The organism is Sphaerisporangium sp. TRM90804 (assembly GCF_029846175.1).
Classification (GTDB): Bacteria; Actinomycetota; Actinomycetes; order Streptosporangiales; family Streptosporangiaceae; genus Sphaerisporangium.
Genome location: NZ_JARWAC010000010.1, coordinates 57,672 through 114,265, shown reverse-complemented (window position 1 = coordinate 114,265; position 56,594 = coordinate 57,672). Strand labels below are relative to the sequence as shown.

Sequence of the window (56,594 nt, the reverse complement as noted above, 5' to 3'; positions counted from 1 at the left end):
GCTACATGATCGCCCGACTTCTGTCCGGGCGATCACTGTTTTCCGGCCTGGTTCGTAGGTCATCCGTAGGCCCAGCTGGCGATACACCTGCATCTTGTCGTGCGGGTCAACGCTGCGAAGGAGTCTACGAAGGTCGCCGAGGGCGCTCACGATGGTGGCGATCTCCTGTTCAGAGAGTCGCTTCGGCGTGGAGGCAGAGATTTCCTTGAGGCGACTCTGCTCGACCTTCCGACGGGCTTCCGTTTCAGTGATCCAGCCGACGACCACGGCGGGGTCGGTTCCCGCATTCACAAGCGCGCGGTAGCCCGCGAGCTTGCGCTCACAGTCGGCGACGGCTTGGCGGGCGGACTCGACCGCAGCCAAGCGGTGATCGTCAGTGAGTTGAGCGGCAGCCATCGTACGGATCGTCTCCGGCAGCCGACCGGGGTCGAAGACAGTGGCAAGCCACTCGTCCAACGGCTCGACGACCAACTCCTCTCTGACATACACCGAGCGAGGATGCGGCACGCCGTTGGCCTGGGCGTACTCCTTGGGGAACACGCAGCGATAGTGCGGCTTGCCGTTGTTCCAGCTGCCCTGCATCCGCCGCTCACACTCACCGCAGAAGAAGCAGGCCACGGAAGACGTAAGGACGGGGTGTCGCCCGCGGCTTCTTACCTTCTTGAGGAGTCCCGGGAGCCGCGAGGAGCGCCTGCACCGTCGCGAAGCACTCCGCATCGATCACAGCCTCGTGAGCCGGCCGCTCGGACCAGATCCAGTTCTCCGACCTGTTCCAGCGGAGCTTCGTCATGTGACCCAGGCCAACGTCATTCACGTCGATCAGGACCTCGTCCTTGTGCTGTCGGCTCCATACCTGTCGTCCCGTGTAGCGGGGGTTGAGCAAGATTGCGCGTATCGCATACTCCGACCACGCGACGCCACTGCGATGGGAGTTTCGGGCGGGGTCGTACGCGGAGGGTGAGCTTCCCCCCTAGCACGGACACCTGAGGTGAGGTCACTCAACGGTGTTGAAGGCCGATAGAGCCGCTCGAACGTGACGGGACTGTGCATTCCGATGCTGGAATGTCGTCGGTATGGATTGTACCGCCGCCGTCATGGACGCCTATTCACGACACATCATCGGCTGGTCCATCGACTCACGGCAGAACACAGATCTCGTGGTGAACGCATTAGCGATGGCTGTAACCCGGCAGAAGCCGGATGCGCGCTCCACAATTCTCCATTCCGATCACGGGACGCAATATACGTCATGGGCCTTCGGGAAGCGGCTCGCAATACATCTTTCCTTCACCGGTGGGATGCTCGGTGATGTCGGTCAGCCACAGCCGATCGGGCGCCTGCACGTGGAAGCGCCGCTGCACCAGGTCCTCCTCGGTGGCCTGGTTGACGAGGTTGCGGCGACCCTTGCGCCGGTAGGCGCCCTGCAGGCCGGCCGCGTGCAGGAGCCGTTCGACGCGCTTGCGGTTGACCTCCTCGCCCGCTCCCAGCCGCAGCTCGGCATGCACCCGCGGCGAGCCGTAACTGCCGCGCGAGTCGGCGTGGATCCGGCGGATCGGCTTCGTGAGTTCTTTGTTTCGGAGTTCACGCGGCGGCTTGGGGCGGCCGAGCCAATCGTGATATCCCGATGTCGACACCTGGAGTACTCGACAGGCCACCGCGACCGGAATGTGGTCGTCGGCGAGTTCGCGGACCAGCGAGTAGATTACTTTGGGAGGACATTTTCCCGGGCGAAGTACGCCGCCGCCCGCCTGAGGATGTCGTTTTCCATCTCCAGCTGCTTATTGCGGCGGCGTAGCCCGGCGAGTTCCTTCTTCTCCGCGCTGGTCAGCCGGTCGCCGGTGCCGGCGTTTTCATCTGCGTCGGCCTGCCTCAGCCAGCTCTGCAGGCATGACCGTCTGACGCCCAGGTCCTTGGCGAGCTGGAGGAGCGGTTTGTCACCTTGGCGCGCCAGCTCGACCGCGCGGCGCCGGAACTCGGGAGGGTGGGGCGAGGGCATGCAGGACGTCCTTCCTGAGGATCAAGGATGACCTCAGGTCAGGCGTCCGGAGAACGGGGGAAGCTCAAGGCACTACTAGCACCTGGCTGGGCCAGAGGCCTGTTTCCGCAAGGCAGAAGCCACCCCCGCGTGCGCATGCGTCCCAAGGTAGCTGTGAAGGTGCCGGCCGGCGTCGCCCAGAAGTGCAGCCGATGGCGTAGTCACCAGACACAGCCGAGCTCCTCGCTGTCGTCCGCGGCGGGCCGGGTCTCCGATGCGACGTGCTGGTAGTGACGCGGCGAACCGCCGTTCCACGTGCGCCAGACCTTCCGCTGTCCGGGTGCGGTACCGCAGGTCATGAGGACGGCGTAGGCTTCGCCCCGGAAATCGGCGTCGATCGTGGGCGAGCCCGGCGGCACCGTGGAGTAGAACTCGTTGCGGTCGAGACCCCGACACTTTCCCCCGCCGGCGCTGCACGTGTAGTGATAGACAAGCCTCCCGCCGGGGATCGCCATGCCGGGCGGGTAGGCGGTGCCAAACACGAAGGGGGCCGGCGCCCAGGGCGAGAATTGGATGGTCACGGTGGTGCCGAGCTTCGACGGACCGGCGGGCGGGTCCTGGGTGACGACCGCGTTCGGCGTCGGGCTGAGGACCTGAACCTGGTTGCAGCGGAACCCCTTCGCCTGGAGATCGGCGCAGGCGGCGTCCGGAGCCGTGTTGGCGTAGTTGTCCAGGGTGCAGTTCTCGCTGTAGTGGGTCAAGGTGACCCGGCCGCTCACGGGGACGGGGGTACCGCCGGGCGGATTCTGGTCGTACACCTCGTTGACGGGATGGCCGGTGCCGCCGGCGCACTTGCCCGCCGTAGGCACGCAATCGAGCCCTTCACTCTTGATGGTGGCGCAGGCGTCCGTGACGAGGGTGCCAACGACGTTGCCCGGGGTGCTCTCGCCCCGGTAGTACCGAAGCTGGACCAGGTCGCCGATCTTGGCGACGGCGTCGGCGGCCGGCACCTGGGTGCTGACCAGGCCGGGCTGCTTCCCTGCGGGCGGCGGCCCGTCCACGGTGCCCTGGCACCTCATCTGGTACTGCTGCCTGAGTCGCTCACACGCCTCGGCGAACGGCTGGTCGGTGACGTTCGGGAGCGCGATCGTCTCGGGGTAGGTGAGGGTGATGGTGTCGCCACGGGCGACCTCGGTGTCGGCGAGCGGATTCTGTTCGGACACGAAGCCGAGTTCCTCGGGCGCCAGGGCGGGGACGACGGCGACGCCCTTCTTGCACTTCAGCTTCACGGCGGCCAGCTCACGGCAGGCCTGCTTGTATGGCAGCCCCCGCACGGCAGGGGTCAGCAGCGGGCCCACGTATCGGACTTCTACGCGGCTGCCCTTCGCGACCGGCCGACCGGCTGCCGGACGGGTGTCGAGCACGTCGCCCGCCTCCAGTCCGGCCGTCTCCTCGGAGGCCGGTACGGGCCGGCAGCGCAGGCCCGCCTGGGTAATCGTCGCGCACGCCTCCTGGTAAGGCGTACCGCGTTCGATCGCAGGCACGGTGACCTTCGTCGCGGTGACCGGGGGCGTCGTGGTGTCCGCTGGGGGCTGGGACGGCTCGATGTCGACCTTCGGGGACCGTGTCGGCTCGGTCGACGGCTTCGCCTTCGGCTGCTCGGGCACTCTGTTCTGCCCTTCGGTATCGGTGAGTTCCGGCCCAGCGCCCTTGTCGGCGTAGAGGTGGCGGCCACCGGCGTCCACCACGAGGGTCCTGCGGTCGTACTGGTTGTTGGCCCAGACCCGGCCGCTGGTGACCTTGAGCTCGAAGACGCCCGGCTGACCGGGGACTTCGAGCGGCTTGCCGACGGTCTTGCCCTGGCGGAGATCGACTTTCCACAGCCTGGGCGCAGAGTGGTCGGGGACGTAGGCGAAGTCGCCGAGCATCACCGGCGCCGCGAGTTCGGCGCGAGGGCCCGCGTCCAGCTCGACGTTGAAGGCGTGTCTAGTCCGGGGGTCGAGCACCGCCAGGCGGCGGCTCTTCGGATCGACGGCGAGGACGTGCCGGCCCGCGCCGCGCCACGCTCCGAGGAAGACCGATCGGCCGGACACCCCGAGCTTGCCGACGGCCCTGGGCTCGTCGCCGTCGATCGCGTACGCGGTGCCGTCTTCGGTGACCGCGATCGGCTGGGAGTCGGCGACCGTGACGCCGGCCGGCGGGGCGCCGAGGCGGATCCGGCGGACCTCGCGGCCGCCGGCGACCTCGATGATTTCGCCCGTGTCGGTGACCACCCAGATCGAGTCGGCGGCTGGCACGGCCTCCTTGATGCCCTCTTCGACGGCCAGCGGCGCGCCTTTGGACGTACCCGGCACGGCGATCTTGTCGATCGTGTCCTTCTCCGAGTCGACGAGGTAGCCGTCCGACTCGGTGGACACCACATCGATCTTCCCAGCCGAGGCGGGCCGGTCGACGGCGGACGCGTCGGCGGTCAGGGTCGCGGCGTCCAGGTAGATCACCTTGCCGGTGTCCTCGTTGACGACCGCCAAGCGACCTCCCGGCAGGCTCACCGGCTGGAGCTTCTCCTCGCCGGTGGCCAGTTGCATGGCGACCTCGGCATCCGATCTACCCGTCTCGCCGTTGAGGCGGGCGGCCGTGTGTCCCTTGCCCATGAACGCCGAGCCGTCGTTCAGAAGGGGCCGTGCCGCCGTGTACCCGATTCCGGCTGCGGCGGCGAGGACGCCGCCGAGTATGACGACAGCGAGCAGTGCGGCGCCGACCCTGTTGGCCGGGTGCCCGGGGCCACGCAACCACTTCAGCTTCACCGAAGCTCCTTCGTCCCAGTTTGCCCGTGTGTATCGGGCCAGGCTACAAAGGATGAGGCCATCCATTGATGGGGAGAAGTCCCCAATACGAGCGAGGAGCCGCGTCGTGGGTGACGGCGAGCTGCAAATTGTCGCAAATGGGGCGAAATACGAAGTTGGACCAGAAGAATTATTTACTTTTGGACGCGGGGAAAGCTGCGCGGTCCGCTTGTCACCGGAAGACACGGCGATTTCGCGGGTGGCCGGCGTGGTGGAGCGCCACGGATCCGTCTGGTTTCTCCGCAACCCCAGCGAGACGCGCCCCCTGGCGATGGTCGACCGCTTCGGCCTGCGCAGCGTGCTGCCCCCGCTGAGCCGGGCAGCGGTCGAAGGCCGCGTCCGGGTGCTCGTCGAAGGCGCGCACACCCACGAGCTGGTATTGCACGCTCCCGAGCCGGCGCAACAGCCGTCTGCAGCGGGCACCGGGACAGCCACGACGGCCGGCGAAGGTGTGCTGATCAACGACCAGGACCGGCTGGCGCTCGTCGCGCTCTTCGCGGGCTATCTCCGGGAGGGCGACCGGTACGACCCGAACCCGAAGTCCTACGCCGCGGCGGCCGCACGACTCGGCTGGCCCCGCACCACTTTGGTCAAGCGAATCGAGTATTTGCGTACCCGGTTGGATAAATCGGGCGTTCCGGGCATGCAGGGATGGAACGCCTTGAGTGCCCTCGCCGAGTACGCCCTGACAACGGGTCTGATCACGAAAAACGATCTAGATCTCATTAGCTCCTGATTCGGAGTTGGGGAGACATTCCCATACCACTCGGACGGCCCGCACTCTAACCTCCTATATCTATGGACCCCCAGCCGCCGCGATGCGATGCCGCGTGTGCAGCATCCCCTTTCTCATCATTCGGCGGACATTGATCACAACGAGGTGCCTACCCCGGCTATGTCACCGCCCGCCATCCCGGACGTGCACCCGCTGGAGCCACTGTCCGGTTCTCCCCTGGCCACCGCCCCGGCCGTCCACGCCCTCACCGGGGAACCGATCCGGATCCTGGTGGTCGTCGAGGATCTCGATCCCGTCCTGTCCCGCCGGATCCGCGGAGAGTTCGGCGCGCTCGAGGCGGTCCTCGCCGACCTCGATCCCACCGTGGTGCTGCCCATCGTGGATCACGGCGTCGACGCCGAGGGACGACCCTATCTGCTGCTGTCCCGGCCCGGTTCCGAGCTCACCGGCCCACTCCCGCCCTCACAGGTACCCGCCGCCGCGGAGGCTCTCGCGGCCGGTCTGACGGCGCTGTCCGAGCGGGGTATGGTCGGGCCGCCGCGCGGGCTGCACACCGTGCGGCCCGGCGTGATCGCGCTCGGCACTCCTCTGCCGCCGGCGCTGGCGGAGCTGGAGTCCACGGTCGGCGGAGGGACTGGCCTGGAGCCTCCGGAGGTGCTCCGTGGCGACGAGTGGACCCCAGCCGGGCAGGTCTACGCCTGCGCGTGGTCGTTGTGGACACTCCTCGACGGGCGGCCGCCCCACGGACGGGGGTCGGCCACGCTGGCCCGGATGATCGCGGCACCGCCGGCCCGGATGCGGGCCGACGTACCGGAGCCGATCGTCGACCTGCTGCGCACGGCGCTCGCCGCAGAGCCGGCCGAACGGCCCGCCACACCGAAGGAGTTCGCCCGCGCGCTGCGCGCGGCCGGCGCCCCCGGGAAGCGGCAGCTCGGCAGCCGATACGTGCTGGAGACCAGGATCGGCTCAGGTATCAGCGGCGAGGTGTGGGCCGGCCGCCGGACCGACGACCAAGCCAAGGTCGCGGTGAAGGTGCTCCGGGAGCACCTCATCGAGGACGAACTCGCGACGGCCCGCTTCGTCCGTGAGTACAAACTCCTGCAGCGCCTCCACCACCCGCACCTGCTGAAAGTGCACGACCTGGTCGTGGAGGACGGGGTCATCGCCATCGTGATGGACTTCGTCGAAGGGGAGGACCTGCACCGGACGGCCCGGCGCGGTCCCCTGTCCCATGCCGTCGCGGTCGAACTCGTCGCTCAGACGGCCGAAGGGCTGGCCGCCGTGCACGCCGCCGGGCTGATGCATCGGGACGTCAAACCGGCCAACGTGCTGGTGACACGGCGCAACGGCCGTCAGGTCGCCCTGCTGTCCGACTTCGGCATCGCGCGGTCAGTGGAGGGCGCATCCCACACCCAGCCGATCGGCACACCAGCGTACCTGGCTCCCGAGATCGTGGCCGGTCGGCCGCCGACCCCGATGGCCGACGTGTACGCGCTGGGCGTGACCGCCTACGAACTGCTGGCCGGGCGGCTCCCTTTCCAGGCCGCGAGCATCGACGCGCTGGTTCGGGCCCATCTCGAAGGCACCCCCTCCCGGCCGGACGGCCTGGACGACCGCGTGTGGGAGCTCCTGGCCGCGTGCCTGAGCAAGACCCCGGACACGCGGCCGACCGCCGCCGACATCGCCGCTCGGTGGGCCACGATCGCGAGATCCGGCCCGGCTGGCGAGACCACCCCACCACCAATCGAGCCGGCCGGCCAGTCGGCGCCTTCCGCGGGGTCGATGACGCTCACCTCGGCAAGGCCGCTGCCCGTGCGCCCCCCGGAACCACCGCCGCGCCGGTCTCTGCGGCCGCTCTTGATCATGGCGATGACGGTGCTGCTCGGTCTCGCGATCGGGGCCGGAGGAGCCGTGTGGCGGAACGGGCTGCAGAGCGATCCCTCTGCTCCCTCGCCTTCTCCGTCCGCGCGGCAGTATCCCGTGCCTGCGTCGATCGCCATGGGCGCGAAGGGCACCGGGACGATCACCTGGACCGGCCAGGCGGCCAAGCTGCCCGGCTTCCGGGGATTCCTCGTGGTCGGTGTCAGCGGCGACCGCGCCCGTGCGGTCTCGCCCACCCTGCTTCCCGGCGACGAGACCTCATACAAGATCGAGGGCCTTCGGCCGGGCCGCGAGTCCTGCTACCTCGTCATCGCGGTGGGCGTCGCCGCCGCGCCGCCCGAGATCCCCCCACCCGCCACCTGTGTGACCCCAGCAACGTGAGGACATCAGATAAATGACCGCCTACCCTTCCGCCGACCCGCGCGGGGTCGCCGACGCGGTGACTGCCAACGTCGAACAGTTGCTGCGCGGCAAGACAGAGGCGATCCGGCTGGCTCTCTCCTGCCTGCTCGCCGGAGGCCACCTGCTGATCGAGGATCTCCCCGGTACCGGCAAGACCTCGCTGGCGAAAGCGCTGGCGGCGAGCATCGGCGGCACGTCGCAGCGCATTCAGTTCACGCCCGACCTGTTGCCGACCGACATCACCGGCGTCTCCGTATGGGATCCGGACCGCCGGACCTTTGAGTTCCGGCCGGGCCCAGTGTTCGCGAACGTGGTCGTCGCGGACGAGATCAACCGGGCCTCCCCCAAGACGCAGTCCGCGCTGCTGGAAGTGATGGAGGAGGACCAGGTTACGGTCGACGGCCAGACCCACCGGGCGCCGACGCCCTTTCTCGTCGTCGCCACCCAGAACCCGATCGACCTAGAGGGCACCTATCGGCTGCCCGAAGCCCAGCTCGACCGGTTCCTGATGCGGATCTCGCTGGGTCACCCCGATCCGGCGGCGGAAGAGGAGATCCTCACCGGACGCGCCCGCGCGGCCCTGCCCGTCCTGCGGCCCGTCACCTCTCCTGAGCAGATCGACTGGGTGCGCCGCGCCGTGGCGACGGTCCACATCGCCCAGGAGATCGCCCGCTACATCGCGTCGATCGCTGATGCCACCCGCCGGCACGAGGCGCTCCGGCTCGGCATGAGCACCCGCGGCAGCCTGGCGCTGTTGCGGGCGGCGCAGGCGCACGCGGTGTGCGCGGGCCGGCACTACGTCGTGCCCGATGATGTGAAAGCGACCGCTTCGGCCGTCCTGACCCATCGGATGGTGGTGTCAGCGCAGGCCGAGGTGCGCGGAGTGAGCGCAGCGGACGTGCTGGCGGAGGTGCTCGACACGGTACGGGTGCCGGTTCCCGTCGCCGCGGAGCGAACGTGAAGCGGCTGGCGGTCACCGGCACCGGCGTGAGCGTCGCGATCGGCGCGGTCGTGTCGTACGCGGCCGGCGTCGCGCTCGGATATCGGCTGCTCGTCGTCCTGGCCGTCGCCGGAGTGGCGATGCTGGCCGCAGCCGCGGCGGCGGTCGCGATCCGGCCCTCGGTCGTGCTGACCCGGGCGGTTCGGCCCGACCGGGTGACGGTCGGGGAGCCCGCCGAAGGCCGGCTCGACGTGCGCAACAAGTCGCGGTGGCCGGCGCCCGCTTTCACCGCCGTCGACCTGGTCAGCGGCAAAGAGGTCCCGCTCACGGTCCGCGCGCTCGCCGGTAGAGGGCGACGGGCCGTGCACTTCCCGGTGTGGGCCGACCGACGTGGGCGGCTGCGGCTCGGGCCGCTGACGGTGGAGCGGCGCGATCCGGCCGGCCTGTTCGCGTGGCGGCAGCGCCAGACCGGCGACGGGGTGTTGTGGGTGCACCCGCGGGTCCGTCCGATCCCCCCGCTGCCCGTCGGGGTCGTCCTCGACTACGAGGGCCGGACTACCGACAACGCACGGCTGGGCACCGTGACGTTCTCTTCTCTTCGGGAGTACGTGCCCGGCGACGACCCCCGCCGCATCCACTGGCGGTCCACCGCCCGTACCGGCGTGCTGACCGTACGGGAACACGTGGACACCACCGAACCCAGCACGACCGTGATGCTCGACGCCCACCCTTCGGCCCTGGACGCCGACGCGTTCGAGGAGGCCGTGGAGTTCGCGGCGTCGGTGGTGCGCGCGGTCGAACGCATCGGCCGCCCTGTAACGCTCCACATCATGGGCGAGCGGCCGGCAGACGTGGTCGCCACCGGCGCCACCGGCTCCCTCGACCGCCTGGCCCTCGCGCAGCCCACGAACGAGGCCGATCTCGTCGGCGGACTGGACCGGCTGTCGTCCGGGGGGGCGCTGGTCGTGGTCACTGGGAAGCTGGAGCCTGCCGCGATGGCCCGGCTCTCCGAGCAGCGCCGCCGATTCTCGCCGGTCGTGCTAGCGATGATCGATCCGGCGAGCGGAAACACAGGGGTCCGCCGCCGTCCTGGAATCGGCATGCTGATCGCCCGTTCGGCGGTCGAGGCAACCGCCGCCTGGCACCGCATGATCAATGGAGACGTCGGATGAGGGCCATGCGGGTCATCGTCGCGGAGGCACTCGGAGTGCTCGCCGGATTCGCGTTCTGGCCGGTGTTCGGCGGCGTGTCTAACGCTTTCGTGATCGCGATGGCCGCCGTGATGGCGGCGGCGGCGCTTACCTGCGCGGCAGCCCTGACGCTCCCGCGGGTGCCACCGGTCGCGTCAACGCTGACGGGCGCCGCCCTGGTGGTGGTCGCAGCCATGGTCGCCACCGGCAGCGGCATCGGGTTGGTCGACGGCCCGTGGCGGCTGCTCACCGGCGCGGTGCCCGCGGAGCCGTCCGGCCCGGCGCTGGCCGCCGTCGCGGTCGCGGCGGGCTGGGGGACCCTGGCCGCTGGGTTGCTCGCGATGCACGCCGCCCGGCTGCTGTTGGCAATCGCGCCACTGCTGGCGTGTCTGCTGCTCGCGCTGGCGCTCGGCGCCTCGGGGCCGCCGCTGCCCGGGTGGTACGCACTTCCTGTGGTGGCTCTGCTGGTCGCCCTGCTCGTCGCCGCCCAGCCCGACGCGCCCTCGCCCTCGACGCTCGCCGGAGGTGCGCTCACGGCTGTCGTCGCGGTCGCCGCTGGCGCGCTGCTCGGGCCCGTCGCGCCGGTGCTCGGCCGGTCGCCCGCGGACGTCCGCGACCTCGTGGCCGCCCCGGTCCTGCCGCGTACAGGGGTGAGCCCGCTCCAGCAGTATGCGGCATTGCGTGACGGCCCCCGGCTGCTGCGCGTCACCGGAACCGCGTCCCAGCCCGGCAGCCTGCTGCGGATGACCACGCTGACCAGGTTCGACGGCTCCTACTGGACGGTCGAGGGCGACTTCCGTCGCGCCGGCGGAACGCTGCCGATGGGCCGGGAACCGGCCGGCCGCCGGGTCACGCTGACCCAGCGGGTGAACGTGGAGGCGGGCGAACTCGACTGGCTCCTCACCGCCGGACGCGCCACTGAGGTCTCGGTGCCCGGCCTCGGCGTCGACGAGATCACCGGCGACGTTGCCGTCCCCGACGACATCGCGCCACCCACCCGCTATTCGGCGTCCTCGGCTATCACCAAGGCGACCTTCGAGGAGATCCTCGCGGCCACGCCCACGCGGGCCTCGGCGCCCCTGACCCCGGCGGTGCCGCCGCAGATCGGCAGTTTCGTCCGCAAGGCGGTCTCCGGCTGGTCTCCGGGACCGGACCAGATCCTCGCCCTCTACCGCGCGTTCACCAAGGGCGGCGGCTTCCGGTACGACCAGTCCGCCGAAGCGCCGGCCGGGCACGGCTACTTCCACCTCCTGCGACTGCTCCGCGACAGACGCGGTACCAGCGAGCAGTACGCCAGCGCGTACGCCGTCATGGTCAGGCACCTCGGCTATGAGGCCCGGGTGGTGATGGGGCTGCGACCCGACTACACCGGTGACGCCTTCGTCGCGGAAGGCCGGCACGTGTACGCCTGGGTCGAGGTCCACTTCGCCGGCCTCGGCTGGGTCGGTGTCGACCCGAGCCCGTGGCGGAACACGATCGGCACCCGGCCGGACGCGCCGCAAACCATCAGCAAATCCACCCCGCTGGACGATCCGCTCCAGGATGCCGACGCGTCCCCGCCTCCTGCCGTCCCCACCCCCGTCGAGGAGGACGACGTGGCGGCCGAACCTGCTGGCTCCGTCGCGCCTCTGCTGGCGCCCCTGGTGCTGGCGGTCGTCGCGCTGCTCGTCGCGGCGACACCCCTGGCGAAGGCGGTCCGCCGGGCCAGGAGGCGGCGCTCGCCCTCCCATCGGCTCTCCATCCTGGGCGCGTGGCGGGAGACGCTCGACCGCCTCCAGGAGGCCGGGATACCTATGCGACCGGCGCAGACCACCGGGGAGATCGTGGCCGCCGCCGGTCTCGCGGGCACCCTACCGACCCTCGCTGAGACCGTCGACCGGGCCGTGTACGCACCGGAGGAACCTGACCCCGCGCTCAGCTCCGACGCCTGGACGGCGGCGGCCCGGATCCAAGGCGAGGTGCGGGCGACGATGCCACCCGCCCGACGGCTCGGCGCGGTCCTCGATCCACGGCCCCTCCTGAGATGACGAAATGGCCCGGCGGTCAGACCGCCGGGCCGTTGCTCGATTGAACGTCAGTGTCCGTGGACGGCCATCGCGTGCAGCGCCGCGTCCACTTCGGAGTCCGAAACCGGGGTGGCGATCAGCATGTCATCGGCGTCGTCCTCGTGGACCAGCCAGATCTGACCCGGGCCTCCGTCGAGGATCGCCAGGGAGCCGGCAACCCGGGCGCCGCCTTTGACGTCGGCGCGGGCCAGCCGGGTCACCCGTCGCCAGCCGCCTTCAGGGGCTTGGACGACATCGTCCAGGCCGGCTGCTTTTGAAGCACATCGCCGTCGTCGCCCGGACTCCCCGCAGCCTTCCGACCGGTCGACGAGGTCCGCCAGGACCACGCCAAGGTCGGTGCCAGCCGGGTCGAGGGCGAAGAGGTGGATGGGGTCGTCCACGAGATGCAGCACCACGCCCGCGTCGCTGATCATGGCCTCCCACCGAATCACCGATTCGGAGGCCGTCTGCTCCACGGATAGGTGGGCCCGATGATCTCCCACCGCGCCGATCAGCATGGCCAGTTCCTCGGACGGTTGCAGCACCCCGTCTCCGTCCGGGGCGAGCAGGCCACGGGCGACGAGCGACATGAGGAAGCCGTGGTCCAGCACCGAGTGGAGCTCGGGACCGACGGCGTCGTAGCAGCTCGCGCCGACTCCGGGAAACGACCCCGCGCCAAGGCCGTGGGCGATGGCGGTGAGCTCGTCGCCGGTCAGCGAGATGATGTCGGTTGTGTTCACCACGGCACTCGGATCCTGGGCGGCTTGGGGAGCAGATCCTTGACTTGCCTGCCGACCTTGCCCGCCACATCGGCGACCTTGTCACCGAACCACTTGCCAGGAGCGGAACACGCGGCTCCGCCGACGAATGTACCGCCGATGCCGAGCGCCAACTTGGCTCCCGGGTGGGGGATGGGAACCGCCGCGCCCGCCTTGGCACCGGCCATCGCGCACGCGCCGACGGTGGCTGATTCGCCCAGCGCCCCCGCGGTCGCCTTGCCCACACTCGCGCCATCCCGTAAGCGGTTGTTGAACGCGTGCACAGTGCGGCCGGCGTGACCCGCCACCTTGCCGAACTTGTCGGCTCGGTCGACCAAGGTCCTTAACTGAGGATGCAACTTGGGGCCGGCGAGCAAGGTGCGCCAGCGCGGGTCGTTCTGGGCGTGGGCGTAGCCGTATCGATGGCGAAGCAATTTGATCGCGATGCTGTTAACGGTGGTCAGCCGCCCGAACAGCCAGGTGTAGGGGCCGAGCGGGCCATGTTCGCCCGGCGGTGCGTAATTCTCCTTCAGCGCCTTGCCGAAGGCGGGCACGATGCCAGGTCTGTCGGCCTTCTTGGCCGCGGTGCCGGTCTCACCGAATGACTCCGCCGCCGCCGTCAGCGCGTCCGCGGCGCGTTCGAGCCGGCCGCGCAGCGACGGCAGCCCCGCGAGGACCTGCTGCGCTTCGGGCGGCAGATCCCCCGACTGCATCGTGAGGTCGGCGGCCGCCTCACGTACCCGCCGGGCCTGCCCGCGTAGGGACTCGTCGGCGGCGAAGAGTTCGTCGAACACGAAGATCCGCAGGTTGAACGCCGACATGTCATCCGGTCCCTTCAAGCAGGGCCGCCGCGAGCCGGCTTTTCGCGGCCCGGAGATCGGCTCGGACGGCGTCGGCCTTGTGGTCGTATTTGCGGGCGATGGCCTGGAGTTCGCCCATCATCCTGTCCAATGCTGCGCGAGTGGAGCGAACTGTCCCGGCCGCGCCGTCCGCCTTGGTCTTCGCCCGTTCGACCCGGACGGATTTGGAGCGCATTCCGCCAGTGTCGATGGGCACCCCGGACAGCGCGGTGGTGATGCCCTGGATTCGTCTGGCCGCCGACCGGCACGCCTGGGCGTGGCCCTCGGCCTCTGCTGCCGCGTCGCGCAGGGCCTCCACGCGGGCGGTGAGGATAGCTACGTTGCTCACCCGGTCAGCTTCGCCGCGCCCGGTTCGCCGGGATATCGGAAACCCTCCCCATCCGGCGCGGGGGCATTGGGGAGGGCTTCCGATTCCACCCACCCCTGTCTCGTTCCTAACGTCGGATCCAGTCAAACGGACGACAGGAGAAGCGCATGTACCAGCTCGACCCGGCGCAGGCAGACGAGTTGGCCCGGAAGTTCGGCCACCAGGCGGACGTCGAGACCACCGCCCTGATCCGCGACATGAACGCCGGGATACACCGGATGCAGACGATGATCGGCACGCTCACGGCAGGCGTGAAGGGCATGGACTGGAAGGGCCGCCGGGCCACCTCGTTCGACAACCAGTGGGAGAGCGAGTTCCGGCCCGGCCTGCAGCGCATGCAGCAGTCGATGCAGGAGTTCACGCCGACGCTGGAGCGGATGAAGCTCGCGCTCAAGGACGCCGAGACGGCGATGCACGCCCACGCCCGCGACACCGAGGCGATCGACCACGGCCGCTGAGCCCGGGGTGAAGGAGCGACTGCCATGGAGTACGAGGTCACGATCGTCGACCAGGGTGGGACCGCAACGCCGCTGCTGATCAGCGCGGGCGAGTCGGCCACCGTCCGAGGCCTGGTCGAGGCGATCGGCCGCACGCCGGACGCGCGGCTGTATCTGGAGTCGGAGTGGCTGCGGCCCGACCAGCCGCTCTCCGCCACCTCGCTGCGCACCGGCGCTCGTCTGGCGTTCGCGCCCTCGTCCACTCCGGCGGCGGTTCCGGCGTCCCGTTGGGAGGCCGCCGTGGTGGGCGGGCCCGCCGCCGGGACCGCCGTGCCGCTCGGCGACGACGCGGCGGTGCTCGTGGGCCGGGCGCCGGGAGCCGGGCTGGTGCTTGACGATCCCGAGGTCAGCCGACGGCACGCCGAACTGCGCCTTGGCGCGGACGGCACCGTGGTGGTCGCCGACGCGGGCTCACGCAACGGCGTCGGCTGGCGTGGCCACCGCATCGGCGCGGACACGCCGGTGCCCGCGGGTGACCTGGTGCGGATCGGCGAGTCCATGGTCACCGTCAGACCCGCTGCCTCAGGTGACGCCGAACTCGACCAGGCGGGTGGTGTACGCCGGTTCAACCGCCCGCCCAGGATCGCTCCGCCACGGAGACGTCCAGAAGTGGCTGTTCCGTCCGCGCCCGACCAGCCGAAGGGCATCCGCTTCCCGCTGGCCACCGTGCTGCTGCCGCTCGTGCTCGGCGGAGTCGTCTACGCGCTGATGCCGAGCTCCGCCATGTTCCTGATCTTCCTGGCGCTGTCGCCGCTGATGGCCGTGGCCCACGTCATCACCGAACGCCGCAGCGGCCGCGGGGAGTACAAGGAGAAACTTCGCGCGTACGAGAGCGAGATGGACACCGTCCGGGCCAGGCTGGGCGCGATCGCGGTCGCGCAGGAGAAGGCCGCCCGTGAGGCGCTGCCCGACCCGGCGGCGGTGACGCGGATCGCGACCGGCCCGTCCGGCCGCCTCTTCGAACGCCGGCCGGACAACGATGACTTCGGGCGGTTGCGGGTCGGGCTGGCCGACCGACCGGCCGACGTCCGGCTCACAGGTCAGGGCGCGGACGCCGAGGAGCCGCCGACCGTCTACGCCGTCCCGGTGGCTCTCGACCTGGTCGCCGCGGGTGTCGCCGGGGTGGCTGGGCCGCGCGCGGCGATCCTGCCGATCGCCCGTGCGCTCGTCGCGCAGGCGGCGACGCTGCACGCGCCGCACGACCTCGGCCTCGTGATCTTCTCCGGTGAGGACACGGCACCGGACTGGGAGTGGGCGACGTGGTTGCCGCACACCCTCCCGCACCGGCCCGACCTGGCCTGTCGCCGGATGGTCGCCACCGATCGGGAGCTGGCGGAGACCCGGATCGCGGAACTGCTCCGGATCATGGAGGAGCGACGGTCCGGGCTGCGGAGCGGAGTCTCCCAGGGCAGGCGGCTCCTCCTGGTTCTCGACGGCGTACGCCGGGCGCGCAGCCTGACCGGCCTGGCCGACCTGCTGGCCGAGGGGCCAGGTGTCGGCATCTACGCCGTCTGCCTGGACCGGTCGGAGTCCGATCTGCCCGACGAGTGCCGGACAACGGTCGTGGCCGACTCGTCCGGCGGCCGGGCACGAGTGTCCGGAGCGGACGTCCCCGATGAGGAGGTGCTGACGGATCACCTGCCGCAGGAGCTGGCCGATAAGATCTCCGGCTCGCTGGCGCCGATCCGGGTACTCGGCGCCCGGTTCAGCGAAGACGGTGACCTGCCCGAGCGGGTCCGCTACCTGGATCTCGCCAGGCTCGGCGCTCGCCCGCACCGCGACGAGGTCCTCGCGCGCTGGGCCGCCCAGCCCAGTGGACGCGGCACCACGGCGCTGATCGGCGTGGACGGGACCGGCCCTGTGGCCGTCGACCTGCGCCGGGACGGCCCCCACACCCTGATCGCCGGAACGAGCGGTGCCGGAAAGTCCGAACTGCTGCAGACGCTGGTGGCCTCACTCGCCCTCGGCAACGAGCCCGACGCGCTGAACCTCGTCCTGGTCGACTACAAGGGCGGCAGCGCGTTCGCCGAATGCCGCGACCTGCCCCACTGTGTTGGCATGATCACCGACCTCGACGGCCGACTGACCGACCGGGCCCTCGCCTCGCTCACGGCCGAGCTGCGCCGCCGGGAGACCATCCTGGCAGAGGCAGGGGCCAAGGACATCGAGGACTACTGGGCCCGCACCGGCGGCCGGTTGCCCCGGCTGGTCATCGTCATCGACGAGTTCGCCACGCTGGTCGAGGAGCTCCCCGACTTCATCACCGGCGTCGTTGGGATCGGCATGCGCGGCCGGAGTCTCGGCGTCCACCTGGTGCTGGCGACGCAGCGTCCGGGCGGCGTCGTGAACGCAGACCTTCGCGCGAACGTCAATCTCCGCCTCTGCCTGCGGGTCACCCGCCCAGACGAGAGCACCGACGTCATCGACGTGTCCGACGCCGCCAGCATCTCCCGTCTTCACCCCGGCCGGGCCTATCTGCGCACCGGGCACGGCGACCTGTCGACCCTCCAGTGCGCCCGCGTCGGCTGGCCGAGAGACGACGCGCCGGACGCGCGGGCCCGCGCGGACGTTGTCACCGTCGCTCGTCGCCGGATCACCGAACTCGGCCGGGCCCGTCTCGTAGACGGCTTGGCCGGCCCAGACGAGGGCCACGCCGGTGACACCGATCTGACGGCTCTCGTGGCGGCGATCCGGGAGGCGGCCGAGCACAGTGGCGTCTCGGCGCCGCCGAGTCCCTGGCTTCCCCCGCTCCCGGACCGATTGACGATCCCCCTCGCTGAAGACGGCGGCGCTCCGCCCCCGATCGCCCACATCGGGCTCGCCGACCTGCCCGCGAGTCAGGCCCAGTCGCCGTTCCTGCTGGACCTGGAGCTGGCCGCACCCACCGTGATCGCCGGGATGGCGCGCAGTGGCCGCTCGACGGCCCTCCGCACCCTGGCGGCCTCACTGGCCGCCGCCGGCAGCCCCGCCGACCTCCACCTGTACGTCCTCGACCACGGTAACCGCGCGCTGACCTCCCTCGAAGCGCTCCCGCACTGTGGCGCCTACGTCGAAGCCACGGAGACCGACCGCACCACACGGCTCCTCGACCTGCTGACGTCCCAGATGACGGAACGGGCACAGATCCTGGCCGCCAACGGACACGCCTCGCTCCGCGAACAGCGCGCCACCGCCGCCCCATCCGACCGGCTCCCCTATCTGGTGCTCCTCATCGACCAGTACGAGTCCTTCCTCGCCCAGCACGCGGAAACCGACGGCGGCCGGCTCGTCGAGACCCTCGACGGCCTGCTCCGGCGCGGCGCCGCGGTCGGCATCCTCATTGTGCTCACCACCGACCGTTCCGGCTTCACCCACCGCCTCGCCGGCACGGCCGCCACCAGGCTGGTTCTCCGGCAGGCCGATCGTGACGACGCGGCCGTATTCGGCGCCGACCCGCGTGCCATGTCCGCCACGCCCCCGGGCCGGGCGATGGCGATCCCCGCCGGGATGGAGGTGCAGATCGCCCTGCTGACCCCGGACCCGGACGGCGCCGCGCAGGCCGCCGCCGTGGAAGACCTGGCCAAACGCCTCGCCGACCGCTGGGAGCGGCTACCGGCGACGGCCCGCCCCCACCGGATCGACCGGCTCCCCGTCTCGATCGACCTGGCCGCGCTCGAAGAACTGCGGGGCACGCGTGTGACGTCCACCCCGAGCACCTGCACGGTCGGCGCCGGCGGCGATCATCTGCGGCCGATCGACGTGGACCTCGTGGACACCGACTCCGTCTTCCTGGTCTCCGGGCCGCCTCGCTCCGGCCGTAGCGCCGCGCTCGCGGCTATCGTCTCGTCGCTGCACGGCCGTGAGAACGGCGAGCTCTCGGTCCTGCTCTGTTGCCCGCGCCGATCCCCGCTGATGGAACTCGCCGACCTGCCCGGGGTCGTCGCGGCGCTGCACGGGTCGGCGATCGCAACGGACCTCGAGGAGACGATCGCCCGCACCCGCAGGCCGCTGGCAGTGGTGGTCGACGACGCGGAACGGCTCTCGGAGGGCCTCGCCGCCGACGTCCTCGACCGGCTCGTCCACACCGCACGCGACGACGGCAACCTCGTCATCGCCGCCGGAACCACCGACGATCTGGCGACGTTCCGCTATCGCAACTGGATAGCCAGCCTACGCCGCGCCCGATCAGGACTTCTGCTCAACCCGACGTCGTACGTGGACGGCGAGGTCTTCGAGGTCAAGCTTCCCCGCTCGACGGGGGGCGGTCAGATCGCGGGTCGTGCGTTGCTGATCCGGCGCGGGCAGAGCACGTCCGTCCAGGTACCGCGGGTAGCTCCACGGTGATGTGAATCCCGCCGCCCGGGCGCGGCGTGAGGGTGAGCGTCCCGTCGTTGGCGCTGGTGATCGTCTTGACGATCGCCAACCCCGGCTCGCCCCCCGCGTGATCGGCAAGGGGTCGGCGTTCTCGTCCCAGGCCCGTTCCAGCAGCTTTCGACGCTGACGACCCCGCCCTCGCCGGCGACGAGCACTTCGAGCACGGCGAACTGCTTCCTGGTCAGCGCAAGAATGTGTGGCGGGTGGAGATGAGCGAACAGGAGACCCTCAAGTGCCCGGGCGACGTGTCGCAAGGTAGGTAATTCTCGCCGATGTGGGAGATCGGTCATCTTGGCACGATCGCATCTGCCGGGTGTGGACGTAACGGCTCCTCATGCCCGGTGGTCCCGATCGTCACTTACCCAGGAGAGGGCATCACTTTGGAGAACGTCACGGACGCCGGGGAGGCCGGCATTGACGAGTCGGCCCCGGTGGTCAGCCGCCACAGCGTCACGGTGACCGCGTCGGCGGACACCGTCTGGCGCATCCTCACGGACATCGACGCGTGGACGACGTGGCTGCCGGAGATTCCGTACGCACATATCGAAACGCCAGGTCCGCTTGCGCCGGGCTCCGTGTTCCGTTGGTCCGCCGCGGGAATGGAGATCGAGTCGACGGTTGCCCAGGTGTGGCCGCGGGACCGCCTTGTGTGGCGGGGATACGGTGGCGGGCAGGACGGCGTCCTCGGCGTCCACGTCTGGGCGCTCACCCCGGCCGGTGACGGCGTCGAGGTGTCCACCGAGGAGTCCTTCGCCGGTCCGCCTGTCGATGCCGACCCCGCGACGTTCCAGGCGGGTCTCGACACGACGCTCGCCATGTGGCTGCATCGACTCAAGATCACGGCTGAGGCGGCGACCGCCTCATGAAGAACCGTGTGAGCGCCGTCGCGGCGACAGTCGTCGTCGCCGGGCTGATGAGCGTCGCGGGCGCACCGGCTCGGGCCGAGGCCACGCGCGCCGGCGGCTCCGACCGCACGGCGGTGCGATGCGCGGGAAAGACCGTCGACACCTCGGCGAAGATCCGCTATCGGACGGAGACGGTGATCGACGCTCCGCTGCGCACCGTCTGGAGGATTCAGACCGACGTGGAACGCTGGCCGTCGTGGCAGAAGCCGGTCCTCTCCAGCAAGCGGCTCGATCGTGGCCCATTGCGTCCCGGTTCGTCGTTCCGATGGACGACGCCGGTACCCGAGACCGAGTTGAACCCCGCCACGACCCTCGTGGTCACCTCCACCGTCCGGCAGTTGCAGCGCCAGAAGTGCCTTCGGTGGGACGGGCCGGCGATCGGTACCGGGCTGAGCATCGACGAGGGGGTTCACGTGTGGACCTTCACCGAGGTGGGCGGCCGGGTTCTCGTGCGCACCGAGGAGACCTGGCGCGGTGACCAGGTGGAGCAGGACGTCGGGTTCTCCACCACGGCCCTCGGCGAGGGTCTCGAAACATGGCTGACGGAGCTGAAGACCGTGGCCGAACGGGAGTGTGAGCGGGACCGTCATCCAGCACCGATGTAACTCAGCGGCCCCGCCGGTCTCCTCCGGCGGGGCCTTTCGAGGCCCTATCGGAACGGCACCGTCATCGGAGAAGCTCGCGCAACTGGCGGCGTGATGTGATGCCCAGCTTGCGGTAGAGGTTGCGCAGATGGGCGTCGATCGTTCGCGGGCTGACGAACAGCAGGGCCGCGACCTCCTTGGTGCCCGCGCCGGAGGCGACCTTGCGGGCGACGAGCAGCTCCCGGGCGGTCAGCCCGGCCAGCGAATCCGAGTCGCCGGCCAGCGCCTGCTCACCGATGGCATCCAGTTCGCGGGCGGCGCGGGCGGCGAATCCACGCGCGCCGATGGCGGACAGCAGATCGTGTGCGGCACGGAGTTCCACCCGCGCCTCGGTACGGCGGCCGACCCGTCGCAGCCACTCCCCATGAAGCAGGCGGGCACGCGCGTAGTGGACCCGCATTCCACTTTCGGCCAACCGGCTGGTCGCTTCACGGTAAAGGTCCTGCGCGCCCAGCCCCGGGTCGAACAGCGCACGGGCCAGCAGATGCGCACCTGTCGTCCAGGCGTTCGGGTTGACCCGTGCGAGAGTCTCGATCCATTCGGCGGAGTCTCCGGCTTCTTCGAGACGCCCGGTGGATGCGGCGGCTTCGACGAGTTCGCCGTGGAAAGCGGTGACGACGTACGCACCGCGCCGGTGCTGGTCCCGCGCGACCAGCAACGCCTCAAGCGCGGCCTCGTGGTCGCCGTTCCCGTTGTGCAGCACACCGCTCGCGTAATTCAGCGGGGTGAACTCCACTCCGGCCCAGCCGTGCAGCATCTCCCGTATCTCGCGGAACCGTTCGGCGTCGCCGCTCAACGCGGCGAGCATCAGGTCGGAGCCGACGAGATTGGACGTCCCCGCGGCCTCGTCGACCGCACGCGCCTCGATGACGCAGACGTGCGCGTCGGCGAAGCGGCCCACGATCGTCCGGGCGACCGCCTGGAAGCGCAGCGCGTGCGGCAGTATCGCGTAGGCGCCCTGCGTCCGGGCGAGCTCGACCTGACGATCGGCGATCTCCTCCATGGCGGCGCGGTCACAGAGGTCGACGCTCAGTACACAGGCGCGTTCCATCCACCACGGATCCGCGTCGGGCATGCGGGCGAGATTCCGAAAGGCGTCGACCGCACGGCGCATCGCGGGCACCGCCTCGTCCACCGCGCGGAGGTTCTGGTCGACCAACGCCTCCAGCAGCAGGTCGACCGGACGTGGCGGCCTGCGCTGGTGTACCCGTTCGCGGATGTGCAGGGCGAGCCGCCGCAATCTGCCGGGCTCGTCGATACTGAACATCAGCGATGCGAACGCCTCCAGGTAGGTCTCGCCGGCCTCGTCGGGCTCCATGCCGTCGGCCGCATCGATGAGCGCGATCGTCGCTGGAATACTCCGTTCGACGTGATAATCGATCATGGCGCGCAACAGACGTGCCGCGGAACGGCCAGCCGGATCCAGCTGATGACGCTCAGCCTGATCCGCCAGTTCCCGTGCGCCGGAGGGTGCTCCCGATTTCAACCGCGCCTGGGCCGCGGACAACAACCGGCGTGCCTGCCGCGAACCGCTCGGCGTCAGCCGTGCGGCGCGCTCGAAGAACGCGGCCGCGGCCGCGAACCCGCCGCGTCGCTGCGCCCGGTCCGCTGAACGCTCCAATTCCGTCGCGGTCTTCTCGTCAGGACCGGCGATGGCGTTCGCCCGGTGCCATGCGCGGCGGTCGGGATCGATGTCGGCGTCGGTGCACGCCGCCAGCGCCGCGTGCGCATGCCGTCGCGCCTCGGCATCGGTCGACCGGTATACCGCGGAACGCGCCAGCGGATGCCGGAAGTGCACCCGTGGACCCGTCAGCAACAGGCCGCTGTCCTCGGCCGCGGCCAGATCCGCACCGCTCAGCCCTTGAAATGTCATGGCACGCCGCAGCAGAACGAGGTCGCCCGTCGGCTCCGCGGCGGCCAGCGCCAGCACCGAGCGCGTCGGCGCGGGAAGCCGCAGGAACCGATGCGCGAACCGCTGTTCCACAGCACGGTGCTTCCCATCCCCTGGTAAGCCGAGAGGCCCGGCGTCGCGGGCGAACTCGACCAGTGCGAGGGGGTTGCCGGCCGCCTCGGCGAGGATCCGTTGCACGATCCAGGCGTCATGGCCGAACGGTGCCAGGTACCGCAGCAGTGTGAGGGCTTCGGAGTCGGTGAGTCCGGCGAGAGTACGTGTGGGCACGCGGACGAGATCGGGGACCGAAGCGACGTCACGGGCGGCGAACACCATGGCGATCCGCTCCGACGCGATGCGCGCCGCGACGAAGGCCAGCACCTGCCTCGATCCGGCGTCGATCCACTGCACGTCGTCGATCGCGCAGAACACCGGCCGGTCCTGGCCCGCGGCGCCCAGGAGGCCCAGGACAGCCAGGCCGACCAGCATCGGGCTCGGCGTGACCCCGGCATGGAGGCCGAACACCGTGTCGAGCGCGCGCCACTGCGGTTCGGGCAGGCCGGCGCGGTGTTCAAAGACCGGCGTACACAGTTGGTGCAGGGCCGAATAGGGCAGTTCGCTCTCGAACTCGACACCACCGGCGCGCAGCACCTGCCAGTCGTCGAGCAGCACAGCGGCCTCGTCGATGAGCGTCGACTTGCCGATTCCCGCTTCGCCGAGGAGGAGCATCGCGCCGCCACGGCCTTCCGCCGCGGCTGCCGTCACCGCCGCGATCTCGCTCAGCTCTCTCTTTCGGGCGACGAAACACCCCGACCTGATATCGGCCATCAGGTGCCGCGCTTGTCCGGACGAACGGTCGTCGGGGGCCGGGCGGTGCTTGCGCGCACCACGAGAGTGGTTTCGAGCTCATGCCGGTCTCGTGCCGGTTGCCGGCCGGCGGCGAGTGCCGGCGCGAGCCGCGCGGCGGTCGCGCTCATTGCCGAGGACTGCCGTCGCACCGTGATCCGGGGTGGCGCGACCCATGCGGCCCGGTCGACATCGTCGAATCCGACCACGCTCAGATCGTCCGGAATCCGTGGACCGGACCGGCGAGCGGCTTCATAAACCCCCAGGACCTGCAGATCGTCGCTACACACTACCGCCGTGGGACGGCCGGGCGGGCTCAACATGTCGGCCCCCAGTCTCACGCCCTCCTCAAAGGTGAGAATGCCACGGCGCTCCGTTCCGTCGATCGGGGCGGGAGAGCCGACGTTCTAGCCGGGCAGCTCGAACAGTTCCAGCTGGATGCCGTCGGGGTCCCGTAGGTACAGAATCTTCGTTCCGGCCAGCGTGCCGGCCTCGACGCCGTCGCCGTCCTGCAGCACGACCGGATCGGCGTTGACGTGTACGCCTCGCTCCACCAGGTCACGGTGCGCCGCGTCGAGGTCGTCGACCTCGAAACACAGGTGCATGACCCCGACGTCGCAGTTGCGCCCGGTGAAGGGCTTCGGTGATGGGTTGTCGTACTGGATGAGCTCCAGGAGGACGTTGTCGCCGGCCAGTGCGAACGATGCCCGCATCGACGGGTTCTCCAGTTCGACGACCGCACCGATCGCCGGGTTCTTGGCCGAGATCGTCACGCCGTTCGGCGCGATGCCGAGAACGTCCTCGTACCATCTCACCGACCGCGCGAGATCGCTGACCGGCACCCCGATGTGATTCATCCTGGTCACTCTGCTCATGATCCCTATCCTGAAGGGCAGGGCCGCACGGTGGAAGGCACAGATCTGCCGCGTACGACCTGTACCACCCAAACCGGGCTGACCAATTGAGGATCCTGTGGTAGTGAATGACCTCGGTGCGGCGCTGCGGGCCTGGCGGGACCGCATGGACCCGGCCGCCGTCGGTCTGACGACCGCATCCCCCCGCCGCGTCGCGGGGCTGCGACGCGGCGAGCTGGCGACACTGGCCGGCATCTCCCCGGAATACGTGGCGCGCCTCGAACAGGGCCGGGGCGCGACGCCCTCGGCGCAGGTCTGCGCCTCCCTGGCTCGCGCGTTACGACTCTCCGACGACGAGGAAGCGCACCTGATGCGCCTTGCCGGCTTCGCCCCTGCCCCAGACCGGATCCCCTGCCTGATCCCTAGTAGCCTGCACCGCGTCATCGACGAACTCGGCGACATCCCGGTGGCCGTCTACGACGCCGCCTGGCGGCTTCTGCACTGGAACCGGCTGTTCGCGGCCGTCTTCGGCGATCCCGCCGACGCGACCGTCGACGATCGCAACGCCCTGATCGTCCAGTTCGAGTCCAGAAACCTCCGGGTCCGCCAGACCGACACCGAGCGCGCGTACTTCGAGCAGTCATTGGTCGCCGACCTGCGCAGCACCAGCGCCCGCTATCCGAACGACCCCGACGTGGCGGCGCTGGTCTCCCGCCTAGCCGGGAACGATCGGTTCCGCCACCTGTGGGCGCTCCGCGCGGTGGCCGCCCACGAGAGCGCCCACAAGACCGCCGTACATCCGGTAGCGGGCGACATCCCCCTGGACGCCAACGTCTTGACCACGCAGAACACCGACCTCCGTGTCGTGGTCCTGACGCCCCGGCCCGGCACCGGCGCTCGTGAGAAGCTGGATCGCCTGGGGTGACGCCGCCAGGGGACGCCTCATCGCCCGGGCGGGCGGTCCAATCCTCCGGTCAGCAGGACGTCACGGACGAACGCGGCCGCGTTGCCGGCCGCGAGGGTTTGATGGTTGTCGGCCTTGCGCATGCCCCAGTCACAGATAGCCTTCACCACGATCCAGTCGGTCTTGTCCTTGGCCGCCGCCGCGTAGAGGCCGGCGCCCTCCATCTCACCGCCGATCGCGTCGGGCTCCAGGTCGATCAGGCGCTGCCGCTCAGCGGGTGAGTCCACCAGGATGTTCCCCGAGAGCATGAGGCCGATGTGAACCGGCGGGCCGTCGCCCGGGACAAGCCGGGCGTTCTCGCATCGATCGAGCAGCGTCACCGACGGCGTCACCATGTCGCCGCGCAGAATCTCGACCCGCTCCCCGGAGTCCGACTGGGTGACCTTCCTATGGTCGATCGCCCGGATCTGGCTGCTCACCATGATGTCGCCGATGCGCTGACGGCCCAGTCGCAGACCGTCCCACTCGGGATCAGCGCTTCTTCGGTCCTCGTCCTTGGCCAGGCCGTAGCAGATCCCGGTGAGCAGCAGGTAGCTGGGCCTCAACTGCTCGATCAGCGACTTGGCGGTGAGCATGGCCGCGCCGGGTGCGACCGTGCCCGGGCGGGTCTGCGCCATCAACACCCGGGCCTTGCTCACCACGCCGAGGTCGAACACCGTGTGATGGCGGAGGTTAAGTCGTTGCGGGGTGCCGTCGGCGACCGCGGTGAGAGCCGTCACCACCGCTTCGCGCTCCACCGGCGTCGCAACCATGATCAGAACTGTCGTTGGATCAAGCATGCCATCCAACCCCTTTCGTATGGATGCCATTCGTTCCTTGTATGCCGCCATCACCAGGCGTGCGGTGACTACGGCCAGTAGCACGCCCGTCAGACCGAGGAATGGGACCATCCAGCCGAACACCCAGGTCCACGTACTGACGGGCACGATGTCCGGTGGGTCCTGAGCGAAGAGCCGCCATGCCAGCCAGCGCAGCGCGGTGCCGAAGGTCACCGGTCGCCCCGCGCAGTTGGACGCGCACACCTCCCGCTCCCAGCCGGGTATCACGGTCGCGATGACCGCTAGGACCATGGAGGCGCCCAGCGCGTAGAGCGCGAGCACGGAACCGCTCTCGACCGGCTTCGGCCTGCGCAAGGCGGCTTGCGGCCCCGTAGCCAGCAGCGTCACCCCGCTGATCCCGACCCCTGTCGGGTCCGCGGTCACGGAGGCGACCGCCGCCTGGGCGGCCGACGTGGTCACTCCGCCAAGCAGGCACAGCAACGGCTCGGCGACCGTGTCCGCACGGACCGAGAAGTCGCTGACCCGCCGGGCCACCTGCAGCCGCACCAGATCGCGCAGCCGTACGGTGACCCTGCTCATCAATGCCGGCACGGCGGCCGGGTCAGGGCAATGGCACAGAGGCATGGACCACTGGAGGTAGCGCAGTTCCGAGGTGATGGGGTCGAGTGGACGGCCACGGCCAAGCCGGCGCAGGAGCCACCTGACCAGAGGCGTGCCCAGCATCAACACCATCAGCACGACGACGTGAGCCATCGCCGCGAGAACAAGCACCAACACCGGCCATACCAGCACCGGCCACAGGCCATGCCAGACCAGCCCGAACGGCACAGACATCGCGCAGACCAGCAGCATCGCCGCTGGAGGCGCCCCGAACAGCACCAGTTCCCACTGCTGGTAGACGAGCCGCGCGATCCTGGCGGATGGCCCGGCGAAACGGGCCTCCTTGGGGAAACGTGGGGCCTCCAACACCGCGAACCCGTCCGGTGCTCTCCCGACCAGGCGATTCTCACTGGCTGCCACGTAGAGCGCGAGCGTGACCGGGCCGCGCGAGCGGATCAGGCCGAAGGTACCCCGAGGCCGAAGCGTGTCGATCACCGTGCGACGGTTGTCCGCCGCGTGAACCTGTTTGGCCATCTCGCGGGCGGCTCGAAACGAGAGTGCCATGCGCCCCTCCCCCGATCTCGGCGTCAGGAACCGCACGCTACCAAATGGTCACCATGACCAGAATGGTAAATCTCATCTACCATCGCGCCAAATATGGAGTCACCCGCTCACGCGGAGCGGTCGGCGCCGGCACCGACAACGCGGCGGCCGAGTCCTTCAAGGCCACCCTCAAACGCGAAACGCTTCAGGGCGCGCACCGCCGGCCCGCCATCCTCTCCATCTGGTACAAGAAGTGCCGATCCTGGGAGAGATTCCACGATCAATCCCGGCCTTCCAAGATCTGTAGCAGCCGGGTCGCGGCGTGGGTGAGAGGGATGGCCTCCTGTTCGATCCGGCGGAAGGGGGTGGAGCCCGCGGTCGCGATGGTGTTGTACGCGGTGGTCTCGGCTTCGGTGAGGTGCGGGAGGCTCGCCGGTGAGGGCTTGATGGAGCGACCTGCCTTGTCGTGGTTGACGCCGTGCTCGGAGTAGTGGTGCAGGTCGGTGGCGTCCATGAGGATGGAGGTGACGGGCTTCGCCGGTGCGCCGTCCGGGGTGGGCACGGCCAGCGTGGCGCGGAACCGGTCGAGGATCGTGTACCCGTCCGCGTCGATGTCGCCCCAGTAGACGACGTGGTCCGCCGCGCGGATCCAAGGCACGTTCGCGAGCAGGGACGCTGCGGCCTTGCCGCCGCCCTCGACCACGATCGTGTCCCCGACCGGAGGGAACCAGAGGCGAGAGTCGCGGTTCTCGACTACGAGCACCAGGCGCGGCCGGTAGGCGATGTCGTGCACGTCACCGGTGGTCCAGGCGTCGTGCCTGCGACGGCCCGACGCAGCGTGGTCAGGGTCGACATAGGTCAGGTGCATGACGGTCAGCCGGGGCCGTACCTCCTCTCGTACATCGCGTCCGGCGACGTCGCGCAGCAATGCGCCGTGGGTGTCAAGCCACTTGGTGTGCATTCCGGGGACCGGGAGTTGTCGCAGGGTCCAAGTGCCGGCGTCGGGGTGCCGGCCTAACCAGGTCAAGGCCCTGACCAGCACCTCCACGTCGACGGTCCGAAGACGGCAGACTGCCCGAAGCGTGGTCGGGGTGAGGATCGCGCCGGCGGACCGCAGCGCCGACGCGATCGTACGGGCGCGGTCGATGTCCACGGTCAGGGGTTCAGCAACGATACGGGTGTCGGCTATGAGCGAGACGGCGCCGTCCAGGTCCGCGATGAGCGTGGCGGGGAAGTCACCGGCGACTCCCCGGATGGCCACCACCTTGCGGACGAGCTCCACACCGGTGGGGAGCCGGCTGGCGAACTCGCGCCACTGCATGTGCCACTCGTGCCAGGCGGCGGGCCCGAGCTGCTCGACGGCCTTGCCCGTCGACACGCCGGCGCGGAGTGGAATGGAGAACACGACCTGGTCGCCGACACCGAGTTCCGCGCATACGGCTTCCGCCCATTTCCGATCGATCTTGCGGCGGACAGCCACGACGGCGTCCTTCGGGGCGAGGAGTGCGCTCATGCGTCCTAAACACCGACCAGGGGCTTCGCCCAGGATCGGCCGTGTGAGTTCTTGAGAATCAGATACTCCACGTCCACGTGAGGCTCGATCGCGCTGTGCTTGTCGTTGGGGGCGCCGATGACGAGCTGGAAACCGAGGCCGCGCCACGCGCCGATGGCCCGGCCGGTGAAGTGCGCGTCCGCCTTGATCAGCGCCTCGTCTAGGAAGACGGGGGCGTAGCGGGGTCGGTCGGCACCCGCGTCGCCCAGCTGGTAGCGCAACGCGGCCCCGACGATGAACGCGACCAGCTCCTGCGACTCGCCGCCAGACTTCTCGCCGATGTGGTCGTACACGGCGACGTGTCCACCCTCGAGATCGCGTTTCTCGGCACTGATCCGAACATGGTTGCGAACGTCGACGAGGTCGGCGAAATCGGGTGCGGTGCGTCGGATGCGGTCGATCACCTTGACCATCCGGTGATAGGCGCGTTCCCGGTCGTCGTCCGTCGCCGCCTGGTCGATGAAGGCGCGTACCTCGCGCAGCTCCTTGCGGAACCGGGAACGCACCGCGGAGTGGCTCTCCTGCGGGTCGATGCGCAGCCGGTGCTTGTCGTCAGCGAAGGGCAGTTCGGCGAGGATGCGGTTGACCGGGTCGATCCGGTCGCGGATCTCCCGGACGGCGGCGGCGAGCTCGCTGTCCAGGCCGGTCAGGTCGTTGCCGGACAGTTTGAGCAGACTGTTGCGCCACTCGCTCTCCAGCTCGTGCAGCCCGCTGGTCTCCAGGTCGGTAAGCAAGCGATCGAAGTCGCGGTATGAGGCGTCCGCGTCGACGCCGAGGTTCGGGTTCGGCCAGCGCTCGACGAACGTCGAGAACGTGTCGAGCAGCGCCTTCTTCGACCTGCCGATCGTCTCCGCCGCGGACTGCCGGTCGGCGCGGAGCCGCTCGGTGGCCCGTTTCACCGCCGCGTCGAACTCCGCGAGCGCCTCCGCCGGGGCGGTGCTGTCAGGGTCGCCGTCGAACAGCGTCTCCAGGTAAGCCCGGTGTTCCTGACCGACATCGGCGCCTGTCTCCACGGCCGTGTCGAGCGCCCGTTGGGCGCGGTCCACCTCGTCGACGGTCGACTCCCAGGACTCACCGAGCATCTTCACGTTGTCCTTCTGCCGGCCGACGCGCTCGGTCAGTTCCCTGACCCGCTCCTTGAGTTCGTCCAATCGGCCCTGCAGCTGGTCGATCCTCGGATTGCCCGCGCGGACCTCCTCGACGACGCGGTTCCAGCCGGCCCGTTCCGCCTTTACGGACTCGACGTCCACCTGGTCCCAGGACAACTCGGTCAGGGTCTGGTAGGTCGTGCGTCTGGTCTCGAACGAGTTGAGGTCTCCCTCCGCCCTCGACACCCAGGCGACTGCATCGTCGAGGCGTTCCCGCGCAACGCCGATCCGGCTCTCAAGGTCGGCAAGCGACCTGTTGTTGGTGAAACCGAGCAGGTTGGCGCGGCCGTGGCCGCCGTGCGCGCCCCGGCCGCCTTCCGACGTCTGGCCGGTGACCGTGAGTGCCTTGGGGTGCTGCGCCAGCAGCCTGGGCGTCTCTACGCAGACGTAGTCGAACCGACGGGCGAACTCGCTTTTGAGCCAGGGGGTGAACGGCGACGGCCGGTAGTCGAGCCGGCCGGGGAGCTTCTTGTCGTCCAGCCCGACCTCGTCGCGCAGGCCGGTAGGCACGCCCTCGAACTGGATACGCCGGGCGGTCGGCACCGCGTTGATCGCCTCGCGGAACGAGTTCAGCCGGCCGATGTCGATCAGCATCCGCGTGGCGAATCCGCCGAGCGCCAGGTTGAACGCCTCGCGCCACGGCTCGAACTCCGTCCGCACCTCGATCAGCTCGCCGACGAACGGCAGGCTGTCCGGGCTGAGCCCGGCGGCCTCGGCCAACGCCGCGCGAGCCGCGTGCAGCTCAGTCGGGATGTTGCCCCGCCGGTTCTTGACCGCCTTGTGCTCGGCGCGCAACCTGGCCAGCTCGCGGTCGGCTTCCTTCTTCTCCGCCATCGCCTCGGCGAACTGGTTCTGGACGGTCCTCCTGGCGTCGGTGTCGGCAAGGGACCGATGCGCCGTCTCGACCAGTGCGACGAAGTCGTCCCCGGTCGACACGCTGGCGCCGATGGTGTCGAGCGCCCGGTCCAACCGCTCCCGCGAGCGTTCGACCTCGCCCAGTCGCTGCTCCACGCCGCGGATCTCCCGGAGTGCGGTGTCCAGACGATCACCACCGGACGCGCGTAGCGTGTCGGCCACCCCATCGCGCTGTACTTCGGTCGCTTTGACCAGGGCGGTGGTCTCCGCCAGCTCCTCCTTGGCCCGGCGGTGCCGCTCAGCCAGGTCCTTCTCGGCGGCGCGCAGCAGGTGGAGCCGGCGTTCATGACGCCACAACGCGGCGGGTGACGACGTGTCGGTGAGCGATCCGATCCCGTCGATCAGGCGCAGCCGGTCCGCCGCTTCGTCGATGGTGTGCCGGTGTTCGCGGATCGGGGTCAGCGCCTTCACCTGCTGGCGGGCGGTGATCATCCGGGTCCGGGTGCCGGACAGCTCGTCGAACTGCTGTACCACCGCGTCCGCCGTGGCCAGTGTGGACGGCTCCTCAAGGACCATCGTCTTGTACAGGGCGTCAACGGTGGTGATCTGCTGACCGGCCTGGATCCGACCCAGCAGCGCGACCGCCTTGTGTCCGTCACCAGCGGCGCCGATACCCAGCGTGGTGTGGAGACGCGCGGTGAAGTCACGGTCGGTGTCGCAGCATCTCAGGCCGGTTGCCTCGACGTCGGCACGGGCGAGCTTCTTGTTCGCCGGGCCTTCCAGCGCGCGTAGTCGGTATGAGTGGTCACAGGTGGCGCGCACCGCCACGACCTCGTCGAGGCCGCGGGCGGACGACGGGACATACCAGGCCCGGAGCGCGGTGAACTCGGCGCCGGTGTGGTCGGCCCATGTCATCGCGATGGCGGACCAGGTGTCGCGGCCGTCCCCTCGTAGCACCCGCAACTTCGTCTCGCCGTCGACCCGGGACTCGTCGAGCTTGCCGCGCGCGTAGGAGAGGATGTTGCGCTGGTCCCTGCCTCGGGGCCTGCCGACCACTCCGCCGTTGGACGCCCCATTGAAGGGAGTCGTGTGGGGCATGAGCAACGCGATGTAGGAATCCATCAGCGTCGACTTGCCGGATCCGGAACCTCCGCTGAGCAGGGTTGCGCCGGGTGCGAGTCGTAGGTGGTGATACCCGTCGTAGCCGCCCCAGTTGACCAGTTGCAGATCTCGCGCCACCCACTGCTGACCCCGTGACGCCGCCGGGATCGGCCCGAACAGCGTGTCGATCATGCTCACGCCGTGGCCTCGTTCCGTTCGCGCAACCACTGCTCCAGTTCGGCGAGCTTCGCGGTACTCAGCACGACCTCCACCATCGGGGTGATGCGATACCGGCCCGCGGACTCCTCCGTGAGCAGACCTTCGGTGACCAGCCGCTGCACCGCGTTGCGGACCTCCTGCTGGCCGCGGGCCAGATTGTGGTCGTTCGGATCGAAGTAGGTCAGCACCGTCTGCTCCAGCTCCTCGATGTCCACCCTCGCGGACGCCTCGCCCGTGCCGCGTTCCCGTTGGAAGACGGTCCGCAGGTGCACCAGCACCAAGGTCTCGGCCCGGTTGTAGGGGTCGTCCTTGAGCAGGATCGGCACGTCCAGCTCCATCGAGCGCACCTGCTGCTTGTAGGCGACGCCTCGGTCGTGGTCGACCATGAGCCGGACGAACAGGTCGTGCATCCGCGACTCGATGATCTGCTGGTTCTCCAGCAACGTGCGCCACTGCGCGGGGTGCTTGTCGGCCAGCAGGAACTTGCGCCGCAACAACTGGACGAGCACCCGCCGCACGTCCGCGTCCAGGGTGCCCGCGTCGCCGGGGAACAACTCGGCTGGATCGTCCTCCATCGAGACCGGGTCGATGAACCCGGCCTCCGTGCCCGCCGACCAGCCGTCGTCGGCGCCGTCCGGCTCACTCATCGCCACCGCTCCCGTTCACGCTCGCCGGGTTCGCCGCCACGACGCCGCCGAGGGCGAACCGTCGCCGGGTCCGGTCGGGCCGGACCGTGTCGACCACCACGACCTCGGCCGTCTCGGTCATCCCGGCGTCATGGGCGATTTCCAGCAGGCCGAGCAGGTCGACCGGTCGCTGGATGTCCTCGACCGCCGCACGGAACGCGGCCGTGACGTCCACGCTCTCCGCCTCGCCCGCGAACGCCGCCAGGTGTGCGCGCAACTCGGCATACCGGGGGCCACCCCATGCCCGGCTGTCCGCGGTCGGCATGTCCTCGGCCTCGTCCCATTCACGCAACGGCGCGGGCGGCTGTGGTGGCCGCAGGTCGCTCATCCGCTGCCGCAGGTGTCCGACGTCGGCGACCGGCAGGCGACGAAGCGGCTCGACGGCCTCGCCGCGGCGTGAACCGGGAACCCACTTGTGGAGACCGGACATCACGTCTCTCAGGAGTTCGTCCACCTGGCGATCCCGCATCGGATCGTGGTTGCGGACCTGGGTGGTGATCACATGGGATGCCTGCCGCTGCGCGGTCAGCACCTCCTTGACGCCCTGCTCGATCCGGCGCGAGATCTCGGTGAGCTCCCGCCGCTGCTGTTCCGGCAGCAGATCGGTGAACCGGTGCCGCAGCACCGTGCGCACCTGGCTCCACAGGTCATCGATCTGCGCCGGGTCGCCGATCAGACGCAACGCGCCCGCGAACGCACGGCCTTCCGGTGTCGCGTCCATGATCCGCTGGCCGCGGGTCAGGTACTCGCGGAGCACCTCACCGGTCGGCCGCACATCGTGCCGCAACTCCGCGACGACGTCGCGCTGGATGGCTTTGATCGACTCCGCCACGCGGGCGAAGTCCGCAGGTAGCTCCCGCGCCAGGTGCAGCACGTTCTCAGCCGCCTCAAGCAGCTGCTCGTCCTCGACGGTCTCGACGACGCCACCCTGTTCAAGCCGGGTGAGCTCCTTCTGACGATGCTGGATCTCCTCGTGGAGGCGCGTTATCCGGGCCATCACGTTGGGATCGGCGTCCTGCGCAAGTCGCTCGATCGCCTCCAGCAGCGTCCTGACGCGGGACTCCGACACTCTGGTCCGCACTCCGCCGACCCGTCCGGCGACCTCGAGAGCACCGACGCCGTACGCGGACAGCCGGTAGACCTCGACATCGTCGTCGGACACCTGCCGCACCAACCATCCGGCCTGCACCCACTGCCTGCACAGGTCGCGTGCGTTCCCAGTGGGCAGCGGCTGGTTGTCCTCGTCGCCATAGCCCGCGGCCCGCAGCTGGTCAAGGGCGTCGTTGATCTCCGCGTGCGAGTCCGCCACCGTCACCCTCGGCCGCTCCGCGGTGAAGACCATGGCCAACACCGTCACCACGAACGGCGCGTGCGTCTGGTGGAGCAGGGCGAGCATCGGATTCTGAAAGGCCCGGAGCGCGCCCTGGTAAGCGCCTTCTACACCTCGTGTACCCATCGCCATGTAGCGTACGGCGGGGGTACGACACAGTCAGCCGGCTGAGCGCGCACTCGGGTCTGGTCAGGGTGAAGTACGAGGTGGCTGCGACCAACAGGCCCAGGCCCCACAGGGTGTAAGCGGGTAGCACGACGGCCAGGAACCACGTCGCCCCATCCACGTTGTCGCCGGTGGCCCAGGCGGTCATGCCGCCGATGCCGAAGTATGTGGTGAGGCCGGCACCCACGAAGAACCCAGGGCCGGCCACCAGCCAACGCGGTACCTTCCGCCCGGCGAGCGGCAGCACCCACCTGGGCCAGATCCGGCCCCAGCGGTGCACCAACGCCAGCGGCAGCAGAGTACCCGCGAGGAGCATCATGACGAGAAATGTGATCATGAATGTCCAGGGGATCTCCGGTGCCTTGCTCGACACGAAACCGTGCACGATCTCGGCGATGAAGCGTGCCACGCAGGCGGCGACCGCCAGGTACCCGGCGAGGTACGCCCAGGACGGCGAAGGACCGTCTCGCAGATCGGGCGAGCGGCCATGAACGCGACCGCAGCTCTGGCAGGCGCCGCGTGCCCGCCGCTGCTCGGTGACGGCGATGGCGATGGTCGCGGCCCCGCCGATGGCGCCAGCGCCCTGTGCCGTCAGGGTCACCCAGTCCGCGGCACTGACGTCCATCCCGAACAGGCCACCGAGGATCATCAAGAGGCGCAGCGGAAACATGAACGAGTACAGGACCATCGACGCGCCGGACACCCAGCCGAGTGCGGCCAGCGTCCATCGAACCCCGGTGCTCCAGTCTCGTTCGGCGCCCGACCTGATCAGCAGGATCGCGACTGTCGACAGCACCGAGGGCACCACCGGAAGCCACCCTCCGGGAAAGAAGGACTCACCCGGCCCGGCGAATCGTGGCGCGCCCCGGACAGCCCACCAGGCATGGACGACCGCGTATGCCGCGACCCACACCGCGGCGGCGCAGGCGTACGGGGCCGAGACCCGGGCGCGGTCGGGCCGGCCCGCCGCCGTCACAGCGCGTCACCCCACCGATTCACAGCACCTTCAGCGCCGGATACGCCAGCACCGCGACGACCACCCCACAGCCGGCCGGCGTCCGGGTCACCACCTTCCGACGCGATCGATCGACAACCGGACCGTCCGTATCGGAAGCTGGCAACCACAACGACAGTCATGGACCGATGATCTCTGGCGATGAAGGACCTCTCGTCCCCCGAAAAGGGGAATGTACTCCCTCAGCTGGGGGACCGGCCGTCCCCTACAGCGGGTTTGGAGGTTGTGCGGGTGTGTCCAGTTGACGGCTCTGTCTCTCTTTCAGGTTCCCCCTGTGCTTCTCGCTGGCCTACCCGGTGACGTTCCACCTCGGAATTCTCCTTTTCGGCCGTGCTGGTGCTGCGGTTCCAGACCTCCCTCGTCGTGCCGGTGCAGCCGGCCATCGGGATCAGACGGCCCTCGGTGCCGGGCGGGACTGCCGCACCAGTAGTCACAGATCGAGGACGGATTCCTCGCCGAGCACGGGCTTCTCGTCGGCAGCGATGGCGAACGCGGTCAATGCGGCCACGACCGCCTCCTGCTGCTCGGCCGCCATGTGAGACAGAATCCTCGCCAGATCGGTACGGCGGTGCTTGGTCACCCCGTCGACGAGCGCCTTACCGTCCACGGTGAGTGAGATCCGCACGGTTCGCCGATCGTTGGGCAGGCGGCTGCGTCGCACGAGCCCCTTGCCGACGAGCCGGTCGCACATTCGCGTCGCCGTCGAGCGGTTGACACCCAAGGCATCGGCAAGATCGATCAGTCGCTGCGGCCCGCGCGCGGCAATGAGGACAAGGGCGCGGTACTGGGGCAGCGTCACATCTCCCCCGACGGCGGCGATGGACCGCGCAGCCACCGCCACCAGGGCGCGGCTGACGGTGAGGACCGCCTCCACCAACGGATCATCCTCGGCGAGCTGTCCGTTGTGTTGCATTTCAGCATCTACCCTTCTGTGCACAGACAAAATGTTGCATACTGCAATTCAGATGGGAATGCCACCGATGGAGGCGAGATGAGTCTCACCACCTCGGGACCGGAATGGACGCATCCCCTAGAGAAGCGCTTGTTCGAGCAGCTCACGCGACTTCCTGATGATCACCCTGATCGCGAGCGAATCCGGGATGATCTGGCAAGGCTCCACCAGGGCCTGGTGGAAACCCTTTCCCGTCGCTTCACCAACCGGGGCGAGCCCTTCGAGGATCTGGTGCAGTCCGGAAACGTCGGGCTGGTCAAGGCGATCAACCGGTTCGACGTGAACCGTGGCTGCACCTTCACGTCATATGCGGTGCCAGTGGTGCTCGGCGAGATCCGCCGTCACTTCCGCGACTCCGGCTGGATGGTTCACGTGCCGCGGCGGCTCCAGGAGCTCAAGATCCTCGTCCACTCCGCCAGCGACCGGATGGTCCAGCTACTCGGCCGCCGTCCCACCCCTCACGAGCTCGCCCAGGAGCTCGATCTGACCGAGGAGGAGGCACGGGAGGGACTTCGAGCCGACAGGGTGTACAGCTGCCTGTCCCTGGACGCCATGACCGAGGCGGACAACGAGCGCCGGGACGAGTCGAACATCGCCGAGGTGGACGAGGACCTGGAGCTGGTGCCGGATCGCATGTCGCTGTGGCCGCTGCTCGACCAGCTGCCCGAGCGCGAGCGCACGGTTCTCCTCCTCCGCTTCTTCGGGAACCAGACCCAGTCGGAGATCGCCACCGTGCTGCAAGTCTCTCAGGTGCACGTCTCCAGAATCGAGAGCAAGGCCTGCTCCCAGCTCAGGGAACAGCTCAACGCGGCTTGACGGGAGGAGAGGATCGTGGGCATGTCATACGACGAGCGACGGAAGCTCGCGGAGATCGAGGAGCAGCTTGCCTTCGAGAACCCCGATCTCGACGCGCTCCTCGCCCGGCGACGCGGTATGGCCGGGCCCGTCTCGGTTCGGTCGGCCAGGCAGGCGATCGGAGTCATGCTGGCCGCTCTGGCGTTCATCGTGCTGGCTCTGGTCGTGGCCGTGGTGCTGTCCTGACCTCGCCCCCGGTGATATTGGGCTTACCGGGGTATAGCCTCCCCGTGAGCGGCGAAGAGGGGCCGGGCCAGATGACCCGAGTCCAAAACAGGCCCTCTCATGTTCTATGGAAACCGCCTGCGAGTGGCCCTGTGTCCGGTCTTCGCGGCGCTGCTTCTGATCTCGTGCGGTGAAGGTGGCCGGATCGCCGACCCGCCGGGAGGCGACGAGCCCCGCCGCGGTGGAGTGTCGCGGCTGGCGGGCAACGGCGACATCGACCACCTCGACACGGCCGCCGCCTACTACACCGTCTCCTAGCTTCTGGAGCGCGCCTACACCCGCCAGCGGGTGAGCTACCCGGCCACCGAGAACACGGATCGGCCAACCACTAGGCCTCCCCGCTCAGCCCGGGATAGGCGGCAGAGAACTGCCGCCGGCCCGCCAGTGACCACACGACCAGGGCGGCGATGAGCGGCCAGGACCAGTGCGCGCCGATGGCGATGCCCTTGACCCGAAGGAATCGCAAGCCAGCGGTCATGACACGCTTCCCGGGGTCAGGTCGAACTCGGCCCAGACCGCCTTGCCGCGTCTGTGGCGCTCGCATCCCCATCGGGCCGACAGCGCCGCGACCACGATGAGACCGCGATGCCCCTCGTCGTCCCGGGCCGGGCGGATCATCCGCGGCAGATCCGCGCCCTGGTCCACCACCTCGACCCGCACCACCGACTTCTGTTTCCGGATGGTGACGACCAGCTGGGTGCCCGCCCAGCGCACGGCGTTCGCGGTCAGCTCGCCGACCACGAGAGCGAGCTCGTCGGCCACCACGGGCAGGCGCCAGGCCGCGGCCATGGCCAGGGCCAGATCCCTGGCCCTTTCCGGCGCGGAGGGCAGGGGCGGCGTGCGGAGGGTGACCACGCCGGTCTCGACAGCGAAGAGGGCTCGGGACATGGGGCCCGCGGTTACCCCCTCCACCGGGCTCATACGTCCGGCCGGCCAGTCCGTGCGGAACCGTTATCAGCGATGCCCGGCGAGGCTGAACCCGAAGCGGTCTGCTCCGCTCCCGGGGGTGCCACAGCCGCCCGTCCCCGGTCCGGAACGGCAGCACGTGCACGAGCCCCCGATCGTTCTCCCGCGGCACGCCGACGAGCAACGCCTACTCGTCGTCGTATGGACCGGGGTTGGAGATGACCTCGTTGTACTCGGCGACGTCGTCGGCTTCCGTAGTCGTTCGAGCCATGCGGACGCGCTTACCCGTTGGGTCGCGCCCACAAGACTCGTATGGGCGCCGCCGAGGCGGGTAAGCGCGGCCGGTGCATCACTGTCACGAAAGGAGAGGCCATGTATCCGCCGGGCCCGTGGATCTACCCGACCGACCGCTACTACTACGGCTGGTGGGGTGATCAGTTCCGGACCGAACCCACCGACGGCCAGATCAAGTCCCAGCTCGTCGAGCAACTGCGCGTCAACCCGCACACCAAGGACTGCGACCTCAGGGTCGACGTCAAGCAGGCTGTGGTCATCCTCGGCGGGGAGGCCCCCAGCTGGCTGGCCAAGCGCACCGCTGGGGACGACGCCTGGGACACCGAGGGAGTCGTCGACGTCAGCAACCAGATCGAGATCCGCCACGACGAACGGACACGATGAACCAGGAGAATGCAGTGCTCACACTCACCGAGAACGCCGCGAAAATGGTCCGCGATCTGACTTCGAACACCGTGGACCCGGAGCACGCGGGGCTACGCATCGCCGCGCGTTCCGCGCAGGACCACGAGCTGGTCGTTTCCCTGTCCGAAGGGCCCCATGACGCCGACGAGGTCATCGAGGTCCGAGGCGCCCGGGTCTTCCTCGACCGCGAGGCCGCCTCGTCACTCGGCGACAAGGCACTCGACGCGGTGGAGACGGAATCCGGTGGCGTCTCCTTCCACGTCGCCTGACCGCTCACGGCGGAGCGCGGGCATCGACTCCTCGCGCTCCGCCGTGAGCTCCCTGAGGAAGGAGAGAATGTCCGCACATCAGAAGGTCATCGTCACCACCGGGGCGAGCGCCGGCGCCCTCGTCCACGCCGCCGATCATCCCGCCTTGCACGCGACCGGCAGGTACCTGCTTTCTCCTTCACCGCGCTTGCCGTGGCCCTGTCGATCCTGGCCCACTCCTCCACCGACGTGCTCGTGGCCCGTCGCTTTCAGTCCGAGTAGCCACTCACATCGCGCAACGCGTTCCCGCCGCCTCGCTGTTGTCGTGAGACCACGCTGAGAGAGCCGTTGGTCTCCAGGACCACGACCCACACCTGATCGAAGTCCCCATGCCCGCTGACCCTGACCGCCTGCCGTACCTCCTCCTCCGTCACCCGCAGCCGCCGCAGCTCGTCGCCGAGCAGGCGTCCGTCGCGCAGGAGAAGAGAGGGACGCGCTGTCATCATCCGGCGGACCGGTCCCAGGCGCAGACCCAGCCACGAACCCGCGAACTGGAGGCCGACCAGCACGGCCAGCGCCAGCACGCCTTCCGACAGCGGCACCTGGCCGGAGACCGTCACCGTGGCCAGCGTGGAGCCCAGCGCGACCGTGATCACCAGGTCGAAGGCGTTGAGCTTGGCCAGGGTCCGCTTCCCACTGAGCCGCAGGACTGCCACGAGCACGACATAGGCGATCACCGCGGCCACGATGATCTTGATCAGGCCGCTCCAGGAGTCGAAGAACATGCTCACCTCCTAACCGGCGGCGCGACGTGGAAACGGCATTCGGACAGGGGTATGGCGGCCCGATCCACGGGTGACGCGCACCCGACCGGAAACCGAGGGCAGATGACTCGCGCCGGCACCCCGGCCACGTACGGCCTGCTCGCCTTCGCATGGCTCGGCGAACGGCCGAAAGCCGTCCACCCCATGCCGGGCTCCGGTATAGGGCGTGCTGAACGGGGTAACCGCGACTTCGCTTGAAGGACCCCGTCTGACAGGAGAGATCCCATGCTTCAGAGTCCCGGTTCTCGATCGGACGACCACGTCACGAGCACCCTTGAGCGAGCGATCAAGCCGCTGCCGTCCGGAGCCTTCTGGTCCGGTCTGGCCGGCGGGGTGCTGCTGGCGGCCGGTACGGCGCTGCTCATCGTCCAGAACGACACCGTCGCCGCGATGGAATGGCTCACCCTCGACTTCGCCGCTCCGCTCTGGCTGTTCCTGCTCGTCTCAGCCGTGTCAGGAGCGGTTCTCACGCTGCTGGTCCTGGTCCTGTGGCGGCGGGGAAGGCTCCAGGCCCACCGCCGCCGGGAGGCTGCCCGCGACCTGCGCAGGATGACGTCCCACGAGGACGCCCCGCCGCCCAGCGGTCCGGACCCGTCACCCGGCGGACCCGTCAACGACACGCCGTGATCGCCACGCCACGGCCGCGCCTGGTCGCGCTGGCCCTGGCCCTGCCCCCGGCCCACAGAAAGCGGCACAAGGACGCCGCCGGAAGTTCGATCGTGAGCGTCACGATGGCCTAAGCGAGTGCTCCGGCCCGTCGCCGGCCGCGCCGCCACCGCTAGACGCTAAGGCAGGACGGGTTCGCGTACGCCTGCGCGCATGCCGAGGTAGGCGAGGACGCCCAGGGCCGCGCACATCACCCAGACAGCGCCGCCTACGTACTCGAACAGGGCCGTGCCGATGGCAGGGCCGAGGGCCCAGCCTGCTGCTTGGCAGGTGGAGAGTGCGCCTATGTAGCGGCTGCGGAGGATGGGGGTCGGAGCGGCCAGGGCGGGGTAGGCGCCGATGCTGGGAGCGCTGATGATCTCTCCCAGGGTCCAGACGACGGCTCCCAGGATGAAGATCCACGGGCCGAAGGGGAGGCCGAACAGGCTTAGGCCTACGCCTAGGAGGAGGCAGCCGGTGGCGACGGTGGTCCGCATGGGGAAGCGCTGGATGAAGGGGGTCAGGGGGAGTTCCACGAGGATGACCAGCGCGCCGTTGATCGCTACCAGTGCGCCGTAGAGAGCGGTGGGGTAGCCGCGTTGCTGCACTTCGAGCGGTAGCGTCGAGTGGTACTGGGCCTCGGCGACGGCCGTGATGAACATGCCGGCGAGGAACAGCAGGTAGCGTCGGTCCCCCAGCAGGTCCTTGTAGCGCGCGGTGTCCCTGGGGGCCGGGGCCTCGGCGGCTCGGTTCCCGGTGGTGGGGTGGTCGCTCGCGCGGTCAGGGGTCGCGGCCGGGATGACGAGCAGGACGACCAAGGCGAAGAGCAGGTCCACCAGTGCGTTGACGAGGAAGACGACCTGGTAGGAGAACGCGGCGGCCAGCCATACGCCCAGCAGGGGGCCGATGGCGGCGCCGAGGTTGAGGCCGAAACGGCTGGCGGCCGAGGTCGTGACGAGGCGTTGCGGTGGGGTAAGGTCGGCGAGCATGGTCATGGCGGCGGGGCGGTACATCTGGCCGAAGGCGCCTGCGGCGAAGCTTACGGCCAGCAGCGGGACGAGCGCTGTCACGACGGTCAGGGCCGCGACGGCGAGACTGCATAACAGCATCGACCAGATGATCACGGTTCGTGCGCCGTACCTTCCGGTGACGCTGCCCCCGGCGAACGTTCCCACGATCGAGCCCACGCCGAACCCGGTGACGACGAAGCCCGCCTGTACGGGGCTGTAGCCGAGGCCGGTGAGGTACAGGATCAGGAAGAGCGCGACGAAACTTCCCATGCGGTTCAGCGCGATGCCGAACAGCAGGACGATGGCCGACCGCGGCAGTTCGCGCAGCGTGCGGATCACCCCCGCGGGGGCTTCGGCGGCGGGTGTCTGCGGCGGGTTGGTCATGGGAGACTCCACGTGCGCGGGTTGATCAAGGGGGACTCCACGTGCGCGGGTCGATCATGGAGGGCTCCACGCGCGCGGGTTGGTCATGCGGGGCTCCACGTGCAGCGCAGTGCCTCCAGGCACCGGTCCAGTGCGGCGGAGACCTCCTCGCGGGTGGACGCGGTCGCGGTCGCGAGGGCGACGCGGGCTTCCATGAGGTCCTTGTTCGGCAGTTGGACGACTTCGCCCGGGCTGACGAGGGCGACGGCGAGGTCGGTCTCCGGGGGGAGAGCCGACTCGTCGAAGGCGATCTCCTCTACGCGGGTCTCGGGCCATGGGGGGTAGGCGAACCTGATACCGGCGCATGACGCGCGTACCGGTGTCAGGTCGGGGACGGCGCCGCAGGACACGGCGGCGAGGGCCAGGCCGGGGGCCACGCCGGAGGCGTTGCCGCACAGGTAGGAGATGAGGTCGCCGCCCAGCCGGCCGTTGATCTCGATGAGTTTCGGGCCCTTGTCGGTCAGTTTGAGCTCGGTGTGCGTGGCGCCGGTCGAGTAGCCGATGGCGGTGTGGACCCGCGTGAGGAACCCGGTGATCGCGGGGTCGGCCAGCAGCGGGTCGGCGGCCTGGGTCCAGTGGCCGGTCTCCTCGAAGTACGGCGCGTAGCCCATCTCCTTGTGCGAGACGAGGATCGGCATGACGTGGCCGTTCCTCACGACCGAGTCGACGGCGATCTCCTGGCCGGTGAGGTACTCCTCGATCAGGACGGAGCGGTCCGGGGATCGCAGGTCGGCGGCCGGGAGGCGGTGCGCGGAGGGGAAGTGGACGGCCAGCTCCTCGGCGTCGTGGATGAGCGCGACGGCTTGGCTCGCGACCCCGCCTCTCGGCTTGATGACGACGGGGTAGCCGAACTTGTCGGCCACGGCGCGCGCCTCGGTGAGGTCGGCCACCAGGACGGATCGGGGCTGTGGGACGCCGCGGGCGGCGAGCGCCGAGCGGGTGAGGTGTTTGTCGCGGCAGGCGCGTGCGGCGTCGGGACCGGGGCCCGGCAGGCCCGCGGCGGCCGCGGCGAGCGCGGTGTCGACGACGTGGTCCTCCGCCCACGTCATGATGCCGTCGACACCGCCTTGTGCGACGATCTGTCGGACGGCGGCCGCGACGCCGTCCGGCGTCATGCCGGGGACGACGCTGACGCCGGTGACGTACGGCGTCTCCCATTCGGCCGGTCTGCCGATGACGAGGTGGACGTCGTGGCGCTCACCGATGCCACGCAGCATGAACTCGCGGTACAGGCGGGGCCCTGTCCCGACGACGACCAGCCTCGTCATGTCGGCCGCTTCGCGCCGATGCCGACGAACGCCATCAGTGCCGGGGCCTCGGAGCGGTTGTGCCAGGCGTGCGGGGTGCCCTGCTGGACGACGCAGGCGCCGGGGGTGAGCCGCACCTCCTCACCGGAGTCGAGTTCCAGCCACAGCTCGCCTTCGAGGCAGATGCCGTAGTCGAGGGTGTCGGTGGTGTGCATCCCCGAGGTGTCGCCGGGTTCGAAGACGTCCATCAGGCCGGGGAGGCGTTCCCGGACCTCCGCGTCGATCTCGGCCTGGTCGTCGGGGGACGGTGGTCCGGTGGGCGCGGACGCCGGCGGGAAGCGCACGAGCAGGAGCCGCGTGCCGCCGACTCCGGCGAAGAACGGTAGCGTGATCGGGCCGGGGGCCTTCGGGCCGACGGTCGCGCCGCCGTCGGGGCTGCCCCACAGCAGGTACATCTCCTGGCCGGGGAGGGCGCGCGCCGTGATCGGCGGGACGAGCGTGTCGCGTACGACGACCGCTTTGCCGTCGGGGCCGTGGCCGGTCACGACCAGTCGTGGATCGATCGGCATCAGAGTCCTCCCAGTCCCCGCAGCCGCTTCAGCGTGTCCTCCTCGGCCGCGCGGAGTTCCGCGCACGCGGCGGCCACGCGGGGTGCGTCCACCCGGCCGATCGCCTTGCCGATCATCAGCTGGTTCCTGATGTTCCTGCACCGGCCGACGAGGTCGGCGAGCGCCGGATCGGCGTCCGCGTACGCCGGTTGGCGCTTCGTGAACTCCCGCAGGCAGGCCCGTGAGCCCTCGTACACCGAGAAGGCGTCGTACAGCAGAGCGATGGTGCGCGCCGGGGCGATCCACGGTGTCCCCAGCAGGTCCGCGACCCCGTCGAGCAGCGCGTAGGTGTCGTCGTAGGACCGCAGGACCTCGGTGAACGCCGCCGACGAACCGGCCGCCGCGGCGGCGGCGTCGTACGGGCCGGCGGGGAACCAGCTGACGTGCCGCAGTCTGCCGTTGTCGTACGCCGCGGCGACGACGTCCTCGGGATAGGCGTACCGGCACAGCACGCTGGCCTGGTTGTCGTCGAGGATCGACCAGAGGCCGTCGGCGTGGGAGGTGAGGGTGATCGTGTGGACGACGTGCTCGGTGCGGTACTCGGGGGTGTGCGGCAGGTAGTAGACGTCGATGAACAGGATCACGTAACCGGTGCGCTCGACGGTGTCGAAGATGCGCTCGCGTGCCTGCGCGTAGGTGTCGAACGGCACGTACTCGCGGGTGATCCCGACGCGTGCGAGCGCGGCGGGGTCGAGGAGGTCGCTCTGGAAGTCGTACTTCGGCCGGCCGAGGCGGATGACCTGGTCGGCGATGTCGTCGCCGGCGACCAGGCAGTTGTAGAAGGTCAGCGGCAGGTCGGGGACACGCTCGGCGAGCATGACCATGGCCTGCCGCTGGTAGCAGTTGAGGAACGACCGGTCGTATAACTGCTGGTCGTAGTCGTGGACGTCGTCCTTCATGTCGTCAGATCGTCCGGGTCATGTAGTAGCTGTGCGGGTCGAGGTCGTAGCCTTCGAACGGGCCGCAGGCTTCGAAGCCGAACTTCTCGTACAGCTTCCTGGCCTGCTCGAAGTGCTCGGTCGCGCCGGTCTCCAGGCTGAGCCGTTCGATGCCCATCGCCTTGGCCTCCGCCAGCATGTGGGTGAGGAGCAGGCTCGCGATGCCGTCGCGCCGGCGCTCGTAGGCGGTGCGCATGGACTTTATCTCGGCGTGCGTGCCGTCGATGCGCTTGATCGCGCCGCAGGCGACGAGCTGGTCGCCGTCGTACACCGACCAGAACGTGACCTCCGGGACCCGGAGCCGGTCGAGGTCGAGTGCGTACACACTCTCGGAGGGGGTGATGGCGTGCATCTCCCGCAGGTGGTCCTCCAGGAACGCGGCGATCTCAGGGCCGCGGAGATCGTCGAGCACGATCTTCATGTACTTGCCTCCAATAGGGCGCACGCGAAGAAGCCCGGCGCGGAGGCCTGCGCGAGGTAGAGAGCTCCTGGCTCCAGGCCGGTCTTGTGGTTGTAGTCCATGAGATTGATCAGCCAGTCGGCGTTGCCGCAATGACCGTACCGGGTCATCGGCTCCTGGAAGTGGAGCTTCCCGCGGGCCTGTCCGGCGGCCATCCCGTTGAAGGTCGCGATGGGTGCGAACAGGCTCGAAGTGAAGATCTTCACGACGTCCTCCGGCGTGCGTCCGGCCTGGCCGTACGCCTGGCCGAGCGCGGCCCGCGCCACCGACTGCCGGGTCGCGAACGTGTCCTCGCCGACCATGCCGGAGAAGTCGGCGGCGACACCGGTCCCCGCGAGCGTGAGGCCGGCGTGGTCACGGCTGATGAGGCAGCCGGCCACGGCGTCACCGAAGACAGCGAAGGACTTCACCCGGTCGCGGTCGTCCGGTGTGAAGTCCAGCGCCACCAGTACGACGTTGCGCGCGTCCGCGCCGGCCAGGCCCCAGGCGTACCGCAGGGCCTCGATGGAGCTGCAGCACTGCTGGAGCGACACGATCGCGGGAACGCACGCGGTGAGCCCGGCGGCGCGAATGACGTCGACGGCGACGTCCCTGCCGAGCAGGCCGAGCACGCCGTCGGAGGTCGCGAGCACGAGCCGGTCCACCTCGGCCGCGCCGACGCCGTGCTCGCTCAGCACCTTCGCCACGCAGTCCACGATGTACGGGGTGACCGGCCCGGTCATCTTCCGGTACGTGCCTGTCCCCATCGCGGCGAACGCGGTGTCCGGCGACACCGCGCGCCACAGGTCCTCGAACCCGGGGATGTCCTCAGGACGGCCTTCGGCGTGACCGGTGACGCAGGCGAAGGACCCGATGGCCGCCACTCAGACCTCGACCGGCGCGCCGGCGTCGATCTCCTCGATCACCGACAGGATGCCTTCGACCTCGTCGAGCATCGGCACCCACTCGGGACGCAGCGCGATCTTCCCATCGGCCTTCTCCTCGATGTAGTTGTTGACGAGGATGAGGATGTTGAGCGAGCTGATGCCGAGTTCGGCGCGTGAGGTGCTCTGCGCGACCTCGTCGTAGGTGAGGTCCGGCGCCATCGGCTGGGTGCCGAGGAAGTCGACGAAGTTCCTCAGCCGGTCGTCGATCTCAGGCATTGGCCACCCGCCTGAACTCGTAGCCGTTGAGGTTCTTGGTGTAGATCCGGTTGTAGCCGTACCTGTCCTCGCCGGAGACCAGGACGCAGCCGTGGTAGTCGAGGCTGATCTCGTCGCCGAACTCGACCAGCTTGTCCACGTGCTCGTACACCTTGGTCTGCGGGATCACGTACCTGGAGGCGTAGCCGAGGCGGGTCTGGTCGCTGATGTTCGGCAGGGACCCGTGGACGCATTTCTCGACGAACAGGACGAACTGGCCGGGTTCCATCTCCATGTCGACGACGTCGTCCTTCTCCGGGTCCCAGCTCGGGTCGAGCTGGAGCTCGGAGTAGTCGTAGCCGAAGAAGTCGGTCTTGCGCTCCGGGTTCTTGTGGAGCCGCTTGTTCTCGTCGTAGAACCAGCGCTTCTGGCTGCCGCGGATGAAACGCATGCAGCCGTTCTCGCGTCTGGCCGGGGAGAAGGCGGTCCAGACGCTGACGTCCTGGAGGACCGTGTCGTCGTCGCGGCTGTAGGCGAAGTTCAGTGAGGGCGTGGCGGCGGTCGTGGTCTCGCCGACGATGTACTTCTCGACCTGGTGCCAGCCGGTGCCGGCGTCACCCGGCTGCTTCTGGAAGATGTTGGACTTCCAGCAGATGATGTCCTCGCCGAGGAGTGAGCGCAGCTTGTTCACGATCTCGGGCCGCGAGATGTGCTCGGAGAGCGTGTCGCAGTCCAGGTGCCGGTCATAGTTGATGATCGTCGAGTTGTGCGGCTTGTTCTTCGACAGCGCCATCTCGATCATGGCCTTGCTCCAGATCCTCTGAGCCTCGCCGGGCTCGTACAGATCGAAGGGGCCAACGTAGCCGTTGTCCTTGAAGAACTGGACCTGCTCGGCGCTGAGGCCATCGGTCAACGATGTCATCTGCCCGTACCCTTCTTGTCGAGGAGCCGTTGTGCGTTTTTCCACATGAACAGGTCGCGGTCGGCCTGGGTCATCTCAGCCGGGAAGGCTCCTTCGGCTGTGAGTCGTTCCACGAAGTTGGTCTGCTTGCCCTGCAACCGGAAGATCGGCCAGTCGGTTCCGAACAGCACCTTGTGGTTGATGTTGCGGCGGAAGAACCGGTTGAGCCCGGCCACCCCGTCGGGGGCCTCGTAACCGCTGGCGTCGATGTAGACGTTCGGCCGGTTGTTGCAGAGCATCGCGCACTCGTCGGGGTAGTGGACGCTGCCGTGCGCGAGCACGAAGTCCACGCCGGGGAAGTCCCGCGCGGGCCGGTCCACGTAGATCGGCAGCGCGATCTCGAAGTCGAGGGCCGGGGAGGTCGCGCCGATGTGCGAAAGCACCGGCAGCCGGTGCTGCGCGCAGATCTCGTAGAACGGGTAGAGCGCCTTGTCGTCGAGGCGGTAGCCGCACGGCGGGTAGAGCTTCATCCCGTCGAAGCCGTACTCGACGACGGCCCGTTCGAACAGCGCGATCCCGTCGGCCCCCCACCGCGGGTCGACGCCCACCAGGACGCGGAAGCGGCCGGGGTGCCGGTCGGTCACCACCTTGTGGTGGTCGACGATCTCCTCGATGGTGTGCGTGCCGTCCTTCAGCGCGTAGGTGAAGTCCGGCATCAGCAGCACGGCCTCGTCGATCCCCGCCTCGTCCATCTCCTTGACGAGCTGGTCGCACAGCGGATCCTGGAGGGTCGCGTCGTGCATGCGGCGCAGGTGTTCCTTGCGCGCCGGCAGGCCGCGCGCGTGCATGGCCACGGCCATGTTGTCGATGACCCCGTCGCGGAACGACGGCGGGAAGCACATCTCGGCCGCGACGTGGCAGTGGAAGTCAATGATCTTCATGAGCCCGCCTTCAGGCAGATGCCGACGATGTCGCGCACGTACTCGGCCTCGCTGAACTCCATGATGTGGCTCATGGTGTCGATGCCGGTCTGCTCCTCAAGGACGAACACGATGCTCATGAGACCGATCGAGTCGACGCCGAGGTCGTTCCTGAGGCTCATGTGCGGCGCGACGTCCTTGCCTGGCAGGACGCCGGCGATGATCTGGCAGAGCTCGTCCTCGGTCACCTGTCCTCACTCGTCCAGACGGTGCGCCTGACCGCGCCACGGTCGATCTTGAAGTTCCTGGTCAGCAGACCGCTCTCCACGGTGAGCTCCTCCGCCGGGCGGACGAGAGTCGTCGCGATGCGGTGCGACGGCTCGTGGTCCGCGTTCATCCGGGTGATGTGCGCCTCGACCTCGGCCGCCTTGCCCGGGTCGTCCAGCCAGACGACGCAGGCGAGCAGCGCGGCGCCGTCCGGCAGGGCCACCATGGCGCGGACGCCGGGAAAGGCGCGTTCGACGCCGGCCTCAAGCTCGGCCGGGTTGATCTTCACACCGCTCCGGGTGATGATCACGTTGTTCTTGCGGCCGGTGAGCCGCAGGAAGCCGTCCTCAAGGACCCCGAGGTCGCCGGTGACGATCCTGCCGTCGGGGAGGAAGACGGCGTCCTGCGTCTCGACGCCTTCGTACACGTACCCGGCGACCTGCGGCCGTTCGGCGCGCACGACGACCTCGCCGCCGTCACCGAGCTCGACGGTGACGCCGTCCACGGGCCGTCCCGCCGTGCCGGCCCTGGCCGCACCCGGCACGTTCATGGCGATCCAGCCGATCTCGGTGCTGCCGTAGATCTCGTACAGCGGCGCGCCGAGCTCCTGGAACAGGGTCACCATGGCCGGCGGCACCGGCGCGGACCCGGTGTACATGAGCCGCACCCGCGACCCGTACATCGACAGCCATCCGCGGCCCTTGTCCATGCGCTCGGCCGGGTCGGCGGCCATGACACGGTTGTGGAGCACTTCGAAGAAGGACGGCGGGCCGAGGATGATCGTGGGTTCCACGACCTTGAGCGTCTGGAACATGATCTCCGGCGGGACGACGGTGGCCGCGCAGCCCGTCCAGATCGCGAGGTAGGTGAGGTAGCGCTGCTGGAAGTTCGAGTACGGCATCACGATCAAGATGTCGTCGTCCGTCGTGATCCGCCACCGGCGGGCCGACAGCTCGACGGTGTTGGCGATGCCGTCGTCGGTGAGCATCAGGCCCTTCTGCGTCCCGGCGGTCCCCGAGGAGAACGCGATCGTGCGCACTCCAGGCGGCAGCGCCGGGACGTCGTCGTGCCGCGCCGGGCCGAGCTTGACCGGCCGTTCGGACAGGACCGCGGTGGCCGCCGGCAGGCCGGCCTCGCCGGGGAGCGGCCGGGTCATCAGCAGCGCGGCCAGTCGGTAGCGCTCGACGAACGCGCCGATCTCCGCCGGTTCGTGACGGTTCTCCGCGGGGATGGCGACGGGGACGCAGCCGAGCGCGAGCAGCGCGAGGTCGGCGAGGATCCACTCGTAGGAGTTCGGGCCGAGCACACCGACGAGGTCACCCGGGCCGAGGCCGCTGTCGCGCAGCTCGCACATGAGCCGGACGGCGTCGTCGTGGAGCTCGCCGTACGTCTTGACCAGCGTGGTCCTGTCGCGCGCCACGAACCGCATCCGCTGCGCGGGATGCTCGGCGAGCTTGTCCACCAAGGAGTCAACGAACATGGATGTGTTCCTGGACGTACTCGACGGACCGCATGGGCCCGAGGCGTAACTCCTCGACCAGTGGCTTCAGCGGGCCGAGCTCCGCCGGGCCGTACGTGGCGTGGAAGGTGAGCGCGGGGCCGGGGCCGGGGAGCAGCAGGACCTCGGCGAGGCAGCGGGCCAGTGACCGCAGCCCGGCGATCACCACGTCCGGCTCGACGACGAGAACGGGGCCGTCGAGCGCGAGCGCGCCGACCTGCGCCAGGTAGGACAGCTGGAGGAACATGCCGTCGCTGTCGGGGAACGTTCCGAGGCCGCGGTCCACGTAGCGCAGGCATTCGGCCAGGTAGTACGCGATGACGTCGGCCTTGTCCAGCCCGAGCGGCTCGGCCCACACCTCGGCGAGGACCAGGACGCCGAACACGTCGGCGGCCGTCTCCTGGAGCACCCCGACGGCCCATTTGTCGGCGGTCCGCAGCGGGCCGAAGTCGGTTGCCGGCCGGTGCACGAAGTGGCCGAACTCGTGGCTGAGCACACCGAGCGTCGGAATGCCGGCGAACCGCTCGTCCGCCGGATCGAAGCCGTTCCCCCCGCGCACGTACCGCGCGGAGAGCGGCCCGGACACCGTGTCGAGGGTGGCACGGTGGGTGTTGCGGAAGTAGTAGGTCTTCATGTACGGCGACCGGCCGACGCCTTCGTCCTCCGGCAGGAAGTACGCGATGTGCTTGGGGTGCAGGTTCCCCTCACCGGCCATGAAGAACAACCGGGTCGCGGCGAACGCCGGCAGGTCGCCGAGCCGGAGGTCGACCATGAGCGTGCGCAGGAACGGCTCGACCTTGTCGCGCTCGGCGAGCGCGGCGTCCACGAACCGCTGTCCCGTCTCGTCGCGCCGGCAGGCGAACGCCGTCGGCAGCCCGCCGGGGTCCTTGCCCGACCAGGTGCCGAGGTGATTGGCGACGAGCGTCACGTCCTCACGCAGCTCCGCGAGCTCGCACAACGCCTCGGTCGTGTAGCCGTGCTCGACGGCGTCGGCGCGCAGCGCGAGCGCGCGCCGGTCGGCGTCGTCCGGCAGGTGCTTGGCGATGTCACGCATGGCGGAGGCGACCAGCGCCGGAGCGTGGAACCGCCGCGTGTCCTCCGCCGCCGTCTCCTTGACGTGCTGCCAGTCGGCGTCGACGACCGTCTTCAGCGCGGCCAGCCCGGTGAGGAGACCTCCGCCGAGGTCCGGCGTCTCGGCCGCGAGGTCGAGGCACGCCAGCCGGTAGGCCGCGGACGGCGGCCAGAAGGCGCCGCGCCAGTGGCGGTACGTCCCGGCGGCGGCCTTGTTGCGTACGTAGTCGAACCTCACGCGTTCTCCCTCGAGTCGGCGGTAACCAGGGCCGCGCCTTTTTCGCCGATCATCATGCTCGCGGCGTTCGTGTTGCCCGAGACCATGGCCGGCATCACCGACGCGTCGATCACGCGCAGCCCGGACAGGCCGTGGACGCGCAGCCGGTGGTCGACGACGGACATCGGGCCCACACCCATCCGGCACGTCCCCACCGGGTGGTAGGACGTGTCGCCGTTCTCCCGCGCGTAGGCGACCAGTTCGTCGTCGGTCTGGACGTCCTTCCCCGGGATCAGCTCGAACGCGCGGAACGCGTCGAGCGCCGGATCCCCGACGACGCGGCGCGCGATGCGCATCCCGGCGACCAGCCGCGCGCGGTCGGCCTCGTCGGCGAGGAAACGCGGCCGGATCGCCGGAGGGGCCGTCGCGTCGGCGGACCTGATGTGGATGGACCCGGCGGACTCCGGCCGCAGCGGATAGACGCCGACGGTCATACCGGGAGCGGTGTCGAGCCGCCGGGTCGCTCCCGCGCCGTAGCTGGCCGGAGCGAAGTGGAACTGGATGTCGGGCCGCGGCTCGGCGTCGGACGAGCGGACGAAGCCGTGGCCGAGCGCGATGGGAAGGCTGAGCAGGCCGCGGCGGCGCGTCAGGTACGTCGCGACCTCGCGGGCCAGGCGCAGGCCGCGCGAGCGCTCGTTGAACGTGATGGGACGGGTGACCCGCCAGCGCAGCCGGGACGCGTAGTGGTCGCGGAAGTGCTCGCCCACCCCTGGCAGGTGGTGCACGACCGGCACGCCGGCAGCGGCGAGCACGTCGGCGGAGCCGACCCCCGACAGTTCGAGCAGTTGCGGCGACTGGACGGTCCCGGCGCTGACGATCACCTCGCGGCCGCAGTCGGCCTGCCGGCTGCGGCCCCGGTGGCGGTAGGTGACGCCGACGCAGCGTTTGCCTTCGAACCTGAGGCGGGTGACGTGCGCGTCGGTGAGCACGGTCAGGTTGGGCCGGCGCAGCGCACGGCGGAGATACGTCCCGGCGACCGACGAGCGGCGGCCGCCGTCGTGGTTGACCTGGTAGTAGCCGAATCCTTCCTGGTCACCCGAGTTGTAGTCGGGGTTCTCCGGGTATCCGGCTTTCTGCGCGGCCAGCAGGAACGCGTCGCACAGCTCGTCGCGCTCACGCGGCAGTCCGACGCTGATCAGCCCTTCGCCGCCCCGGCTCGGCCCGCCGATCCCCGTACGCTCCAGGCTCTTGAAGTACGGCAGGACGCCGGCCCACGACCAGCCGGGGTTGCCGAGGCGTTCCCACTCGTCGTAGTCCTCGCGCTGACCGCGGACGAAGATCATGCCGTTGATCTGGTTGGACCCCCCGAGCAGGCGTCCGCGTGGAATGCTCACGCTCCGGCCGCCGATCGTCGGATCGGCGTCGGTCTCGAAGCACCAGTCGTACCTGGGGTTTCCCATGAGGATGGTCTCCGCGGCCGGGATCGACAGCAACGGGCTGCGCCGCCGCGACCCCGACTCCAGCAGGAGCACCCGGGTGCCGGGGTTCTCCGACAACCGCGACGCCAGCACGCACCCCGCCGCGCCGGCCCCCACGATGATGTAGTCGGCCCGCATCTAACGGGCCGCCGCGAGAGTCGTCCGGTGCATCAGGCGCCGGTGGTTGACGTCGTCGTAGTAGGTGGCCATGTGCATGGCGCTGCGGTTGTCCCACAGGACGATGTCGCCGACCTGCCATCGGTGCCGGTAGGTGAAACGCGGCATCGTGGCGAACTCCTGCAGGAACGTGATGAGCGGCCGGCTCTCGTCCTCGTCCATCCCCTGGATGCGCCACGGCACGTTGCCGCCGACGTACAGGGCCTTGCGTCCGCTCACGTCGTGCACCTTGACGATGGGGTGCGCGACGTCCACCCACTCCTCGCGTTCCCTGGCGGTGGGAGGCGGCCGGTCGGGGTAGTTGTAGGGCCGGGACTGAACGCGGCTGATGACGACCTTGAGGTCGGCGATCCGGTCCTTGACCCTGACCGGGAGCGCGTCGTAGGCGGCGTACATGTTGCCGTACCACGTGTCCCCGCCGACCGGCGGGATCTCGCGCGCGTACAGCATCGATCCCGTCGGCGGGTCGGTCAGGTAGGCGCCGTCGCTGTGCCACACGCGGCCGCTGTACGCCGAGCCGATCGGCTTGCCGTCGCGGGTCAGATTCGACAGGACGAGTATCTCGGGGTGGTCGTCGGCATTGAACTGGGACCGTGTGTAGGTGAGCGCCTCACCGAATCTGCGGGTGAACTCCACCTGCTGCGCCGGGGTCATCTTCTGGCCCCTGATCAGCAGAATGGTGGTGTCGATCCAGGCCCGATAGATGCGCTCGAAGTCGTGATCTGAAATACGACCTGTGACATCGATTCCGCGGACTTCAGTGCCAATGGTTTCCGTAATGGGAATCAACTCGGGCATAGCTGAACCTCGCATAGAACCCGTAGCGGCGACGGCCGGAGCATACGACACCGTCACAGCGGCACGCAAGATAGCAAGAAGCTTTCACCGCCCGGTATCGGTCCCACTGCCGGCCGCGATAAGTGGCGCACCGAAATCCACTTACCGGCACTGACTAGGTGGTTAACATGTTACGAACTCCTCACTCCCGCACGAGCGACGCATACTGCGATTCCGGCCGGTCCGGTAATTGACACAACCCTTTGCCGGCCACCGGCCGCGTGTTACGCTCTTGCCGCGTGTTCGATGGCTGGAAAACTCAAAGGCGAGATATCCATCCCACTGGCATGGTTTAGACACCGGTTAGACCAGGGAGGGACAGGGTGCCGCGATCCAAACAGGAGCTCGCTCGCATTCGCGACTATTATTGCCTGCCACGCTCCGTCGGCTCCGCTCATCAGAGCATCTACGACATCTGGGAGAACGGCGACGCCTTCAACGACTCCGTCACCCCGTCGACCTACGTCCCCGAGTACCGATCGCACATCACTCTCAAGATCCGCATGCTGACCGCGCCCGAGGCGACGGTGCTGTCGCTCGGCTGCGGCAACGGCTTCGTCGAGGCCGACCTGGTCGCGCACGGCCGCGACACGCGCGCCATCGACTGCAACGCCGAAGCCGTCGAGCTGACCAGGAAGAAGGGGGTCGACGCGCGCACCGTCGACTTCTTCGAGCTGCGTCCGGAGGACGCGGCGGACGTGTCGGCCGTCTACGCCGACGGCCTGCTCGGCCATCTCTTCGACGCCTCCGAGGAACTGGCCCCCGCGCTCGGCAAACTCCGCGACCTGGCCCTGCGGCCGGGGACCTACCTGATCCTGTCCAACGACGCTCCACGCGACGGCAAGGCCGACTTCGCGCGGCACGAGCACGTGGACGGGTTCTGGTTCATCGCGAGGGACTATCTGCACAAGAGCCTGGCGTCTTTCGGGTTCGAGCCGGAAGAGAGCTACTACTTTCCTTACCAGCGGCCGGTGAGCGGCATGCGCAACCGCACGATATGCGTCGCGCTCGTACCAGGATGATCGGATCCCGCCTTGCCGATGTCGGCTGAATTCGCGGAGCGACTGCTGCCGCGGCTCCCCGAGATCGTCGCGAATCACGGCACACCGTTCCACATTTACGACGCGCGCGGAATCGTTTCCACACACCAGGCGCTGGCCCGCGCGTTCGGTGAAATCCCCTACCGGCAGTATTTCGCGGTGAAGGCCCTACCCAACCCGGCCGTCCTCGCGTTGCTGCGCGCCGCGGGCAGCGGTTTCGACTGTTCCTCTCCGGTGGAACTGCGTCTCGCGGAGGCGGTCGGCGCGCGGAGCGGCGACGTCGTTTTCACCTCCAACAACACCGCACTGTCCGAATACAGGACGGCACGCGACGCCGGCGCGCTGATAACGTTCGACGACAGGTCGTTCGCGGAGAAAGTCGACGAGCTTCCCGAGGTCGTCGCCTTTCGCGTCTCCCCCACCGGTCTCGCCGCCGGTTCCCCGCTCATGGGTGACGCGGCGCACAGCAAGTTCGGCGTCCCCGCCGGCGAGCTCGCCGCCGCGTACGCGGACGCGGCGGCCCGAGGCACGCGGCGGTTCGGCATCCACGGCATGACGTGCGCCAACGAGCTCGACACCGGCCGCGCCGCGCAGGCCGCCGCCGACGTCGTCCGGCTCGGCGCGCGTGTCGCCGAGGAGGCCGGGATCGAGCTGGAGTACGTGAACGTCGGCGGCGGTCTCGGCATCCCTTACCGCCTGGACGACAAACCCATCGACATCACCGCCTACGCGGACGAGATCCTCGCGGCGCGGGAGAGGTTCTTCGGCGTCGACGGGCCGCGCGTCATCACCGAGATCGGCCGGTACGTGACCGGCCCGCACGGCGTCCTCGTCACACGCGTCATCAACCGCTGCCGCAAAGGCCACGAGATCGCCGGCGTGGACGCGTCGATGTCGTCGCTGATGCGGCCCGCCATGTACGGCGCGTACCACCACGTCTCCCTCCCCTACGCCCAGGGACGCCCCGTCGGCAGGTTCGACGTCGTCGGCCCGCTCTGCGAGAACATGGACAAGTTCGCCGTCGACCGCGAGCTGCCGGAGCCACGCGACGGCGACATCGCGCTCATCCACGACACCGGAGCCCACGGCCACGCCATGGGCTTCACCTACAACGGCCGCCTGCGACCCGCCGAGCTGATGCTCACCGACGCCGGCGACGTGGTGGAGATCCGGCGTGCCGAGACCTACGAGGACTACATGGCGACCGTCCGCTGGGAGTTTGATCTTGGATAGAAGCATGGTCGAGACCGCCTTCGAGCGCCGGGAGTCGTTGTCCGAGGACGACCTCGCGGCCCTCGCACCCCACGTCACCGCCGGCCTTGAGGCCCTCGACCGCGGAGAGCTGCGCGCGGCGCGGCCGGAGGGGCCGGAGTGGGTGGTCGACACCTTCGTGAAGAAGGTCATCCTGCTGTCGTTCCTGACCCGCCGGAACGAGGTCGGCGCCGGCGGCCCGCGGCAGCCGAAGAGCTTCGACAAGATCGCGCTCAAGTTCGAGGACTGGGACGACGCCGCCTTCCGCGAGGCGCGCCTGCGTGTGGTCCCCGGCGGCGTCGTCCGCCACGGCGCGTACGTGGCGCCTGGGGCCGTGCTGATGCCGTGCTTCGTCAACGTCGGCGCCTACGTCGGCCCCGGCACGATGATCGACACCTGGGCCACCGTCGGCTCCTGCGCGCAGATCGGTGCGCGCTGCCACATCTCCGGCGGGGCCGGCATCGGCGGCGTCCTGGAACCGCTCGGTGAGCAGCCGGTGATCGTCGAGGACGACGTCTTCGTCGGCGCGCGCTCGGAGATCGCCGAAGGAGTGGTCGTGAGGCGTGGCGCCGTGCTCGGCATGGGCGTCTTCCTCGGTAGGTCCACCCCCATCGTCGACCGCGCCACAGGAAAGGTCACCTACGGCGAGGTCCCCGAGAACGCCGTCGTCGTCCCGGGCTCCCGTGTCGACGCGAACAATCCCGACATCTCGATCTCCGCGGCGATCGTCGTCAAGTACGCCGACGAGCGCACCCGCGGCAAGACGGCCCTGAACGACCTCGTACGCGACTGACCCGCCGATGCCATCGACGCGACCGACGTCGGCACCGAG

Annotated in this window: 54 protein-coding genes and 1 pseudogene (2 of these 55 cut by a window edge); 20 read left to right on the top strand and 35 right to left on the bottom strand. The window is 69.4% G+C overall.

Annotation, left to right across the window (positions count from 1 at the left end):
* The 4 genes from PYR91_RS13415 to PYR91_RS13400 all read right to left on the bottom strand — a co-directional run.
* On the bottom strand, positions 1-582 hold the 5' portion of the coding sequence (locus PYR91_RS13415; RefSeq protein ID WP_279780033.1) for a hypothetical protein. The gene continues 159 nt to the left of window position 1, outside the view; 582 of the gene's 741 nt are visible here — the first part of the coding sequence; its start codon is at positions 580-582; the stop codon falls past the left edge of the window.
* A gap of 665 nt (positions 583-1,247) precedes the next feature.
* Complete coding sequence (locus PYR91_RS13410) at positions 1,248-1,634, bottom strand: IS3 family transposase (RefSeq protein WP_279780032.1); 387 nt, start codon at positions 1,632-1,634, stop codon at positions 1,248-1,250.
* Positions 1,635-1,702: 68 nt separating this feature from the next.
* The gene (locus PYR91_RS13405; protein WP_279780030.1) at positions 1,703-1,996 is read right to left on the bottom strand and encodes a transposase; all 294 of its coding nucleotides are present in this window, start codon (positions 1,994-1,996) and stop codon (positions 1,703-1,705) included.
* Positions 1,997-2,196: 200 nt separating this feature from the next.
* Entirely contained in the window at positions 2,197-4,779 is a 2,583-nt protein-coding gene (locus PYR91_RS13400) for a PASTA domain-containing protein (RefSeq protein ID WP_279780029.1), read from the bottom strand.
* Between the two features lie 106 nt (positions 4,780-4,885).
* Between PYR91_RS13400 and PYR91_RS13395 the strand changes: the two genes are divergently transcribed.
* The 5 genes from PYR91_RS13395 to PYR91_RS13375 all read left to right on the top strand — a co-directional run bounded on the left by PYR91_RS13395 (position 4,886) and on the right by PYR91_RS13375 (position 11,994).
* The gene (locus tag PYR91_RS13395; protein WP_279780028.1) at positions 4,886-5,554 is read left to right on the top strand and encodes a hypothetical protein; all 669 of its coding nucleotides are present in this window, start codon (positions 4,886-4,888) and stop codon (positions 5,552-5,554) included.
* A 159-nt stretch (positions 5,555-5,713) separates the two neighbouring features.
* Positions 5,714-7,816 carry a serine/threonine-protein kinase gene (locus PYR91_RS13390; RefSeq protein ID WP_279780026.1) on the top strand — a complete coding sequence of 701 codons (2,103 nt, stop codon included), beginning with the start codon at positions 5,714-5,716 and terminating at the stop codon, positions 7,814-7,816.
* 13 nt (positions 7,817-7,829) lie between these two features.
* The gene (locus PYR91_RS13385) at positions 7,830-8,798 is read left to right on the top strand and encodes a MoxR family ATPase (RefSeq protein WP_279780025.1); all 969 of its coding nucleotides are present in this window, start codon (positions 7,830-7,832) and stop codon (positions 8,796-8,798) included.
* Complete coding sequence (locus PYR91_RS13380; protein ID WP_279780023.1) at positions 8,795-9,949, top strand: DUF58 domain-containing protein; 1,155 nt, start codon at positions 8,795-8,797, stop codon at positions 9,947-9,949. Before PYR91_RS13385 ends, PYR91_RS13380 begins: the two co-directional genes overlap by 4 nt.
* A complete protein-coding gene (locus tag PYR91_RS13375) occupies positions 9,946-11,994 on the top strand; it encodes a transglutaminaseTgpA domain-containing protein (protein ID WP_279780022.1) in 2,049 nt (682 codons plus the stop codon). Before PYR91_RS13380 ends, PYR91_RS13375 begins: the two co-directional genes overlap by 4 nt.
* 47 nt (positions 11,995-12,041) lie before the next feature.
* Here the strand turns inward: PYR91_RS13375 and PYR91_RS13370 are convergent, their stop codons facing one another.
* From PYR91_RS13370 to PYR91_RS13360, 3 genes are read right to left on the bottom strand one after another with little or no spacing between them, the layout of a single operon-like run.
* The gene (locus tag PYR91_RS13370; RefSeq protein WP_279780021.1) at positions 12,042-12,752 is read right to left on the bottom strand and encodes a hypothetical protein; all 711 of its coding nucleotides are present in this window, start codon (positions 12,750-12,752) and stop codon (positions 12,042-12,044) included.
* Positions 12,749-13,591 (bottom strand): hypothetical protein, encoded by an 843-nt coding sequence (locus tag PYR91_RS13365; protein ID WP_279780020.1) that lies wholly within the window; start codon positions 13,589-13,591, stop codon positions 12,749-12,751. The genes PYR91_RS13370 and PYR91_RS13365 overlap by 4 nt, the downstream gene beginning before the upstream one ends.
* 1 nt (position 13,592) lies before the next feature.
* Positions 13,593-13,958: a hypothetical protein gene (locus tag PYR91_RS13360; protein ID WP_279780019.1), complete on the bottom strand. Its 366-nt coding sequence runs from the start codon at positions 13,956-13,958 to the stop codon at positions 13,593-13,595.
* 146 nt (positions 13,959-14,104) lie between these two features.
* Here PYR91_RS13360 and PYR91_RS13355 point away from each other — a divergent pair, with 146 nt between their 5' ends.
* A complete protein-coding gene (locus tag PYR91_RS13355) occupies positions 14,105-14,455 on the top strand; it encodes a WXG100 family type VII secretion target (RefSeq protein ID WP_279780018.1) in 351 nt (116 codons plus the stop codon).
* A gap of 24 nt (positions 14,456-14,479) precedes the next feature.
* Complete coding sequence (locus PYR91_RS13350) at positions 14,480-18,817, top strand: FtsK/SpoIIIE domain-containing protein (protein ID WP_279780017.1); 4,338 nt, start codon at positions 14,480-14,482, stop codon at positions 18,815-18,817.
* A gap of 108 nt (positions 18,818-18,925) precedes the next feature.
* Here the strand turns inward: PYR91_RS13350 and PYR91_RS13345 are convergent.
* Positions 18,926-19,038 (bottom strand): annotated as a pseudogene (locus PYR91_RS13345) (helix-turn-helix domain-containing protein); the annotation flags it as partial.
* A 189-nt stretch (positions 19,039-19,227) separates the two neighbouring features.
* Between PYR91_RS13345 and PYR91_RS13340 the strand changes: the two are divergent.
* Positions 19,228-19,713 carry an SRPBCC family protein gene (locus PYR91_RS13340; protein WP_279780016.1) on the top strand — a complete coding sequence of 162 codons (486 nt, stop codon included), beginning with the start codon at positions 19,228-19,230 and terminating at the stop codon, positions 19,711-19,713.
* Positions 19,710-20,357 (top strand): SRPBCC family protein, encoded by a 648-nt coding sequence (locus PYR91_RS13335; protein WP_279780015.1) that lies wholly within the window; start codon positions 19,710-19,712, stop codon positions 20,355-20,357. Before PYR91_RS13340 ends, PYR91_RS13335 begins: the two co-directional genes overlap by 4 nt.
* Before the next feature lie 61 nt (positions 20,358-20,418).
* On the opposite strand, the gene PYR91_RS13330 is transcribed toward PYR91_RS13335, so the two are convergent.
* From PYR91_RS13330 to PYR91_RS13320, 3 genes are all read right to left on the bottom strand, one after another.
* Complete coding sequence (locus PYR91_RS13330) at positions 20,419-23,115, bottom strand: helix-turn-helix transcriptional regulator (RefSeq protein WP_279780014.1); 2,697 nt, start codon at positions 23,113-23,115, stop codon at positions 20,419-20,421.
* The gene (locus tag PYR91_RS13325) at positions 23,115-23,456 is read right to left on the bottom strand and encodes a substrate-binding domain-containing protein (RefSeq protein WP_279780369.1); all 342 of its coding nucleotides are present in this window, start codon (positions 23,454-23,456) and stop codon (positions 23,115-23,117) included. Before PYR91_RS13325 ends, PYR91_RS13330 begins: the two co-directional genes overlap by 1 nt.
* An 84-nt stretch (positions 23,457-23,540) precedes the next feature.
* Positions 23,541-24,008, bottom strand: a complete 468-nt coding sequence (locus PYR91_RS13320) for a VOC family protein (protein WP_279780013.1) — start codon at positions 24,006-24,008, stop codon at positions 23,541-23,543.
* 103 nt (positions 24,009-24,111) lie between these two features.
* Here PYR91_RS13320 and PYR91_RS13315 point away from each other — a divergent pair, with 103 nt between their 5' ends.
* The gene (locus tag PYR91_RS13315; protein ID WP_279780012.1) at positions 24,112-24,912 is read left to right on the top strand and encodes a helix-turn-helix transcriptional regulator; all 801 of its coding nucleotides are present in this window, start codon (positions 24,112-24,114) and stop codon (positions 24,910-24,912) included.
* 17 nt (positions 24,913-24,929) lie between these two features.
* Here PYR91_RS13315 and PYR91_RS13310 read toward each other — a convergent pair whose 3' ends face one another.
* The 7 genes from PYR91_RS13310 to PYR91_RS13280 form a co-directional block, all read right to left on the bottom strand.
* On the bottom strand, positions 24,930-26,894 hold the full coding sequence (locus PYR91_RS13310) for a hypothetical protein (RefSeq protein ID WP_279780011.1): 1,965 nt from the start codon (positions 26,892-26,894) through the stop codon (positions 24,930-24,932).
* A gap of 259 nt (positions 26,895-27,153) precedes the next feature.
* The gene (locus tag PYR91_RS13305; RefSeq protein ID WP_279780010.1) at positions 27,154-28,386 is read right to left on the bottom strand and encodes a Wadjet anti-phage system protein JetD domain-containing protein; all 1,233 of its coding nucleotides are present in this window, start codon (positions 28,384-28,386) and stop codon (positions 27,154-27,156) included.
* 5 nt (positions 28,387-28,391) lie between these two features.
* The gene (locus tag PYR91_RS13300) at positions 28,392-31,721 is read right to left on the bottom strand and encodes an SbcC/MukB-like Walker B domain-containing protein (RefSeq protein ID WP_279780368.1); all 3,330 of its coding nucleotides are present in this window, start codon (positions 31,719-31,721) and stop codon (positions 28,392-28,394) included.
* Between the two features lie 2 nt (positions 31,722-31,723).
* Positions 31,724-32,395: a DUF4194 domain-containing protein gene (locus PYR91_RS13295; protein ID WP_279780009.1), complete on the bottom strand. Its 672-nt coding sequence runs from the start codon at positions 32,393-32,395 to the stop codon at positions 31,724-31,726.
* Positions 32,388-33,821 carry a DUF3375 domain-containing protein gene (locus tag PYR91_RS13290; protein ID WP_279780367.1) on the bottom strand — a complete coding sequence of 478 codons (1,434 nt, stop codon included), beginning with the start codon at positions 33,819-33,821 and terminating at the stop codon, positions 32,388-32,390. Before PYR91_RS13290 ends, PYR91_RS13295 begins: the two co-directional genes overlap by 8 nt.
* On the bottom strand, positions 33,706-34,725 hold the full coding sequence (locus PYR91_RS13285; protein ID WP_279780008.1) for a hypothetical protein: 1,020 nt from the start codon (positions 34,723-34,725) through the stop codon (positions 33,706-33,708). The genes PYR91_RS13290 and PYR91_RS13285 overlap by 116 nt, the downstream gene beginning before the upstream one ends.
* A 649-nt stretch (positions 34,726-35,374) precedes the next feature.
* Complete coding sequence (locus tag PYR91_RS13280) at positions 35,375-35,857, bottom strand: MarR family transcriptional regulator (protein ID WP_279780007.1); 483 nt, start codon at positions 35,855-35,857, stop codon at positions 35,375-35,377.
* A 78-nt stretch (positions 35,858-35,935) separates the two neighbouring features.
* Here PYR91_RS13280 and PYR91_RS13275 point away from each other — a divergent pair, with 78 nt between their 5' ends.
* The 3 genes from PYR91_RS13275 (at position 35,936) to PYR91_RS13265 (ending at position 37,234) form a co-directional block, all read left to right on the top strand.
* Complete coding sequence (locus PYR91_RS13275) at positions 35,936-36,712, top strand: SigB/SigF/SigG family RNA polymerase sigma factor (protein ID WP_279780006.1); 777 nt, start codon at positions 35,936-35,938, stop codon at positions 36,710-36,712.
* A 21-nt stretch (positions 36,713-36,733) separates the two neighbouring features.
* Entirely contained in the window at positions 36,734-36,937 is a 204-nt protein-coding gene (locus PYR91_RS13270; RefSeq protein ID WP_279780366.1) for a DUF3040 domain-containing protein, read from the top strand.
* Positions 36,938-37,060: 123 nt separating this feature from the next.
* Complete coding sequence (locus PYR91_RS13265) at positions 37,061-37,234, top strand: hypothetical protein (RefSeq protein WP_279780005.1); 174 nt, start codon at positions 37,061-37,063, stop codon at positions 37,232-37,234.
* Between the two features lie 70 nt (positions 37,235-37,304).
* Here the strand turns inward: PYR91_RS13265 and PYR91_RS13260 are convergent, their stop codons facing one another.
* Together PYR91_RS13260 and PYR91_RS13255 are read right to left on the bottom strand one after the other, a co-directional pair.
* Positions 37,305-37,454, bottom strand: coding sequence for a hypothetical protein (locus PYR91_RS13260; protein WP_279780003.1), 150 nt, complete (start codon positions 37,452-37,454; stop codon positions 37,305-37,307).
* A complete protein-coding gene (locus tag PYR91_RS13255) occupies positions 37,451-37,864 on the bottom strand; it encodes an ATP-binding protein (RefSeq protein ID WP_279780001.1) in 414 nt (137 codons plus the stop codon). Before PYR91_RS13255 ends, PYR91_RS13260 begins: the two co-directional genes overlap by 4 nt.
* 390 nt (positions 37,865-38,254) lie before the next feature.
* Between PYR91_RS13255 and PYR91_RS13250 the strand changes: the two genes are divergently transcribed.
* Positions 38,255-38,560: a BON domain-containing protein gene (locus PYR91_RS13250; protein WP_279779999.1), complete on the top strand. Its 306-nt coding sequence runs from the start codon at positions 38,255-38,257 to the stop codon at positions 38,558-38,560.
* Positions 38,557-38,850 carry a Fe-S cluster assembly protein HesB gene (locus PYR91_RS13245; protein ID WP_279779998.1) on the top strand — a complete coding sequence of 98 codons (294 nt, stop codon included), beginning with the start codon at positions 38,557-38,559 and terminating at the stop codon, positions 38,848-38,850. Before PYR91_RS13250 ends, PYR91_RS13245 begins: the two co-directional genes overlap by 4 nt.
* A gap of 248 nt (positions 38,851-39,098) precedes the next feature.
* Here PYR91_RS13245 and PYR91_RS13240 read toward each other — a convergent pair whose 3' ends face one another.
* Complete coding sequence (locus tag PYR91_RS13240) at positions 39,099-39,614, bottom strand: YetF domain-containing protein (RefSeq protein ID WP_279779997.1); 516 nt, start codon at positions 39,612-39,614, stop codon at positions 39,099-39,101.
* A gap of 264 nt (positions 39,615-39,878) precedes the next feature.
* Here PYR91_RS13240 and PYR91_RS13235 point away from each other — a divergent pair, with 264 nt between their 5' ends.
* Positions 39,879-40,280: a hypothetical protein gene (locus PYR91_RS13235; RefSeq protein WP_279779996.1), complete on the top strand. Its 402-nt coding sequence runs from the start codon at positions 39,879-39,881 to the stop codon at positions 40,278-40,280.
* Between the two features lie 158 nt (positions 40,281-40,438).
* Here the strand turns inward: PYR91_RS13235 and PYR91_RS13230 are convergent, their stop codons facing one another.
* From PYR91_RS13230 to PYR91_RS13165, 14 genes are all read right to left on the bottom strand, one after another.
* Positions 40,439-41,692, bottom strand: coding sequence for an MFS transporter (locus PYR91_RS13230; protein ID WP_279779994.1), 1,254 nt, complete (start codon positions 41,690-41,692; stop codon positions 40,439-40,441).
* 83 nt (positions 41,693-41,775) lie between these two features.
* Positions 41,776-42,999 (bottom strand): ATP-grasp domain-containing protein, encoded by a 1,224-nt coding sequence (locus tag PYR91_RS13225; RefSeq protein ID WP_279779993.1) that lies wholly within the window; start codon positions 42,997-42,999, stop codon positions 41,776-41,778.
* Positions 42,996-43,547, bottom strand: a complete 552-nt coding sequence (locus PYR91_RS13220) for a cupin domain-containing protein (RefSeq protein WP_279779992.1) — start codon at positions 43,545-43,547, stop codon at positions 42,996-42,998. Before PYR91_RS13220 ends, PYR91_RS13225 begins: the two co-directional genes overlap by 4 nt.
* Positions 43,547-44,485 carry a hypothetical protein gene (locus PYR91_RS13215; protein ID WP_279779991.1) on the bottom strand — a complete coding sequence of 313 codons (939 nt, stop codon included), beginning with the start codon at positions 44,483-44,485 and terminating at the stop codon, positions 43,547-43,549. Before PYR91_RS13215 ends, PYR91_RS13220 begins: the two co-directional genes overlap by 1 nt.
* Before the next feature lie 4 nt (positions 44,486-44,489).
* Positions 44,490-44,945: a GNAT family N-acetyltransferase gene (locus PYR91_RS13210; protein ID WP_279779990.1), complete on the bottom strand. Its 456-nt coding sequence runs from the start codon at positions 44,943-44,945 to the stop codon at positions 44,490-44,492.
* Positions 44,942-45,847 carry a hypothetical protein gene (locus PYR91_RS13205; RefSeq protein ID WP_279779989.1) on the bottom strand — a complete coding sequence of 302 codons (906 nt, stop codon included), beginning with the start codon at positions 45,845-45,847 and terminating at the stop codon, positions 44,942-44,944. The genes PYR91_RS13210 and PYR91_RS13205 overlap by 4 nt, the downstream gene beginning before the upstream one ends.
* Positions 45,848-46,126 carry a hypothetical protein gene (locus PYR91_RS13200; protein ID WP_279779988.1) on the bottom strand — a complete coding sequence of 93 codons (279 nt, stop codon included), beginning with the start codon at positions 46,124-46,126 and terminating at the stop codon, positions 45,848-45,850.
* Entirely contained in the window at positions 46,119-47,027 is a 909-nt protein-coding gene (locus PYR91_RS13195; RefSeq protein ID WP_279779987.1) for a chlorinating enzyme, read from the bottom strand. Before PYR91_RS13195 ends, PYR91_RS13200 begins: the two co-directional genes overlap by 8 nt.
* Positions 47,024-47,947, bottom strand: a complete 924-nt coding sequence (locus tag PYR91_RS13190; protein WP_279779986.1) for an amidohydrolase family protein — start codon at positions 47,945-47,947, stop codon at positions 47,024-47,026. Before PYR91_RS13190 ends, PYR91_RS13195 begins: the two co-directional genes overlap by 4 nt.
* Positions 47,944-48,174: an acyl carrier protein gene (locus PYR91_RS13185; RefSeq protein WP_279779985.1), complete on the bottom strand. Its 231-nt coding sequence runs from the start codon at positions 48,172-48,174 to the stop codon at positions 47,944-47,946. The genes PYR91_RS13190 and PYR91_RS13185 overlap by 4 nt, the downstream gene beginning before the upstream one ends.
* Complete coding sequence (locus PYR91_RS13180; protein WP_279779983.1) at positions 48,171-49,673, bottom strand: AMP-binding protein; 1,503 nt, start codon at positions 49,671-49,673, stop codon at positions 48,171-48,173. Before PYR91_RS13180 ends, PYR91_RS13185 begins: the two co-directional genes overlap by 4 nt.
* Positions 49,663-51,000, bottom strand: coding sequence for a hypothetical protein (locus PYR91_RS13175; RefSeq protein ID WP_279779982.1), 1,338 nt, complete (start codon positions 50,998-51,000; stop codon positions 49,663-49,665). Before PYR91_RS13175 ends, PYR91_RS13180 begins: the two co-directional genes overlap by 11 nt.
* Entirely contained in the window at positions 50,997-52,595 is a 1,599-nt protein-coding gene (locus PYR91_RS13170; protein ID WP_279779981.1) for a GMC family oxidoreductase N-terminal domain-containing protein, read from the bottom strand. Before PYR91_RS13170 ends, PYR91_RS13175 begins: the two co-directional genes overlap by 4 nt.
* Complete coding sequence (locus PYR91_RS13165; RefSeq protein WP_279779980.1) at positions 52,596-53,432, bottom strand: TauD/TfdA family dioxygenase; 837 nt, start codon at positions 53,430-53,432, stop codon at positions 52,596-52,598.
* 362 nt (positions 53,433-53,794) lie between these two features.
* On the opposite strand from PYR91_RS13165, the gene PYR91_RS13160 reads away from it, so the two are divergent.
* The 4 genes in view from PYR91_RS13160 to PYR91_RS13145 are tightly spaced (at most 18 nt apart) and all read left to right on the top strand, a layout consistent with a single transcriptional unit that may run on beyond the window.
* Positions 53,795-54,493 (top strand): class I SAM-dependent methyltransferase, encoded by a 699-nt coding sequence (locus PYR91_RS13160; protein WP_279779979.1) that lies wholly within the window; start codon positions 53,795-53,797, stop codon positions 54,491-54,493.
* 18 nt (positions 54,494-54,511) lie between these two features.
* On the top strand, positions 54,512-55,744 hold the full coding sequence (locus PYR91_RS13155) for a diaminopimelate decarboxylase (protein WP_279779978.1): 1,233 nt from the start codon (positions 54,512-54,514) through the stop codon (positions 55,742-55,744).
* A 4-nt stretch (positions 55,745-55,748) separates the two neighbouring features.
* Positions 55,749-56,555, top strand: coding sequence for a 2,3,4,5-tetrahydropyridine-2,6-dicarboxylate N-succinyltransferase (locus PYR91_RS13150; RefSeq protein ID WP_279779976.1), 807 nt, complete (start codon positions 55,749-55,751; stop codon positions 56,553-56,555).
* 7 nt (positions 56,556-56,562) lie between these two features.
* On the top strand, positions 56,563-56,594 hold the beginning of the coding sequence (locus PYR91_RS13145) for an aminotransferase class I/II-fold pyridoxal phosphate-dependent enzyme (protein WP_279779975.1). It continues 1,132 nt past the right edge of the window; only the first 32 of its 1,164 coding nucleotides appear in the window; its start codon is at positions 56,563-56,565; the stop codon falls past the right edge of the window.

Bases quoted from the DNA above. Each gene is read 5' to 3' on its own strand.
- PYR91_RS13150 (WP_279779976.1), top strand. From the start codon at position 55,749: ATGGTCGAGACCGCCTTCGAGCGCCGGGAGTCGTTGTCCGAGGACGAC.
- PYR91_RS13325 (WP_279780369.1), bottom strand. From the start codon at position 23,456: ATGTTGAGCCCGCCCGGCCGTCCCACGGCGGTAGTGTGTAGCGACGAT.
- PYR91_RS13330 (WP_279780014.1), bottom strand. From the start codon at position 23,115: ATGGCCGATATCAGGTCGGGGTGTTTCGTCGCCCGAAAGAGAGAGCTG.
- PYR91_RS13270 (WP_279780366.1), top strand. From the start codon at position 36,734: ATGTCATACGACGAGCGACGGAAGCTCGCGGAGATCGAGGAGCAGCTT.
- PYR91_RS13320 (WP_279780013.1), bottom strand. From the start codon at position 24,008: ATGAGCAGAGTGACCAGGATGAATCACATCGGGGTGCCGGTCAGCGAT.
- PYR91_RS13200 (WP_279779988.1), bottom strand. From the start codon at position 46,126: ATGCCTGAGATCGACGACCGGCTGAGGAACTTCGTCGACTTCCTCGGC.
- PYR91_RS13375 (WP_279780022.1), top strand. From the start codon at position 9,946: ATGAGGGCCATGCGGGTCATCGTCGCGGAGGCACTCGGAGTGCTCGCC.
- PYR91_RS13300 (WP_279780368.1), bottom strand. From the start codon at position 31,721: ATGATCGACACGCTGTTCGGGCCGATCCCGGCGGCGTCACGGGGTCAG.
- PYR91_RS13180 (WP_279779983.1), bottom strand. From the start codon at position 49,673: ATGTTCGTTGACTCCTTGGTGGACAAGCTCGCCGAGCATCCCGCGCAG.
- PYR91_RS13365 (WP_279780020.1), bottom strand. From the start codon at position 13,591: ATGTCGGCGTTCAACCTGCGGATCTTCGTGTTCGACGAACTCTTCGCC.
- PYR91_RS13295 (WP_279780009.1), bottom strand. From the start codon at position 32,395: ATGAGTGAGCCGGACGGCGCCGACGACGGCTGGTCGGCGGGCACGGAG.
- PYR91_RS13250 (WP_279779999.1), top strand. From the start codon at position 38,255: ATGTATCCGCCGGGCCCGTGGATCTACCCGACCGACCGCTACTACTAC.
- PYR91_RS13255 (WP_279780001.1), bottom strand. From the start codon at position 37,864: ATGTCCCGAGCCCTCTTCGCTGTCGAGACCGGCGTGGTCACCCTCCGC.
- PYR91_RS13405 (WP_279780030.1), bottom strand. From the start codon at position 1,996: ATGCCCTCGCCCCACCCTCCCGAGTTCCGGCGCCGCGCGGTCGAGCTG.
- PYR91_RS13230 (WP_279779994.1), bottom strand. From the start codon at position 41,692: ATGACCAACCCGCCGCAGACACCCGCCGCCGAAGCCCCCGCGGGGGTG.
- PYR91_RS13310 (WP_279780011.1), bottom strand. From the start codon at position 26,894: ATGGCACTCTCGTTTCGAGCCGCCCGCGAGATGGCCAAACAGGTTCAC.
- PYR91_RS13275 (WP_279780006.1), top strand. From the start codon at position 35,936: ATGAGTCTCACCACCTCGGGACCGGAATGGACGCATCCCCTAGAGAAG.
- PYR91_RS13220 (WP_279779992.1), bottom strand. From the start codon at position 43,547: ATGCCGATCGATCCACGACTGGTCGTGACCGGCCACGGCCCCGACGGC.
- PYR91_RS13335 (WP_279780015.1), top strand. From the start codon at position 19,710: ATGAAGAACCGTGTGAGCGCCGTCGCGGCGACAGTCGTCGTCGCCGGG.
- PYR91_RS13190 (WP_279779986.1), bottom strand. From the start codon at position 47,947: ATGAAGATCATTGACTTCCACTGCCACGTCGCGGCCGAGATGTGCTTC.
- PYR91_RS13280 (WP_279780007.1), bottom strand. From the start codon at position 35,857: ATGCAACACAACGGACAGCTCGCCGAGGATGATCCGTTGGTGGAGGCG.
- PYR91_RS13245 (WP_279779998.1), top strand. From the start codon at position 38,557: ATGAACCAGGAGAATGCAGTGCTCACACTCACCGAGAACGCCGCGAAA.
- PYR91_RS13390 (WP_279780026.1), top strand. From the start codon at position 5,714: ATGTCACCGCCCGCCATCCCGGACGTGCACCCGCTGGAGCCACTGTCC.
- PYR91_RS13350 (WP_279780017.1), top strand. From the start codon at position 14,480: ATGGAGTACGAGGTCACGATCGTCGACCAGGGTGGGACCGCAACGCCG.
- PYR91_RS13385 (WP_279780025.1), top strand. From the start codon at position 7,830: ATGACCGCCTACCCTTCCGCCGACCCGCGCGGGGTCGCCGACGCGGTG.
- PYR91_RS13305 (WP_279780010.1), bottom strand. From the start codon at position 28,386: ATGAGCGCACTCCTCGCCCCGAAGGACGCCGTCGTGGCTGTCCGCCGC.
- PYR91_RS13355 (WP_279780018.1), top strand. From the start codon at position 14,105: ATGTACCAGCTCGACCCGGCGCAGGCAGACGAGTTGGCCCGGAAGTTC.
- PYR91_RS13195 (WP_279779987.1), bottom strand. From the start codon at position 47,027: ATGACATCGTTGACCGATGGCCTCAGCGCCGAGCAGGTCCAGTTCTTC.
- PYR91_RS13225 (WP_279779993.1), bottom strand. From the start codon at position 42,999: ATGACGAGGCTGGTCGTCGTCGGGACAGGGCCCCGCCTGTACCGCGAG.
- PYR91_RS13210 (WP_279779990.1), bottom strand. From the start codon at position 44,945: ATGAAGATCGTGCTCGACGATCTCCGCGGCCCTGAGATCGCCGCGTTC.
- PYR91_RS13215 (WP_279779991.1), bottom strand. From the start codon at position 44,485: ATGAAGGACGACGTCCACGACTACGACCAGCAGTTATACGACCGGTCG.
- PYR91_RS13170 (WP_279779981.1), bottom strand. From the start codon at position 52,595: ATGCGGGCCGACTACATCATCGTGGGGGCCGGCGCGGCGGGGTGCGTG.
- PYR91_RS13240 (WP_279779997.1), bottom strand. From the start codon at position 39,614: ATGTTCTTCGACTCCTGGAGCGGCCTGATCAAGATCATCGTGGCCGCG.
- PYR91_RS13235 (WP_279779996.1), top strand. From the start codon at position 39,879: ATGCTTCAGAGTCCCGGTTCTCGATCGGACGACCACGTCACGAGCACC.
- PYR91_RS13155 (WP_279779978.1), top strand. From the start codon at position 54,512: ATGTCGGCTGAATTCGCGGAGCGACTGCTGCCGCGGCTCCCCGAGATC.
- PYR91_RS13260 (WP_279780003.1), bottom strand. From the start codon at position 37,454: ATGACCGCTGGCTTGCGATTCCTTCGGGTCAAGGGCATCGCCATCGGC.
- PYR91_RS13165 (WP_279779980.1), bottom strand. From the start codon at position 53,432: ATGCCCGAGTTGATTCCCATTACGGAAACCATTGGCACTGAAGTCCGC.